At 68.8% G+C, this 43,743-nt stretch carries 31 protein-coding genes and 1 pseudogene (1 of these 32 cut by a window edge); 15 read left to right on the forward strand and 17 right to left on the reverse strand.

Features of this window, described 5'->3' with window-relative positions; translation table 11 throughout:
* On the reverse strand, nucleotides 1-432 hold the 5' portion of the coding sequence (locus CTZ28_RS17280) for a TetR/AcrR family transcriptional regulator (protein ID WP_121890299.1). Its footprint begins 147 nt before the window's first position; only the first 432 of its 579 coding nucleotides appear in the window; it begins with the start codon at nucleotides 430-432; its stop codon lies beyond the left edge, outside the window.
* 346 nt (nucleotides 433-778) lie between these two features.
* On the opposite strand from CTZ28_RS17280, the gene CTZ28_RS17285 reads away from it, so the two are divergent.
* Genes CTZ28_RS17285 through CTZ28_RS17300 form a run of 4 tightly spaced genes read left to right on the forward strand, consistent with a single transcriptional unit; the run spans nucleotide 779 to nucleotide 5,694 of the window.
* Nucleotides 779-1,357, forward strand: a complete 579-nt coding sequence (locus CTZ28_RS17285; protein ID WP_121890300.1) for a (2Fe-2S)-binding protein — start codon at nucleotides 779-781, stop codon at nucleotides 1,355-1,357.
* Nucleotides 1,354-2,346, forward strand: coding sequence for an FAD binding domain-containing protein (locus CTZ28_RS17290; RefSeq protein ID WP_121890301.1), 993 nt, complete (start codon nucleotides 1,354-1,356; stop codon nucleotides 2,344-2,346). The genes CTZ28_RS17285 and CTZ28_RS17290 overlap by 4 nt, the downstream gene beginning before the upstream one ends.
* On the forward strand, nucleotides 2,343-4,463 hold the full coding sequence (locus CTZ28_RS17295; RefSeq protein ID WP_121890302.1) for a xanthine dehydrogenase family protein molybdopterin-binding subunit: 2,121 nt from the start codon (nucleotides 2,343-2,345) through the stop codon (nucleotides 4,461-4,463). The genes CTZ28_RS17290 and CTZ28_RS17295 overlap by 4 nt, the downstream gene beginning before the upstream one ends.
* Nucleotides 4,456-5,694 carry an XdhC family protein gene (locus tag CTZ28_RS17300; RefSeq protein ID WP_121890303.1) on the forward strand — a complete coding sequence of 413 codons (1,239 nt, stop codon included), beginning with the start codon at nucleotides 4,456-4,458 and terminating at the stop codon, nucleotides 5,692-5,694. Before CTZ28_RS17295 ends, CTZ28_RS17300 begins: the two co-directional genes overlap by 8 nt.
* On the opposite strand, the gene CTZ28_RS17305 is transcribed toward CTZ28_RS17300, so the two are convergent.
* A complete protein-coding gene (locus tag CTZ28_RS17305) occupies nucleotides 5,587-7,422 on the reverse strand; it encodes a glycoside hydrolase family 97 N-terminal domain-containing protein (RefSeq protein ID WP_183154438.1) in 1,836 nt (611 codons plus the stop codon). The two genes, CTZ28_RS17300 and CTZ28_RS17305, sit on opposite strands and share 108 nt — an antisense overlap.
* A 271-nt stretch (nucleotides 7,423-7,693) precedes the next feature.
* Between CTZ28_RS17305 and CTZ28_RS17310 the strand changes: the two genes are divergently transcribed.
* Together CTZ28_RS17310 and CTZ28_RS17315 are read left to right on the forward strand one after the other, a co-directional pair.
* Nucleotides 7,694-11,341, forward strand: coding sequence for an alpha-glucuronidase family glycosyl hydrolase (locus CTZ28_RS17310; RefSeq protein WP_121890305.1), 3,648 nt, complete (start codon nucleotides 7,694-7,696; stop codon nucleotides 11,339-11,341).
* Between the two features lie 83 nt (nucleotides 11,342-11,424).
* On the forward strand, nucleotides 11,425-13,704 hold the full coding sequence (locus tag CTZ28_RS17315; protein ID WP_121890306.1) for a glycoside hydrolase family 43 protein: 2,280 nt from the start codon (nucleotides 11,425-11,427) through the stop codon (nucleotides 13,702-13,704).
* Between the two features lie 140 nt (nucleotides 13,705-13,844).
* On the opposite strand, the gene CTZ28_RS17320 is transcribed toward CTZ28_RS17315, so the two are convergent.
* From CTZ28_RS17320 to CTZ28_RS17335, 4 genes are all read right to left on the reverse strand, one after another.
* On the reverse strand, nucleotides 13,845-15,350 hold the full coding sequence (locus tag CTZ28_RS17320) for an MFS transporter (protein WP_147481163.1): 1,506 nt from the start codon (nucleotides 15,348-15,350) through the stop codon (nucleotides 13,845-13,847).
* Between the two features lie 239 nt (nucleotides 15,351-15,589).
* Nucleotides 15,590-16,222, reverse strand: coding sequence for a TetR/AcrR family transcriptional regulator (locus CTZ28_RS17325; RefSeq protein WP_121890340.1), 633 nt, complete (start codon nucleotides 16,220-16,222; stop codon nucleotides 15,590-15,592).
* A 120-nt stretch (nucleotides 16,223-16,342) separates the two neighbouring features.
* Complete coding sequence (locus CTZ28_RS17330; protein WP_259471667.1) at nucleotides 16,343-16,639, reverse strand: helix-turn-helix domain-containing protein; 297 nt, start codon at nucleotides 16,637-16,639, stop codon at nucleotides 16,343-16,345.
* Nucleotides 16,636-17,712 (reverse strand): LacI family DNA-binding transcriptional regulator, encoded by a 1,077-nt coding sequence (locus CTZ28_RS17335; protein WP_121890308.1) that lies wholly within the window; start codon nucleotides 17,710-17,712, stop codon nucleotides 16,636-16,638. Before CTZ28_RS17335 ends, CTZ28_RS17330 begins: the two co-directional genes overlap by 4 nt.
* Nucleotides 17,713-18,312: 600 nt before the next feature.
* Between CTZ28_RS17335 and CTZ28_RS17340 the strand changes: the two genes are divergently transcribed.
* A complete protein-coding gene (locus tag CTZ28_RS17340) occupies nucleotides 18,313-21,588 on the forward strand; it encodes a glycosyl hydrolase (protein ID WP_121890309.1) in 3,276 nt (1,091 codons plus the stop codon).
* A gap of 319 nt (nucleotides 21,589-21,907) precedes the next feature.
* Nucleotides 21,908-24,949 carry a glycosyl hydrolase gene (locus tag CTZ28_RS17345; protein ID WP_121890310.1) on the forward strand — a complete coding sequence of 1,014 codons (3,042 nt, stop codon included), beginning with the start codon at nucleotides 21,908-21,910 and terminating at the stop codon, nucleotides 24,947-24,949.
* A gap of 136 nt (nucleotides 24,950-25,085) precedes the next feature.
* Here the strand turns inward: CTZ28_RS17345 and CTZ28_RS17350 are convergent, their stop codons facing one another.
* The 3 genes and pseudogenes from CTZ28_RS17350 to CTZ28_RS17360 form a co-directional block, all read right to left on the reverse strand.
* Nucleotides 25,086-25,229, reverse strand: a complete 144-nt coding sequence (locus CTZ28_RS17350) for an ethanolamine ammonia-lyase light chain EutC (protein WP_259471668.1) — start codon at nucleotides 25,227-25,229, stop codon at nucleotides 25,086-25,088.
* A gap of 60 nt (nucleotides 25,230-25,289) precedes the next feature.
* Nucleotides 25,290-25,951 (reverse strand): annotated as a pseudogene (locus CTZ28_RS17355) (response regulator).
* 128 nt (nucleotides 25,952-26,079) lie between these two features.
* Nucleotides 26,080-27,918 carry a sensor histidine kinase gene (locus CTZ28_RS17360; RefSeq protein WP_121890343.1) on the reverse strand — a complete coding sequence of 613 codons (1,839 nt, stop codon included), beginning with the start codon at nucleotides 27,916-27,918 and terminating at the stop codon, nucleotides 26,080-26,082.
* A 229-nt stretch (nucleotides 27,919-28,147) separates the two neighbouring features.
* On the opposite strand from CTZ28_RS17360, the gene CTZ28_RS17365 reads away from it, so the two are divergent.
* Nucleotides 28,148-28,747, forward strand: coding sequence for an LURP-one-related family protein (locus CTZ28_RS17365; protein ID WP_259471669.1), 600 nt, complete (start codon nucleotides 28,148-28,150; stop codon nucleotides 28,745-28,747).
* Nucleotides 28,748-28,791: 44 nt separating this feature from the next.
* On the opposite strand, the gene CTZ28_RS17370 is transcribed toward CTZ28_RS17365, so the two are convergent.
* The 3 genes from CTZ28_RS17370 to CTZ28_RS17380 all read right to left on the reverse strand — a co-directional run bounded on the left by CTZ28_RS17370 (nucleotide 28,792) and on the right by CTZ28_RS17380 (nucleotide 31,702).
* The gene (locus CTZ28_RS17370; RefSeq protein WP_259471670.1) at nucleotides 28,792-29,685 is read right to left on the reverse strand and encodes an oxygenase MpaB family protein; all 894 of its coding nucleotides are present in this window, start codon (nucleotides 29,683-29,685) and stop codon (nucleotides 28,792-28,794) included.
* A gap of 24 nt (nucleotides 29,686-29,709) precedes the next feature.
* The gene (locus CTZ28_RS17375; RefSeq protein WP_121890311.1) at nucleotides 29,710-30,654 is read right to left on the reverse strand and encodes a 4-hydroxybenzoate octaprenyltransferase; all 945 of its coding nucleotides are present in this window, start codon (nucleotides 30,652-30,654) and stop codon (nucleotides 29,710-29,712) included.
* 142 nt (nucleotides 30,655-30,796) lie between these two features.
* Nucleotides 30,797-31,702 carry an endonuclease/exonuclease/phosphatase family protein gene (locus tag CTZ28_RS17380; RefSeq protein ID WP_121890312.1) on the reverse strand — a complete coding sequence of 302 codons (906 nt, stop codon included), beginning with the start codon at nucleotides 31,700-31,702 and terminating at the stop codon, nucleotides 30,797-30,799.
* 472 nt (nucleotides 31,703-32,174) lie between these two features.
* Between CTZ28_RS17380 and CTZ28_RS17385 the strand changes: the two genes are divergently transcribed.
* Nucleotides 32,175-35,462, forward strand: a complete 3,288-nt coding sequence (locus CTZ28_RS17385; protein WP_147481164.1) for an SGNH/GDSL hydrolase family protein — start codon at nucleotides 32,175-32,177, stop codon at nucleotides 35,460-35,462.
* A 343-nt stretch (nucleotides 35,463-35,805) separates the two neighbouring features.
* Here the strand turns inward: CTZ28_RS17385 and CTZ28_RS17390 are convergent, their stop codons facing one another.
* On the reverse strand, nucleotides 35,806-36,420 hold the full coding sequence (locus CTZ28_RS17390; RefSeq protein ID WP_121890314.1) for a TetR/AcrR family transcriptional regulator: 615 nt from the start codon (nucleotides 36,418-36,420) through the stop codon (nucleotides 35,806-35,808).
* A gap of 49 nt (nucleotides 36,421-36,469) precedes the next feature.
* On the opposite strand from CTZ28_RS17390, the gene CTZ28_RS17395 reads away from it, so the two are divergent.
* Nucleotides 36,470-37,405: an NADP-dependent oxidoreductase gene (locus CTZ28_RS17395; RefSeq protein WP_121890315.1), complete on the forward strand. Its 936-nt coding sequence runs from the start codon at nucleotides 36,470-36,472 to the stop codon at nucleotides 37,403-37,405.
* Between the two features lie 178 nt (nucleotides 37,406-37,583).
* On the opposite strand, the gene CTZ28_RS48305 is transcribed toward CTZ28_RS17395, so the two are convergent.
* On the reverse strand, nucleotides 37,584-37,895 hold the full coding sequence (locus tag CTZ28_RS48305) for an MmyB family transcriptional regulator (RefSeq protein ID WP_259471675.1): 312 nt from the start codon (nucleotides 37,893-37,895) through the stop codon (nucleotides 37,584-37,586).
* On the opposite strand from CTZ28_RS48305, the gene CTZ28_RS48310 reads away from it, so the two are divergent.
* From CTZ28_RS48310 to CTZ28_RS48320, 4 genes are all read left to right on the forward strand, one after another.
* A complete protein-coding gene (locus CTZ28_RS48310) occupies nucleotides 37,797-38,078 on the forward strand; it encodes a hypothetical protein (protein WP_259471676.1) in 282 nt (93 codons plus the stop codon). The genes CTZ28_RS48305 and CTZ28_RS48310 overlap by 99 nt on opposite strands.
* Nucleotides 38,068-38,481 carry a hypothetical protein gene (locus tag CTZ28_RS48315; RefSeq protein WP_121890316.1) on the forward strand — a complete coding sequence of 138 codons (414 nt, stop codon included), beginning with the start codon at nucleotides 38,068-38,070 and terminating at the stop codon, nucleotides 38,479-38,481. The genes CTZ28_RS48310 and CTZ28_RS48315 overlap by 11 nt, the downstream gene beginning before the upstream one ends.
* A 12-nt stretch (nucleotides 38,482-38,493) precedes the next feature.
* Nucleotides 38,494-39,066 carry an aldehyde dehydrogenase family protein gene (locus tag CTZ28_RS17410; protein WP_121890317.1) on the forward strand — a complete coding sequence of 191 codons (573 nt, stop codon included), beginning with the start codon at nucleotides 38,494-38,496 and terminating at the stop codon, nucleotides 39,064-39,066.
* A 76-nt stretch (nucleotides 39,067-39,142) separates the two neighbouring features.
* On the forward strand, nucleotides 39,143-39,274 hold the full coding sequence (locus CTZ28_RS48320; protein WP_259471671.1) for a hypothetical protein: 132 nt from the start codon (nucleotides 39,143-39,145) through the stop codon (nucleotides 39,272-39,274).
* A 182-nt stretch (nucleotides 39,275-39,456) separates the two neighbouring features.
* Here CTZ28_RS48320 and CTZ28_RS17420 read toward each other — a convergent pair whose 3' ends face one another.
* The 3 genes from CTZ28_RS17420 to CTZ28_RS17430 form a co-directional block, all read right to left on the reverse strand.
* A complete protein-coding gene (locus tag CTZ28_RS17420) occupies nucleotides 39,457-39,891 on the reverse strand; it encodes an SgcJ/EcaC family oxidoreductase (protein WP_121890319.1) in 435 nt (144 codons plus the stop codon).
* A gap of 4 nt (nucleotides 39,892-39,895) precedes the next feature.
* On the reverse strand, nucleotides 39,896-40,861 hold the full coding sequence (locus tag CTZ28_RS17425; RefSeq protein WP_220795355.1) for a helix-turn-helix domain-containing protein: 966 nt from the start codon (nucleotides 40,859-40,861) through the stop codon (nucleotides 39,896-39,898).
* Nucleotides 40,862-41,040: 179 nt separating this feature from the next.
* Entirely contained in the window at nucleotides 41,041-43,092 is a 2,052-nt protein-coding gene (locus CTZ28_RS17430; protein ID WP_121890346.1) for a spermine/spermidine synthase domain-containing protein, read from the reverse strand.
* Nucleotides 43,093-43,743 lie beyond the last annotated feature (651 nt).

Genomic DNA, 43,743 nt, shown 5'->3' on the forward strand with positions numbered 1-43,743 from the left:
GGTGCCCGCTTCCTCGTTGGCGCGCAGCAGAAGTTCGGCCGCGTCCGCGACGGGTGCGGGGGAGGGCTTCGCGGGGCCGCCCGGTGCGCCGGTGGCGAGGCGGATCGCGTCGGCCAGGCCCGCCTTGGTCATGGCGAACTCGGCCAGCCGGTCCATCCAGGTGCGCAGGGCCTGCGGCGGCGGCAGTTCCTGGAGCAGGTGGGCCGCGGTGTCGGCGACCTGCTGCATCTCATGGTGGTAGATCTCCAGGACCAGGGTCTCCCGGTTGGGGAAGTTGCGGTAGAAAGTGCCCTGGCCGACCCCCGCTTTCTTGGCGATGGCGCTGAGCGGTGCGTCCGGACACTGCGTCAGCTCACTGATGGCGACACTCAGGATGCGTTCACGGTTGCGCTGCGCGTCCGAGCGCAGGGGGGTCTCCTTCTTGTGCTGCACTCGTCACTCCTCAAGGCACGTGGCATGAGCGCACCCTTGCTAAGTGGACAACCGTCCGCTAGTTTTCAGGTAGCGGACAGCTTTCCGGTTGGGGTCCACTCTAGCTGCGACCATGGCCCGCACGTCAGTCCGCTGCTGCCGTCAACGTCGTCCATCTGTTGCCCTGCCGCGTAATTCGTGCCACCCGAGCGTCCGCATCGACGCCCCCCACCTCTTGGAAGCGCCCCGGACATCACCAGCGCTGCCGCGCATCATCACGGCGACGCGCACTCCAGGCAGCCGCCCCATTCCTCCGGCGCCCGAGGCCGGCTCACCCCAAGTACCGTGCATCTGAAGGAAGTTGCTCATGGGCTTAGCGACGTCCAGCGTCATCACCCTGCATATCAACGGCGAGAAGCACACGCTGCCCGTCGACCACCGCACCACCCTGCTCGACGCTCTGCGCGAGCGGCTCGATCTGACCGGCACCAAGAAGGGCTGCGACCAAGGCCAGTGCGGTGCCTGCACTGTTCTGGTCGACGGCCACAGGACGGTGGCCTGTCTGCAACTCGCCGTCGCGGCCGAAGGGCGCGAGATCACCACCATCGAAGGCGTCGCGGACGGCGACCGGTTGCATCCGGTGCAGCAGGCGTTCATCGATCTCGACGGCTACCAGTGCGGCTACTGCACACCCGGACAGATCTGTTCGGCGATCGGCATGCTCGCGGAGCACGCTGCCGGATGGCCGAGCGCCGCTTCCGGTGACGTACGTCCGGCGGCCGGGCCGACGCCGCTGACCCCCGAGGAGATCCGGGAGCGGATGAGCGGCAACCTGTGCCGTTGCAGTGCCTACACGTCGATCGTCGAGGCCGTCGCACGAGCCGCCGAGGCCGACGCCTCGTCAGCGGCCGGCGTGCCGGAGCCGTTGGGGGAGGCCGCCGCATGAGGGAGTTCGACTACCGCAGGGCGTCCGACGTGTCGGGTGCCGTCGCTCTCCTCGGCGACGATCCGGACGCGCGCTACCTCGCCGGCGGCACCAACCTGGTCGACCTGATGAAGAGCGGTGTGGAGCGACCCGGCCGCCTCGTCGACGTACGTGAACTGCCCCTGGACCGCATCGAGTCGGCCCCGGACGGCGGACTGCGCATCGGCGCGACGGTCACCAACAGCGACCTCGCCGCCCACCCCGACGTCCGCAGCCGCTACCCGATGCTGACCCAGGCGGTGCTCGCCGGTGCCTCCGGTCAGCTGCGCAACATGGCCACGGTCGGCGGGAACCTCCTCCAGCGCACCCGCTGCGCCTACTTCACCGACACGACCAAGCCGTGCAACAGGCGGGCCCCTGGCAGCGGTTGCCCGGCCCGCAGCGGCGAGCACCACAACCACGCCATCCTCGGTGCGTCCGAGACCTGTGTGGCCGTACACCCCTCGGACATGGCCGTGGCCTTGGCCGCCCTCGACGCCGTGGTGCACTACGAAACCGCCGACGGGCAGGGCGAGTTGCCGCTCGATCAGCTGTATCTGCCCGTCGCCGACACCCCGCACCGTGAGACGGCGCTGCCGACGGGTGCACTGATCACCGGCGTCTTCCTGCCGCCGGTGCCGGTCGCGGCCCGCTCCCGGTACCGCAAGGTGCGCGAGCGCGCCTCCTACGCCTTCGCGATCGGTTCCGTCGCCGCCGCCCTCGACATCCGTGACGGAGCCGTGCACGACGCGCGCCTCGCGTTCGGCGCGGTCGCCTCCCGGCCCTGGCGCGCCCGTACCGCGGAGCGGACCCTGATCGGGGCGCCCGCCACCGCCGAGACATACGCGGCCGCCGCTGCGGCCGAACTCGCCGCGGCCCGGCCGCTGCCGCACAACGGATACAAGGTGACCCTGATGCACAACCTGACCGTGGCCGTGCTGAGCGAGCTCGCCGAGGAGGCCGCGCTATGACCACCACCGCACAAGAGGCCGCCGTACGCGCGGTCGGCACCGGTCACGTGAGGGTGGAGGGCCGGGACAAGGTCACCGGCGCGGCACGCTACGCCGGCGACATCCCCTTCACCGAACTGGCCTACGGATGGCTGGTGTTGTCCACCGTGGCACGGGGCCGCATCCGCGACATCGCCAGCGGCCCCGTCCTTGAGATGCCCGGTGTCGTCGCCGTCCTGGACCACCGCAATGCCGCACGCCTGGAGACCGACTACGTCGGCATGCTGGGCAGGCCGGACCCCACCTGCGCCGTCTTCCAGCACGACGCTGTGCCCCATGTGGGCTGGCCGGTGGCCCTGGTCGTCGCTCAGACGCCCGAGCAGGCACGGGAAGCGGCCGAGGCCCTGGTCGTCGAGTACGAACCGCTCCCGCACGACATCGAGTTCACGGGGGACCACCCGGACGCTCATCCCGTGGACGGTCACATGCCAGGTGTCACCGACAAGGGCGACCTGGAGGCCGAACTGGCCGCGTCGGCCACCGTCGTGGACGAGGAGTACACCACGCCGGAGGAACACCACCACCCCATGGAGCCCCACGCGGCGACCGCCCGCTGGGAGGACGGCCGGCTGGAGGTGGTCGACTCCAACCAGGGCACCACCTGGGTGGTCGGCGAGCTGGCGAGCCTGTTCTCGCTGGACCCCGCGTCGGTCCGGGTGCGTTCTGAGCACGTCGGCGGCGGGTTCGGCAGCAAGGGCGTACGCGCTCACCAGGTGGCGGCCGTGATGGCGGCGACGATCCTCCAGCGGCCGGTGCGCGTGGCTCTGACCCGGTCTCAGATGTTCGCGCTGGCCGGCCACCGCAGCCCCACCGTCCAGCGGGTCAGGCTCGGGGCCGACACCGAAGGGCGGCTGCGCGCCCTGGACCACCGCTCGGTGAGCCGTACCTCCACGGTGTACGAGTTCGTCGAGCCGAGCGCGGGCGTGGCACGGGTGCTGTACGACGCCGTCGCCCACCACACCGAGAACCGCGTCGTACGGCGCGACGTGCCCAGCCCCACCTACATGCGCGGGCCCGGCGAGGCGCCGGGATCCTTCGCCCTGGAGTCCGCCCTCGACGAACTCGCCGAGAAGTGCGGGATCGACCCGATCGAACTCCGGCTGCGCAACGAGCCTGACAAGGGCCCGGTCTCCGGCCTGCCCTTCGCCACCCGCAACCTGCGCGCCTGCTTCGAGGAGGGCGCACGCCGCTTCGGCTGGGCGCAGCGCGATCCCCGGCCGGGTGTGCGGCGCGACGGCCGCTGGCTGCTGGGCACCGGCACCGCCGCCGCGTCCTTCCCGGCGGGAGCCGCCCCCTCCACCGCCGCCGTCACCGCCGAGGCCGACGGCCGCTTCACCGTGCGGATTGCCGCGGCCGACATCGGTACAGGCGCACGGACCGCGCTCACCCTCGTCGCGGCCGACGCCCTCGGCGTCGCACCGGAGCGGGTGACCGTGCGGATCGGGGACAGCGAGTTCGGCTCCGCGATGATTGCGGGCGGTTCGATGGGCACCCGCTCCTGGTCCATGGCTGTCATCGCGGCCGCCCGCGACCTGCTGGAGCGACTTGTTCCCGGCATGGCGATCCCCGCCGAAGGGATCACCGTGCGCTCGGACACCACCGCGCAGATCGCCGCGCTCGCGAACATGGAACGGCACTCCTACGGCGCCCAGTTCGCCGAGGTCGCCGTGGACCCGGCCACGGGTGAGGTGCGCGTACGCCGCATGCTCGGCATCTTCGCCGCCGGCCGTATCGTCAACCCGCTGACCGCACACGGCCAGTTCACCGGCGGCATGGCCTGGGGCATCTCCATGGCCCTGCACGAGGAATCCGTGCGCGATCCGGCCTTCGGTGGCCCGGTCGGCGCCGATCTGGCCGGATATCACGTGGCCACGAACGCCGACGTGCCGCGCATCGAGGCGGACTGGGTGGACGACACCGACCCCCACGATCCGGTCGGCATCAAGGGCATCGGCGAGGTGGGTATCGTTGGTGTCGCGGCTGCCATCGCCAACGCCGTCTGGCACGCCACCGGCGTGCGGCATCGCAGCCTGCCCATCCGCCCGAGCCGTGTCCTCACGGCAGGCAGCGATGCTTGACCTGCTGCCTGAGCTGAAGGAATGGCTGGACGACGGCCGTGACGTCGCCGTCGCCACCGTCGTGTCCGTCGGCGGCAGCGCCCCCCGCGGCCCCGGCGCCGCCCTCGCCGTCGACCGGGCCGGCACCGTCATCGGCTCGGTGTCGGGCGGCTGCGTCGAGGGTGCGGTCTACGATCTGTGCGCTCAGGCGCTGGACACCGGGCAGAGCGCTGTGGAGCGCTTCGGATACAGCGACGAGGACGCCTTCGCCGTGGGCCTGACCTGCGGCGGCGTCCTCGACGTGATGGTCACACCCGTGTTCGCGAACACGCCGGTCAGGGCATTGCTGAGCTCCGCCCTTGACGCCGCGGAACGGGGCGAGCCGGTGGCCCTGGTCCGGGTCGTCGAGGGGCCGCCCGAGCACCTCGGTGCCACTCTGCTCGTCCACGGCGACGACTCCGTGGAGGGCGGCCTCGGGATTCACGCGGACCTCGACCGCACGGCCGCGGCGCAGGCGCGGGCAGCGCTCGACACAGGCCGTACGGGCACGGTCGAGCTGTCACCGGACGGCTCGCACTGCCCCGACGGGCTCACCCTGCTCGTGGAGGCCGGCGCTCCGCCGCCGCGGATGATCGTCTTCGGCGCGGTCGACTTCGCCGCGGCGCTGGTGCGGGCCGGCAAGTTCCTGGGCTATCACGTCACGGTGTGCGATGCCCGACCGGTGTTCACCACACCGGCCCGCTTCCCCGAGGCGGACGAGGTCGTCGTGGACTGGCCGCACCGCTATCTGCGGGGCACCCGGACCGACGGACGCACCGTTCTGTGCGTCCTGACGCACGACGCCAAGTTCGACGTCCCCCTGCTGGAGGTCGCGCTACGGCTCCCGGTCGCCTTCGTGGGCGCGATGGGCTCGCGCCGTACCCACACCGACCGGGACCGTAGGCTGCGTGAAGTAGGCTTGAACGAGGGGGAGGTGGCCCGTCTGAGGTCACCCATCGGACTCGACCTCGGGGGCCGTACGCCCGAGGAGACCGCCCTGTCGATCGCGGCGGAGATCGTCGCGGCCCGCAGAGGCGGCACGGGCCGCCCACTGACCGGCACGGGAACACCGATCCACCACAGCGGAACAGCCCACGCCCACCGCTCATCCGGCCGACAGCGCCCCGAAGGGGCGCGGGGCTGTACTGATTTGCGGCTCCGCCGCGCGGGCCCGAGCAGCCACGATGGTGCCGCAGCCGACCGAACTTCGTGAACGCCCGACGGTCAGTGCCACACGGGGCGGAAGCGGATCGCCGTGCCTCCGCCCGCGACGAGCCGCAGCTTCAGGACGGTCGACGCCCTGACCGTCTCGGTGCGGACGTCGATCGGCAACGGTCGTCTGGACGCGGGTACCGAGTCCGGCCGGGTCCCAGGTCACGTTGAGTACGCCCGGGGTGTAGTCGGCCGGCCCTCCCATGAACCTGGTGAACGGGAGGATCGTGGCCTGCTCCGGCGGGTTGCCGAGTGGGCCCATGTAGTTGTGCTGCTCCATGCCGGCGACCCCCTCGCCGGTCATCATGTTCGGGTAGGTACGCGCCAGCCCGGTCGGCTTGATGGCCTCGTGCGCGATGATCATGATCTGGTGGCGGGCCGCCGTCTCGACGACACGCTGGTAGTGGCGCACCGCTTCCTGGTCGAAGTGGCTGCGGTTGACCCCGCCCAGCACGAACTTGGTGGCGTAGCCGGTCTTGACCGAGTGGATGCCCAGTTCCGCGTATCGCGCGAAGATCGTTTCCAGGTGCTGCTCGTAGTGGTCCACGAAGCCGCGGGTTTCGTTGTGCGCGGTGAACCCGACGCCGTTGGCCCGGGCATGGCGCAGTACCTCCGCCAGGTCGAAGTCGGCCTGAGGCGTGAGGAAGTCCTGACCGGTCCAGCTGCCACCGGCGTTGGTGTTCCAGCCCTCGGCGAGCACGGAGCGCGCGCCCGCCGCCCTGGCGAGATCGATGTAACGTTTGACCCGCTCCGTCGTCGCACCGTGACGTGGTCCCTCGGTCCACGTCGTGTGACGCCGCTGCAGTTCCCACCAGACTCCGACGTACGTGCCGGGCGAGATCCACGACATGTCCCCTATCGCGCACGGCTCGTTGAGGTTCTCGATCAGATGGGATTCGGCGAGATCGCCGGGCCGGCCGCCGATGACAAGTGTGCGCCAAGGGGTGGCGAATTCGCCCCTGAGGTGTGCTTTCGCTCCGTCGGGGAGGCTGATCAGCTCGCTGGTGAAGGTGCCGGGCCGGTCGCCGTCGGCCACGAGGGTCATGCTCGGATAGTCGATCAGCGCCGCCTCGTGCACCACGATGTACTCACCGCCCTTGGTGGCCAGTGACATCGGGGTCTGGGCGGTCTCCACGTCCGCCAGCCGGGCTCGCCGGTAGTGCCGCTCGTCGGCCCTCCAGTCCGTGCCCGCCGCCAGCGACCAACTCGTGGCGGTCGGTGGCAGGGAGAACTCGGTCCTCTCGGCCGTCACGGTGTAGGTGTCGAGCCCGGTCTGGGCCGGCAGGCGGTAGCGGAAGCCGACACCGTCGTCGAAGACCCGGACGACCAGCTCCAGCCGTAGCCCGGTCGCCGGTTGCACGGTCCGCAGCACGCCTTCCCGGGCATGGTTGCGGACGAGCGCGTCGGGCCCCCACACCGGCCGCCATTGCTCGTCGATCGTCCTGCGCCGCACGGACTCCAGCACCAGTCCGCCGGTGAGCGAGGGGCGCCCGTCCAGGTCGAGCCCCAGCCCGGAAGAGGCCACCAGGACCCGTCCGTGGCGTGTGACCTCGTAGCGAAGCCGTCCGTCCGCCACCCGCACCGCCACCCGCAATCTGCCGTTCGGCGAGACGATCACGGCGTCGCCGGGTGGCCCGGTGGACGCGGTGGCTGGCACGGTGAGCGCCCCGCTGAGTACCGCACCGGCGGTGGCCCCGAGGACGGCACGGCGGTTGGGATCACTGGCCATGTCACGCTCCATCACAGGTCGTTGGCCGCAGCACGGGGGCGCATCCTGATGTCACGCTGTTGCAACGTTGTAACAAGCGCTTTCTCGTGACGTCAACCCTTCGGCGCCCAAATGGCGGCGGTCAACCGTCTGCCTGACCAGTAGCGCCCCGGGCCCAACTCCTGCGGTGCGTCCACCAATTGCTGCAAGTGCCGTTGACTTCGGGGCAGTACGAAGCGAAGGTTGCCGCCGCGGTAAACGTTGTAACGACCGGTGGAGGAGGCTCACTGCGATGGCGCAGTATCAGATCGGGCGTAGGCACGTGTTGCAGGCCTCGGCTTTGGCGTTCGCCGCAGCGGCCGCACCGTGGAGCACCTCTGCCGCCTCGGCCGCGCGACTGGTCGACGAGGACGGCTACGAGCTGTGGCTGCGCTACCCGCTCGTATCCGATCCCGACCGCCTCGATCAATACCGGCGGAGTCTGACGAGCATCGCCCGCCACGGTGACGGTCCAGTGCTGGAGAACGCCGAGGCCGAACTGCGGCGGGCCGTCGAAGGGCTCACCGGCCATACGCCCGCTGATGTCCGCGCCCCGAAAGCGGCGATCGTCGTCGGCCGGGTGCAGGACTCGTCGCTGCTGCGGTCCTACGTGGACGAGGACCGGGACTTCCGGCTCCGTGAGCAGGGTTTCGTGATCAAGTCAGTGGGAGCGCGCAACGGGCGTCGGCGGATCTTCGTCATCGGTCTCACCGAACGCGGGGTCCTCAGCGGAGTGTTCCACCTCATCCGGCTGTTGCAGCTCCATACACCGCTGTCGAAGGTGTCGACCCGGCAGAACCCGGCCGTCGGGTTGCGGATGATGAATCACTGGGACAACCGTGACGGCTCGATCGAGCGCGGATACGCCGGCACGACGATCTTCGGCTGGGACGAGCTGCCAGTGATCTCCGGCCGGCACGTCGACTACGCGCGGGCGATGGCCTCCATCGGGATCAACGCCTCGGTGATCAACAACGTCAACGCCGACGCGGACTTCATCAGCAGCGGCATGCTGGACAAACTGGCGCCGCTGGCTGCTCTCTTCCACTCATGGGGCATTTCCCTGTGGCTCTCGGTCGACTACGCCAGCCCACTCGTGCTGACGACCGACGACGCGGACCCGATCGCGACGGCTGACCCCGCCGATCCTCGTGTGCGGCAATGGTGGAGCGCGAAGGCCGGCGAGATCTTCTCGAAGCTGGACGGTTTCGGCGGCTTTCTGGTCAAAGCGAACTCCGAGGGCCGGCCCGGTCCGCTCGACTACGGCCGTACCCACGCCGAGGGCGCCAACATGCTGGCCAAGGCGGTACACCCGCACGGCGGGAAGATCGTCTGGCGTAGCTTCGTCCACGAGGACTTCAGCGACTGGGCGGAGTACCAGTACCGGACCTTCGCGCCGCTGGACGGCGACTTCGACGACAACGTCGTCCTGCAGACGAAGTACGGACCGATCGACTTCCAGGTCCGCGAGCCGGTGCACCCGCTGTTCGGCCGGATGCGCCGCACCCACCAGATGGTCGAGCTCCAGCTGACCCAGGAGTACACCGGCCACGCGGTGCACACGTGCTATCTGGCGCCCATGTGGCGCGAGGTCCTGAGCTTCCCGACACAGGGACCGGTCAGCGGGCCGACCGTGGCCGAGATCCTCGCGGAGGGTTCGCTGCGGAAGCCGTGCACCGGCATCGCCGGCGTCAGCAACTTCGGCAACGACCGCGACTGGACCGGCTATCAGCTGGGCGCGGCCAACACCTATGCCTTCGGCCGCATGTGCTGGGACACCGACACCGACCCTCGGGACCTGGCCGAGGAATGGGTGCGAATGACCTTCGGTACCGACACGAAGGTCACCCGGGCCGTCGTCGACATCCTGGCCGGCTCCCGGGAGACGTACGAGGCGTACTCCTCCCCGCTCGGACTGGGATACTTCACCAACCCCGGCGGCGACCACTTCGAGCCGAATCCGAGGGCGACGCTCTTCCAGTCGCACCACACCACCGCCGAGGGCACCGGTTTTGACCGCACCACGGCCACCGGCAGCGGCTTCACCGGGCAGTACCCGAAGGCCTGGCAGGACCTCTACGAATCCCTGGAGACATGCCCCGACGAGCTGCTGCTGTTCATGCACTGGGTCCGCTACGACCACCGCCTTCGCTCCGGCTCAACGGTCATCCAGCACATCTACGACACCCACTTCCAAGGCGTCGAAGAGGCCAAGCGGTTCCTCCTCGCCTGGCGCGCACTCGCCGGGCGGGTCGACGGGCAGCGCCACGACGACATCGAGGCAGCCTTCACGGCCCAGCTGGAGCACGCCCGGCTGTGGCGGGACGTCGTCGTCGGCTTCTATTTCGACCACAGCCGGCGCGTCGACGAGCGGCGCACATGGTTTCAAGTCGCCCTCGGGCCACGGCGCGTGCTGCTCGGCGGCAGGGCGAACCTCCTGCCGGTCGACATCACCAACGCTTCGAAGGACAAGCATCAACTGCGTGTGCGACTGCGCCCGCCGAACGGGCAGTGGACCTCCGCGACCGCCACCGGCGAGGCTGACGGTGCCCGGACCGCCGAGCTCGAACTGTCGGTCGCCCCGACGCTGGCCGGCACCGTCGCACCGGCGGACTTCGAGGTGTCACCGAAGCTCACCCGCCTGGACGGGGCCATCCCGGACCTGGTGGTAGCCCCGGACGGTGCCCGCTGCCGACTGGCCCTGAACGCAGGACCGGACGGCGGTGCGTCGATGCCCGGTTACACCCCGCTGAAGCCGTCGTCCGCCTGGTCGCCGCAGGCCGGCTTCGGCTGGGTGGGGGACAGACCCACCGGACGCGATCGCGGCGGCGAACCGCTGATCCGCGACATGCTCTACAACGACCGCTCACGGGTGCTGCGCATCGCCGTACCGGCCGGCCGGCACACCGCGTACGCGCTCGTCGGCGACACCGGCGCGACGGCCTCGCCGACCAGGATCGCGGTGGACGGCAGGACAGTCGCCACCAGCCCCAGGCAGCCCAGCGGCACATTCACCTGGCTGGAGCTACCGCTGGACGGCGGCGCTTCGGGACGGACCCTGGACCTGACCTTCACCGGCGAGGGAGGGCCCTGGCGACTGAACGCGCTGGCCCTTCCGGACGAGTCGCTGCCGAAGCCGTCCCTGCTGGTGATGAAGGCGACCACGGAACAGGTCTGGTGGACCGGACGGCCCAACGAGGTCACCCTGCTGGTACGCAACACGGGCGACACGGACCGCGAGGTCACTGCCGGGCTCACCACCCCGGACAGCTGGGAGACGACTTCGGGCACCGTCACCGTCAGGGCGGGCACGGATGCGGAGCTGACGGTCACCGCCACCCCGGACTCGAAGCCCGGCTTCGCCACCGTGGGGATCCGGGTCGACAGCGGGAACGAGGAGATCGAGCGCGGCCGTTCGGTGCCGGTGGTGACCGCCCCGCACGCCGACGACGTCGTGCTGGCGCTCGACGCAGGGCCGGACGGGAGCCCCCTGGTGCCCGGCTGGACCCGGCTCACCCCCGGCGACCGGTACGACGACGAGCGCGGCTTCGGCTGGACCAAGGCGCGCCCCGACCCGCGCGACCGAGGTACCGGCGACGCCCTGCGGCGCGACTTCGTCACCCAGAAGATCAAGGACTCCGCGATCCGTCTGCGCGTGCCGGCCGGCAGGCACACCGTGTGGGTACTGAGCGGGGACATGGTCGCTGAGTCCGCGATCACCACCATCTCAGAGCACGGCACCGTCCTGGGCAGCTCCGGCGACGACACCCTGCCGGCGCGCACCTTCGTCTGGTTCGCCTTCGAACTGGACGGCGGGGCGTCCGGCCGCACCGCCGAACTGGACATCACCGGGTCGAAGTTGAACGGCCTGTGGCGGATCGGCGCGCTGGTCATCGTCTGACCGCGTCTCGCGACTGCGCACCCGCACTCCCCGCTTCACCGGCTGCCGCGGGCGGCCCGACCCGGAGAAGGAGACCACGACACATGGCACGATCCAACACGACTGCGGAGACCGGAGCACCGCGCAGACGGGCCGGGCGGCTGGTTGCGACGGTCGCGGCGATCGGCGTGATCGGTTTCGGCGTGCAGCCGGCCACCGCCGACCCCGGGGACCGTCCCGGGACGTACACGAACCACATCATGGACGACATCGCCGACGCCTACTCCGACCCGTCGATCATCCGCGGGAAGGACGGCTACTGGTACGCCTACGCGACCCAGACATACATGACCAAGCAGAACGCCGGCGGACCGTGGGAGTCACAGCACTTCATGCCGATCACCCGCTCGTCCGACCTGGTCAATTGGACCTACGTCGGGGACGTGTTCGGTCCGGACAACCACCCTCAGTGGCGCGACTTCGAAAGCACCTATTACTGGGCGCCCGACATCCGGTACATCAATGGCAAGTACTACTTGTACTACTCGGTGGCCGGTAACGACGACAACACCGTGGCCCTGGCCACCGCCGATCACCCCGCCGGGCCGTGGACGGACATCGGCCGCCCGGTCCTGCCGTACGGCAAGGAGGTCAACCAGATCGACCCGGCGGTGTTCGTCGACACCGACGGGGAGAAGTATCTGTACTACGGCTCGTTCCGCGACGGCGGCATCCAGGCGGTACGGCTCAACGCCGAGGGTACGGCGCCGGCCGGCGAACCGGTGCAGGTGGTCGGCGCACGCCGCGGCGAGGCGGCGTACGTGCGAAAGCGCGACGGCTGGTACTACCTCTTCTACTCCGGGCTGGGCTGCTGCGCCCGTGACAAGGGCGCGTACCCGGTGTACGTCGGCCGGTCGAAGAGTCCGATGGGGCCGTTCGTCGACGCTGAGGGCGTGGGCCTGGCCGACCTGCATCCGGGCGGGACGATCGTCAACTCGCCCAACGGCAACAGGTGGGTGGCCACCGGGCACTCGGCCGACGTGGTGGACAAGTCAGGCCAGGAGTGGATACTCACCAACGGCTTCGATCGTTTCGAGAAGGACCCGGGCTGGGGCGGACGTCCCACGGTGATGGACCGCCTTGACTGGATCGACGGATGGCCGACTGTGCGCGCCGGTGCCTGGACCAGCGAGGGCACCCAGACCGCGCCGGTCGCGACGTGGGACGTCGGCAGCGGCTTCCAGGCCGGACTCGGAGGCTTCCGGACCCTGGGAACCGGCGTCTGGAAGGCAGGCGTCGACTCGGACTCGGGCCGCTACGCGCGAGCCACCGACGGCGGCTCCGCCCCGCAGCTGCTGCTGCCGAACCGTGCCCCGAAGGGCGACGTACGGCTGGAGACCGATGTGCGGGTACGTGACGACCGCGGGCGCGTCGGACTGGTCCTGGCTTCCCGGGGCGTCGCCGACCACCTGATCGCCTGGGTCGGATCCGGCAGTGCCCTGACAGTCGAGCTGACCCGGGGCGGCAAGGTGCGGAAGACCTGGACGGAGCGACTGCACTCCGGCGCCGATGTAAGGACCTGGCACTCGCTGAACGCCGAGATCCGCGACGGCCGAGCGCGGGTGGAGATCAGCTCGGCGATGCTGGGGATGCCCCTCGCCGAGATCGAGGTGCACGTCCCCGCCACATGGGACAGGGGCGGCGCCGCGTCCAGCCACGGCTCGGGCGAGGTCGACAACGTCGGGGTCACCAGGCTCTTCACCCCGGTGACGAGGAAGAAGCCCGAGCCGAGGGTCGGCGAGGAGTTGACGTCCCGCCGTGAGGACTTCACCGACGACAGCCTGGACGGCTGGGAGTGGTTCGGTCCGCCCGACGGAAAGGTGGCCGACGGGAGATATGTGTGGCCCACCCAGGACGCCGACTTCTCCGGCAACGGAACGATGGCATCCGCTCTGCTCCGTGCGGCTCCCAAGGGGACCTACACGGTGGAGACCAAGCTGCACCTGCCCATCACCGACGCCCCCGACGGCCGGAGCCAGGCCGGGATCATCGCCTTCCGCAGCCCGAAGGACTCCATCCACCTCGCACCGACCCGCACCGGACCGACTCGCCAGGTGTTCCTGTGGATCGGCCGGGACCGGGACTCGTGGCCGGAGATGCAGATCGGCCCCTCGGCGGACACCATGTGGCTGCGCCTGCGGCACACCGTCAACCGGAAGACCGGCGAGCACATGTACCAGGCGGCGACCAGCCGCGACGGGAAGAAATACATCTGGGGCGGTGTCTGGCACCTGCCGGCCGGCGACGACCCACGCATCGGCCTGGTCTCACTGGCGGGCGAGGGCTTGACTGCTGAGTTCGACTACGTCCGCTTCTACCGCTGACAGTTGGTGCTCGGAGACGACCTCGCCTACGGCACCGACGTCTGGATCTGCGCCGTCAAAGGCCACTCCACCGACAGCCTCCGCCCCCGCATCCCAGGTTCGGCAACGGCAGGGGGCGACCGACGCACTCCCCAGCCTCACTACGAGACGTCGGCCGGCTCGCTCACATGGTCGTCCGTGCAACGCAGCGCAGGGATTGCCGCCGAGATCAGCAGCCCGGTGAGGACAAGGGCGGCCATGAGCAGCCAGGCGTTGGTGAACGCACGGTCGCGGTAGAAGGAGGTGCCGGCGACGGTGGTGGAGTCGGCGGCGAGGGTGAGGTAGAGGGCCTGGCTGCTCAAGGTCAGGAAGACCTGGCCGAGCAGGGAGGCCATACCGGTTGCGGCTGCCTGTTCCTGCGGTGTCACGACTGAGAGGATCATGGTCTGCTGGCCGGCCATGAGCATGCCGCCGCCGAGGCCGATCACCAGACTGCAGGTGATGACCTGGAGTTGACTGGAGTGGTAAAGCGCGGCGCAGACGAACCCGGCGGCCAGTATCACCAGAGCGGCGTACCAGAGTGTCCGCGGGCTGACGGTGCGTGCGGCGCGGCCCACGCCGATTCCGGCGCCGAAGGTCACGAGCCCGCCGGGAATGCCGATGACTGCGTTGTGCAGCGCGCTCCAGCCGAGTCCGTCGGACACACCGGGGATCGACGGGTAGAGGGCGAGAAAGATCAGGATGGAGGCCGAGGCGAAGTAGGCGGCCTGGGACAGCGAAGAACCCAGCAACACCGTTGCTGTGGCTCGCCGGCGCAGCATCCGTAGGTCGACGATCGGCTCCTCGGCCCGCATCTCGCTGATCAGAAAGCCAGCCAGGCTGCCGAGAGCGGCGGTGAACAGGGCGATCACCGTCGCGGAGGCCCAGCCCCAGGCGTTTCCTTGCCCGATGGCGATGATCGTGAGCGACAGCGCGACGCCGAGCAGCAACGCTCCCGGCCAGTCGAGTCGGCCGGTGGCCGGGCGCCGCGGAGTCTCGGGTATGCACAGCAGAGCTGTGAACGCGACCAGGGTGGATCCGACCAGGAACCACAGCGCCCCACGCCAGCCGTGGGTGTCCAGCAGCCAGGCGGACAGCAGCGGGGTGATCAGTGCGAGGATGCCGAGTGACCCGGCGATCGTTCCCAGGGCGACGGTGGCCTTGCGCGGTGGGAAGAGGTCGCGTGCTGCCGCGAGCGTGAGTGCGGCAACTGGCCCGTACAACCCCCCGATCACACGCCCGAAAACCATCACGGAATAGGTGGGGGCCAGCACGGTGACCAGGTCGCCTACGAGGCCGACAGCCGCGAGCACCAGCATGACACGGCGCTTGCCGTAGGCGCTGCCGAAGCTCACGGCGAACGGGGTGGCCACGATCGTTGCCAGGGTGAAGGACAGGCTGAACCAGGCGATCTGGGTGGTGTGGAAGTGCTGAGCGATCTGCGGTTGGGCGTTGGCCGCCATGATGCCCGCGACGACCATGAGCTGTCCTGGCCAGATGAGAGCCCCGAGCTGGGCCAGTTCTCGTCTGGTCCAGCGGCCGGAGTCGGAAGTCGGAGCGGCACAGTGGGCCGGCTCGGGGGCACGGAACGGCGGGGCCTGGTCGGCCGTTTCAGTCGAAGGGTTCACGGGTTCTCCGAGGGCAGTCGGCCCACGGCGATGGCCGGGATCCGGGCGCTTTCTGGAACGGAGCGGGTTACTTAGCCTCGATGTCCGGTTTTGAGTTGTGGCACTTTAACTGGTGCAGTGCGTAGACGACCATGGTCCGGTAGGCACGTTCCTGACTGATCCCGGCCTCCACGAGGGAGATCGGCAGGCTCACATGTCCCGTGGGGCGGTCGCGGTCATGCCTCTCGTCCGGAGAGTTCTCAGCTGTCGAGACCCCGTCCGTCAACGGTGATGGTGCGGGCGAGCCGGTCGGCATGCCGCCGGACGCCACCAACCAGGTCAAGGCGTCCTCGGGTCAGTACCCACTGGAGTTGAAGGCCGTCGCTCACGGCGATGCACTCGCGCGCAGTGGCGGCACAGTCCAGGTCCGGGACGAGTTCGCCGGCGGCGACACCGCTGCGGAAGCGCTGTGCGATCTCCTCGACGACGGCTTCGTACTGACGTGAATACAGCTCGTGAGCGGGGCTCGAAGGCTCGGACGCTTCCGAGGCCGTGATGACGAACAGTTCGATCAGACCTGGCTGCGACACATGCCATGCGGTGGCGTCGACCATCTCCCTCAACGTCTCAACACCGCCGATGTCTATCGGAATAGCCGCCCAACGGTCGTCACCGGACTGCATCCGGAACTCGACCACGGCCAGGAGCAGATGGTGTTTGCTGGGAAAATGGTGCAACAAGCCGCTGTCGGAGATGCCGGCGTCCTGCGCGATCTGCGCCATCGACACCTGATGGTATCCCTCGGCGGCGAACCGCTGCGCCGCAGCCTCAACAATGCGAGTTCGTCGAGCGAGCCCCACCTTGTAAGCGCCTCTGGGACGCCGCGTCACCATGGGCCAGTACGATACCCACAGGTCACAGCCGACCGCCGGGGGCCCCGCAATCGGCCTGATCATGCCCGGCCGCGGTGAGGTGTTCGAGGGGCCGGGAGGGGACGAACAGGGCCTGCTATTTCACACAAGGCCGGCGCGTACGGCCCAGACGACGGCCTCGATGAGGGTTTCGACGCCGATCCGATCACAAATGACGCGGATCCGTCTGCGGACGGTTCGCTCGCTGACCCCGAGTTTACGCGCCACAGTCTCGAAGCCGAGCCCCTCAGCCAGCAGCACCAGCAGCCTCAGCTCGTGCACATCGAGCTGTACATCTGGATCCGGACCGATGCTCTTGATTGCAGGGATCACGGACTTCCCCCCTCCCCGGCCGCCGGGCATCCGACCGCCGGAGTCATCGGTGTCGTGCAGGATCACAGAGTCAGCATGCTGGAGTTGCGGACGACGAGTTCGGGTTGCAGGAGAACGTGCTGGTGCCGGTGCTCTTCGGGTGTACCGCTTGCCTCTTGGAGCAGCAACTTGACAGAGCTGCCTCCTATGGCGGCCGCCGGCTGCCGTACAGATGTGAGGGGCACAGCGGCTGCTGCCGCGAATTCGATGTCGTCGTAGCCGACAAGGGCTATGTCGTTCGGCACATTGATCCGAGCGGAGAAAAATGTCTGGAGCATTCCGAGCGCAAGCAGATCGTTCGCGCAGAAGACGGCCGTCGGACGCTCGGGGAAGCCGAGTATCCGGGCTGCCGCGTCGCGTCCCGCCGCGACGTCCAGACGGTCGACGGGTATCTCCCGCAACGCCCGCGAGCCGATACCGGAGTCGGATATGGCGCGGAACGCCCCGGTGCGGCGGTCCTGGATCTGCTTCAAGTGAGACGGTCCGCTGACGTAGACGAGCCGGCGATGGCCCGCCTCGATCAGATGGCGCATCGCCGCCTGGCTTCCGGCAACATCGTCCACAGCGACCGAGCATGCGTCCTTCTCCGTTCCCGCCCGGTCCACCCGCACGAACGGGATCCCGTTCTTGCTCAGAATGCTCAGACTGCGCCCGGTGACATCGGCGGAGGAAACGATGACACCAAAAGCTCGGTGTTCGGCGAAGAGGGAGAGATATTCTGTTTCGACGTCGGTGTCCTGGACGCTGTCGCAGAGCATCATTTTCAGATCTCGTTCACGTGCCTTCGCTTCTGCGCCACGCGCCAGTTCGACGAAGAACGGGTTTCCCATGTCCAGGACGATGAGCCCCATGAGCCGACTGCTCTTGGCGCGCGTCTGGCGTGCCGATTCGCTGCGTACGTACCCCAATGTGTCAACTGCTCCCTGAATCCGGCTGCGGGTGTTCTTGGAAACTCGTTCCGGCCAGTTCAGAAAATTTGAGACGGTAGCGGCCGAAACGCCTGCAGCTCGCGCTACATCTTTGATTCCTGGCCTTCGAGAAACTATGTCCTCCGCGCCGGCCACGGTCACACGGCCACGGCGCAGCGACGACTTGGGCATGATCGATTCCTTTGCGGAGGGGGAGACGCGACCAAGTCGGCGCTCTGTCAGGTGACCGAGGCAGCTTGCCTCGGGGAAGACGCGCTCCCTGTCAACGTACGCCTCCGGGGTGTTGAGGCATGAACGCTCTCCTGCACAGGGCGCTGAACCGCCGAGTTGAAATGTTTCATGAAGGTTGCGTGGAAATTAGTTCCGTGCCGGAGCACCGTCAAGGGCCTGGAGGCGCGCCAGAGCGCCCGCCGACCACCGCCGCTCCCGCGCACCGCGCACGCAACCCCTCTGAGCTGGCAAGACGGCGCGGACAGAGTTCAGCATGCGGAATGACACGATTCAATAACGGACGTACCCGGTTTTGGAATCGCACAGCTGAAGTGGCTCTTGACCGTGCGGTGCCGGCGCCTCGCTCACGTCGTGCGATGGGTCCGGCCCCGTGCGCTGCCACCTCTGTCGCCGTGCCCCTCCTTTGGGCCCGTGGCCGGATCCGGACAGTCGCGTACACAAGCATTGTTGTGCCGGTCTCTCGCGGCTAACTTCTCGCTGGAACGTTTCAATGATCAATCCCCCCCCACAGCCTGAGCCGACAACCAAAGGGGTTGGACGATGACGTCCGAATTGTCGAGAAGAAGGATGCTCACGCTCGGTGCCGCCGCCGTCGCGGCCACTGCCACATCGGGGTGGCTCGGCGAGAGTACGGCGCTGGCTCACACGGCCGGTGAGAGGACCAGCACGACAGCCGTAGGGGACACGAAGATTGCGAAGGTCTTCGGCGGCAACCCGCTCGCGGCTCGGCCGATGGCCCGCATGTGGTTCCCGGACGCCGGTGCCGGCAAGGACAGTGAAGGCCTCGCGCTCGTGGCGAAGCAGCTCACGGACATGGCGAACGGCGGCTTCGGAGGCGTGGAGATCGCCTTCCTGTCGGACAACACCAGTTACGACAACGACGACGCCAAGGAGTTCGGCTGGGGCAGCGAGAACTGGCGGCGGATCCTGAAGCAGGCTCTGCGCACGGCCAATGGTGCCAAGGCGGGATTCAAGGTCGACATCACCATCACTTCGCACTGGCCGCCGATCGTGAACACGGTCGACCCCAACGACGACGAGCAGCAGCAGGAAGCGTCGTACGCGTACCGAAAGATCACTGCGGATGACCTTTCGGCCGGCCGGGGTGACCTGCCCCTTCCGGAGACCCGGACCCGGGACTTCTCCAACACCTCCAGTCTGATCGCTGACTTCGTCTTTGTGGACAAGCTCGCCACCGCCACCGTGGCGCGCGTCGCGAGCCTCGACGACAGCGGAGACCCGGTGTTCGAGCTGGCCTCGCTCATCGATGTCACCGCGGCCACCACACGCAAGCAGGAGACCGATGCCTCCGCCGCCGCGAAGGTGGAGAACGGCAAGCGTTACGCCGGTAGCGCGGCGGGTGTTCCCGACCGGGCCTACGCCGAGGCCAACGGCATCGACTACGACGACGTGCTCGCCAAGTTCGGTCCTGAGCCGACGAGTTCCAGCTTCAAGGGCAAGATCGACTCGGACGGGAACCGCCGTCGCATGGCCGACTGGCAATACCACTACGAGTCGGACCTGTCCAAGGTCGGCGCGCTGAAGAAGTACTCGCCCAGTTCGGGTGACTCCCTCGCGGCCGGTGACTACGTGTTGTTCGGCACCTACCGCCGAGGCACCGGTCAGATCATGTCCGGTGGCGCCTCGGTGACGATCCACAACCGCTCGTACGCCACCAACTACTTCAGCGCGGAAGGCGTGCAGAAGATCTTCGACTTCTGGGACGCGCACATCCTCGACCGCGAGATGATCTCGCTGCTGAAGAAGAACGGCCGGTTGGGCTCCAGCATCTTCGAGGACTCCATCGAGATCCACGCCGACAGCCCGCTGTGGACCCCGAACCTGCTCACCGCGTTCGAGCGGCTCAACGGTTACGACGTGGCCAAGTACGGGCCCGTCCTGGCGCTGAACTCGTCGGCGCGGTTCGACGACAGTGAGACGGCCACGCGTATCGGCGAGGACAAGAACCTCGTCCTGGGCGACCTGTACGAGACCGAACACGCGTCGCTGATCAAGGACTGGACCGACAGCTTCGGCTACACCTACCGCGCACAGGCCTACACGCTCAGCGGCCTCGACATCGCGCGGGCCGCCTCGGCTCTGGACATCCCCGAGGGCGACAACTCCACCTCCGGTGACGGGCTGCGCAACATCTCCGCCGCGGTCAACATGGCCGGCGGTGCGCTCGTCTCGATGGAGACCACGACCTTCAGCGCCAACATCAACTCCACCTGGCACACGGTCGCTCAGGAGGTCAACCGCGACCTGTCCCACGGCGTCAACCGCTCGATCTTCCACGGATCGGCCTTCGCCCGCAGCTTCAACGGCCACCAGAGCAGCTGGCCGGGCTGGAACTTCTGGACCTTCTCCTCGTACAACGCCCGCCAGATCTGGTGGGACGACGTCGACACCTTCAGCGGCTACGTCACCCGCAGCCAGACCGTCATGCAGCACGGCAACGCCCGCATCGACCTCGCCGTCCTGCTCGGCACCAACGACGGGTTCTCCATCCAGAGCGGCAACGGCTTCCAGTCGCTGCTGGACAAGGGCTACTCCTACAACCTGCTCAGCGAGTCCCTGCTGGACAGCAAGAGCGCCAAGGTGAGCGGGGGAGTGCTGGCGGCCGACGGCCCGGCGTTCAAGACGCTGATCGTGCGTGAGGCCACACGGCTGTCGGTCTCGACGGTGCAGAAACTGATCGACTACGCGGGCAAGGGCCTGCCCGTCATCCTCTACAACACCGACGTCACCCGCGTATACGGCACGAACAAGAACAACAACAACGACACCGCCCTGGCCCAGAAACTTGCCAAACTGAACAAGCTCGCCACCGTCGCCACCGCGACCACACAGGCGGAGATCCTGTCCCTGCTCGACAGCTGGAAGGTCACACCTGCCGCCCTCCACGACCTGGCCGGTGTCGAGGCGTCGCTCCGGCACTCCTCCGAGGCCGACTACTACTACTTCTACAACTCCACCTCGGCCGCGGTCTCCGGCAAGGTCACACTCGCCGGCACGGGCGTGCCGCACCTGCTGGACGCCTGGACCGGGGAGGTCACACCGATCGCGGAGTACGTGGCCGACGCGGACACGGTCACCGTGACCATCGACCTCGAAGGCCGGGACGCCGTCATCGTCGCGCTGGGCGGCGGCAAGGCCTCCCGGCAGACGCACGCCACCACCGTCAGCGCGGGAACCGTCCGCTACGGGGGCAAGGGACAGCTCATCCACAGGGCCGGCACGGCCGGCACGTCCACTGTGTCGCTGTCCACCGGCAAGAAGCAGAAGGTCACCATCGGCTCACTCCCTGACGCCGTCTCCCTCGGCACGGGATGGAAACTGGCACTGGAGAGCTGGGGACCCGACAAGGACGCCAACACCGTCGACCCGACCGTCTCCGCCAGGACCGGCATCAGCTTCACCGACACCTCCCTGGGCGACTGGACGGACCTGCCGGCCACCTCCGCTCAGCTCACGAGGCTCGGCGTCGACAGCATGAGCGAAGTCTCCGGCATCGGCCGCTACTCCACGACCTTCACGCTTCCCAAGACGTGGAGGAGCAACGTGGGAGCGCTGCTGGAACTGGCGCACGGCGACGACCTGGTTGCGGAAGTCCGCATCAACGGCGCCCTGATCGACGACGTGGATCAGTTCACGGACACCATCGACGTCGGCGGACTGCTACAAGCGGGCCGCAACGCCCTCGAAGTGAAGCTCGACACCACCCTGGGCCACCGCACCGGAGCGACGACCAGCTCGCAGACCTACGGGCTCACCGCGGTCACGTTGACGCCGTACGTCGAGAACACCCTCTGACCCGCTACCTCTCCTAGGGCCTCTCGTTTGGATCATGCCGGGCTCGCGGGCCCTGGCACCGCGCCTCGCGGCGTTGTCGTCGGTTGTCAGGGCTCCGCCCTGCCGCCCTCCTCCGCCTTGCGATGCACGGCACCAGACCCCGCTCCCTGATCCGGCCTGATCCAAACAAAAGACCCTAGCCCCGGTATCGCACGTCCGGATTCACCGAACCAGACCGGGTTCTCCTCCTCGCCCGGTCGTCCCGGCCGTGCCCGGCGCTCGACCCCGAGCGCCGGGCACGGCATCCGGGACCGCCCCTCAGACAGAACGGCACAGCACCATGTCCTTCCAGATCTCCCGCCGAAGCCTGCTCCGCGCCACCGGCACCGGCATCACGGCGGCCGCCCTCGCGCCCTGCCTGTCCACGCCTGCCCAGGCACACGCCGCACGTGCGACCGCGGCGGGCGGCCGCGCCTTCAAGAAGCTGTTCGCCACGCCCTCCACGGAGGTGCGGCCGGGGGTCCGCTGGTGGCTGCCCAGCTCTGACGTCGACGACGCGGTGCTCGCCGAACAGCTCGCCTCGCTGGCCGACGGTGGCTTCGGCCGGGCCGAACTCGCCAACCTGGGCTCCGGCTTCGGTACTGCGGCGTGGCGCACTCACCTTCTCACCGCATTGCAGGCCGCCAAGAAGCAGGACCTGGACCTCGACGTCACGCTCGGTCCGCGATGGCCCGCGGCTGTCCCGACCATCGACCTCAACTCGGCAGACTCTTCCCAGACCATCGTCTGGGGCCGGGTCATGGTCACCGCCGGCCAGACTTACAGCGGCGCGACGCCCTCCGCCGAGGGACAGGCAAGGGACGGCGTCACCGAGTCCGTTCTGATCGCCGTCACCGCCGCGAAGATCGCAGACGGCAGCAGCGCCGACGCCGAACCCGTGCTGCTGGACCGGTCGACAGCCCGCGACCTCACAGCCAAGGTGACCGACAACAAGATCACCTGGACCGCACCCGCCGGGAACGGGACCTGGCTGCTGTTCGCGTTCTGGCAGCGCAGCGAAGGCAAGACCGTCAACGACTGGCCCATCGTCAACCACTTCCGCAAGAGCGGAGCCAAGGCCGTCACCGACTACTGGGAGGCCAATGTCCTCACCCCCCAGATTTCCCGGCTGCTGCGCGAGGTCGGAGCCGAGTTCTTCGAGGACTCGGTAGAACTGGAGAAGACCACCCACTGGACCGAGGGCATGATCGGTGAGATCCGCCGCAGGCGCGGCTACGACATCACCAAGCACCTCCCCATCCTGATGATCAAGTTCGCGGCGATCTTCGACCTCCGCCCGGTCTTCGAATACGCCGACGGCACGGGCCAGCGCATCCGCAACGACTACTTCGAGACGCTGTCACAGCTCTACCGCGAGAACCACCTGGAGCCGCTGCGCACCTGGGCCAACCAACACGGCATGAGCTACCGCGCCCAGCCGGCCTACGGTGTGACCGTCAACATGGCCTCCGCCGCCACCGAACTCGACATCCCCGAGACGGAGTCGCTGTGGTTCGCGGAGAAGGTCGACGCCTTCCGGTCCATGTCCGGTGCCGTGCACATGAGCGGCAAGCCCGTCTTCTCCATCGAGACCGACGTGGTCGTCCCGCCCAAGGTCGGTGACGACGGCTACGCCATCACCTTCCCCAACGCCCTGAACCTCTTCCACGGCCACTTCGCCGGCTATGTCAACCGGCTCATGCTCCACGGCTTCCCGTACACCACGTCCTCCGCCGCCACCTGGCCCGGATACAGCCCGTTCGCCAACACCGGCGGCGGCATCGGCGAATCCTGGGGCCCGCGCAACCCCAACTGGGCCCACGTCGACGAGTTCACCGGCTACCTCGGCCGCCTCCAGGCCGTGCTCCGCCACGGCAAGCCCCGCGTCGACGTCGCCGTCTACCGGCACGCCTACTGGGACCGCGGCCGCGACAACTGGGACGCCGACAACGCCCTGCTGTGGAACGACCCCGGTCTGGTCGCCGCCGGCTACTCCTACGACTACATCGACCCCTTCCTGCTGGATCTGCCCGCCGCCGAGGTCACCGGAAAGCGCCTCGCCCCCGACGGCCCGGCGTACAAGGCACTCATCCTGACCGACGTCGCGGAAGTCCTGCAGAGCCAGGCCACAGCAGAGGCCTCCGCCCAGGCGACCCTGCAGACCGCGCAGAAGATCTACGACTACGCGCTCAACGGCCTGCCCATCGTCATCATCGGCGAGCCCCCGACCGCGACACCTTTCTTCGCCGACACCTCCGACGACACCAAGGTCGCCAAGGTGTACGCCAAGCTCCGCGCCCTGCACAACGTCGAGGCCGTCGCCTCCCAGGCTGCCGTCCCCGCGGCCCTGGCCCGGCTCGGCGTGCGGCCCGACGCGGCCTTCGCCTCGCCCGCGGCGCATGTCTGGACCGTGCACCGCCACACAGACTCCGCCGACCTGTACTACTTCTACAACGAGGGCAAGGAGTCGACGAACGACGGCTACCGGAGCACCGCGCTGACGCGGAAGGTCTCCTTCACCGGCACCGGCCGCCCCTACCGGCTCGACGCCTGGACGGGACGTATCGAGCCCATCACGACCTACACCACCTCACACGGCCGCACCACGATCACCCTCAAGCTGGCCGCGCACGAGGCAGCCGTCATAGCCATAGCCCCTCGTGCCTGGGCAGCAACGACCCCCAGCTCCGTGCACGCGATCTCCACCAACGCCCCGGAACTGCGCTACGAAGGCTCCCGCCTGGTGGCACGCAGCATCAGTGCCGGGCAGTACACGACGAGACTCAGCACCGGCCACACCCGCCGGACGTCGGTGGGCAAGGTGCCGTCCGCTGCTTTCCTGACGAAGTGGAAGCTCACTGTCGACAGCTTCACGCCGGGAGCCGAACCCGACCAGACCGCCCACAAGAAGATCTCCGTCACGCTCGACGCAGGGCTGAAGCCGTGGCCGGACGTCAAGGAGCTCGAAGGTGTCTCCGGCACCGGCCGCTACACCGCTTCCTTCATCCTCCCCAAGGACTGGAAGAACACCGACGGCGCGGTCATCGAACTCGGGGAGATCACCAACTCGGCCAGAGTATGGATCAACGGCCACCGACTCGACCCCGTCGACCTGGTACAAGGCCGCGTCGAAACACGAGGACGGCTCGTTCCGGGCAGCAACCGCATCGAAGTCGAGGTCACCACCACTCTCAACAACCGGCTGCGGACACAGCCCGGAGGCTCCGGCCGCAGCGTACAGCCGGACGGGCTCATCGGCGTGCAGCGCCATGGCACCTACGGTGTGCTGATCCAGCCCTATCGCGAAGCGACCGTCAGCTCTCCCCGCACGTACATCCGGTAACGACCGGCCTCAGCTATCGCTGCCGGAGGCCGGGGTGTCACTTCCCTCGCGGACAACGGCGTCGGACACCGCGGAGGGCGCAGCCGGAGTCGCCTTCCGTCGGTACGGCGGGGCTCCCGTGAGGTGTCCTTGAGAGTCACTCGGCGTCGGTGCGTTCCTGCCGCGGTAGATGGGTCACGCATACGCCGAGGCTCTCGGGGACGGACAGACCGGGGCGTTCGCCGATCACGACCACCATGGTCGTCACGTTCAGCCGCGCGCCGACGTCCGCGCCCGACACCGGCAGGCCTCCGAGGTGGCCAGCATGGGGAACGGCCTGCCGGATGCGTGGCAGGCCCGGTCACACCCCGTCCGGGTGCAGCCCGGCGTCGCGGGCGAGCAGGGCCGCCTGGACCCGGTTGTCACACCCGAGCTTGGTGAGGATCCGGCTGACGTACGTCTTCACAGTGGCCTCGCTCATGTGCAGCCGTCGGCCCGCGTCCGCGTTGGACAGACCTTCTCCGAGCAGGGCGAGCACATCGCGTTCCCGTGCGGTGAGCCCGTCGAGGCGGTGCCTGGCCTCCTCCGCACGGGCGGTGGCCCCGGGGGAGGCGAGGGCGTCCACCACGTGCCGGGTGGCGGCCGGTGAGAGGTAGGCGTTGCCGGCCGCCGCCGCCCGCACCGCGTGGATCAACTCGTCGGGTGCGGAGTCCTTGAGGAGGAAGCCCGCGCCGCCGTGGCCGAGCGCGCGCAGCACGTTGTCGCGCTCACCGAACGTGGTGAGGATCAGCCCTCGTACGTCCGGCGCGGCCCGGCGCAGTTCGGCCAGGGCCGTCAGCCCGTCCATCACCGGCATCTGGATGTCCAGCAGGGCCACGTCGACGGCGGTGCCCCGGGCGGTCTCCACGGCCTCGCGGCCGTCACCCGCCTCGGCACCACGTCGATGTCGTCGGCCGAGGTGAGGATCATTCTGATGCCGGCCCGGATGAGCGGCTCGTCGTCGGCGACGAGGACCCGGATCACACGGCCTCCTGCGCGGTATCGGTCGGAGAGCGGACAGTATGGCCTGGCCATCATGCCCTGATGAAGCCGGTTCCGTCGCGCGGATGGTGTGAGGAAGCGCGGGCCGGGTCATGTCCCGGTCCTGCGGGTCAGCTCTTGTCCTGGAAGGTCTGCTTCGCGACCAGCTTTCCGTCGCGGAAGCAGAAGCGGAAGATGGTCGTGGTGTCATCGGGGTCGTCGGACCCGAAGTGACGGCAGGTCGCGCCTTCGGGGCTCCGCGGGCCCATGTTCTTGTAGTCCTCGGTCAGCACCGAGTCCTCGGCGGGCAGTTCGTCCTGCACGTCGGCCTCGGGAGCGCCGGTCTTCGCTCGCTCGTAGACGCCCGGTGGGATCGTGGCCTTGTCCACTTCGTCCAGCAGCGCGTTCACCCCCCAGACGGCCAGGGCGATCACGCCCACGACGAGGACGACGGCGGTGACGGCGCAGCCGATGGCCACGTTCTTCTTGCTGCTCATGGTGGCGGCGAACTCCCCTTGCGGATCAGCACGGTTGATGACCGCTCTACTGTGATCCGCCGCGCCGGCCCCCGGCTGCCCTCCGAAGTCGTCGTCCGGGTATACGGAGGTCGCGTCGTCCGGGCGGGGCCGGGACTCGCCGCCACCGTTGCCGTAGGGCAGCATGCCCGCGATGCGGAAGCCGCCGTCCGCGGTGGGCCCGGCGTGCACCATGCCGCCGACGAGTTGGGCTCGCTCGTGCAGTCCTCTCAGTCCCTGGCCGCCGCTGACCGCTGCCGGGGCCTCTGGTGGCCCGGCAGGCGCGGGCCCGTTGGCGACCTCGACGACCAGGCTGTCCGGTTCGTAGCGCAGGGCAAGGGTGATCGGGGCGCCCGGGGCGTGCTTGTGGGCGTTGGTCAGGCCCTCCTGGGCGATGCGGTACGCCGCGTGATCGGCGGCGGGCGCCAGCGGCCGGACGGCGCCGGACCGGTGCAGTTCTACGGTCGCGCCCACGGCTCGGGACGACTCGACCAGGCCGTCGAGGGAGGCGACCGACCGGGAGCGCGGCTGCCCGCCGTCGGTGTCGGCTGCCGCGCCCGGCGGCTGCCCGGCCTTCCCGACGTGCCCGGTGCGGTGGTCGGTCCGGTCCCTGTCGTCCCGGTCCTCGTGGAGGATGCCAACGGCCTCGCGCAGTTCCGCCATCGCGTGCACGGAGGCGTCCCGCAGGATCCGGACCCCTTCGCGCTGGCGGTCGGTCAGGTCCGGATCGACCTGCAAGGCGCCCGCGTGCACCGAGATCAGGGCGAGTTGGTGACCGAGGCTGTCGTGCATGTCCTGGGCTATGCGGCCGCGCTCCAGCAGGCGCGCCTGCTGCGCCACCATTGTCTGCTCGCGCACGAGCTGGACGTTGTTCCGCTGCAACGCGTCCAGCAGCGCGTGGCGCTGCGCCCGGTAGCGGGCGGCCAGCCCCGGTACGATCGCCAGCGCGAGGAACACACCTGCGCCCAGCGCACCCGCGGCGGACAGCGACAGGCCGGGATCCGCGGTGAGCTCGTTCCGGGCCGACGCGGCGGTATGCAGCACGAGCGCGGCGGCATAGGTGGCGACCACGCGCCGAGGCCGCATGATGCGGCTGCCGGCCGACCAGCTCGCGTAGAGGAGTAGTGGCACCGCGGCGATCCACGCCCCGGCCGCAGCCGCCGAGACGACCAGGACGGTCGCCGGACGCGCGCGCCGGAGCAGCGACAGCAGGGCAACGCCCGCGACGACAGCGACGGTTCGTACGCCGAACCCGGCCCCCACGGCGTCGAACAGGCCCGCCAGCCCGGCAAGGACAACGGCGAGCACGGTCTCCCCGGCGATCCGACTGCGACTCCAGGGAATCGCGGTGGCGGCAGGCCGGCGCCTAAGCCGGAGCGGCCGGGCGACGCGCGCGGTGTTTGCTTCGTCCACTCTCACGGGCCGACGATAGACAGCCCCCGGGAGCGCCCGCATCATCCCTGCGTCGTGCCGGCGGACTACGAAAGTGAACAACCCCGGCCAGGAAAGGCGCGGTTGGGGGCTCCCGTGCTGTCGTCGTCGGTAGTTGCCGGCCGCGACTTCCGGGGACTGATCCGGGCGCCCGTCGTGGCGACGATGGTGCAGAGCACGAACAGCGGCGAGCAGCGCACACCTGGACCGAGCAAGCCGGGCAGTGCCAGAGACGGAAAGCGGGAGACGCCACGTGGACAACGCACACCTGCAGGCGCACGAGCGGTTCAACATACGGCAGAAGACGGCCCTCATGGTGAACCGGTACGTGGTGACCGCGGCCCGTCCCGACGGCTCCGACGGCGAGGTCGTCGCCTTCGCCGAGCAGAAGCGGATGACGCTCAAGGAGCAGGTGACCATCTACACCGACGAGTCCATGGACCACGTCCTGTGCACCTTCGAGGCCCGCCGGATCGTCGATCTCGGCGCCGTCTACGACGTACGGGACGCGCTGGGCAACACCATCGGGTCGTTCCGGGAAAAGCCCGTCGCCTCCTTGCTGCGCTCCACGTGGAGCGTGGACCAGCCGGGCACGACGGAACTCACCGGGCGCGAGCGCAGTTGGGTGGTGGCCGTGGTGCGCCGGGTCTGGGACCTGCTGCCGTTCACCGACTTCGTGCCGTTCCTGTGGCCGTACCACTTCGATTTCACCGTGGGCGACAAACGGTTGATGGCATTCGACAAGAAGTTCGGACTGCGCGACCGGTACGTGCTCGACATCGCGGCCCCTGACCTCGACCGCCGTCTCGCCATCGCGCAGGCCGTGGCCCTGGACGCACTGGAGTCGCGCTGAGTCACCTGAGCGTGCTGCCGCCGGACGCCTCGAAGATCTCGGCGTCATCCCTGCCGCGCCCCCGCCAGCCGCTCCCGTGCGGCGGCCTGGATCCGGGATGGCCCGAGCCCCCACTCGAGGGTGCGTCCTACGGCCGTCGCCAGGGGCCGGTCCCAGCCGGTGCGGACGGGGGCCGGGCGGTGGATGCCGAGTTCGGTGCGGGCCCAGTCGGGGAGGAGTCCGGCCGAGGCGTTCGTGAGCAGGCCCACGACCAGCCGCTCCCGTCGTGTGCGTCCGAACCGTCGGAGGAACCGTACCGAGTCCAACGCGGCCGGAGTGGCGTGGAGTTGGGGGCGGAGACGGGCCAGGTAGCGCTCGGCTTCGAGAGACGTGTGCGGTACGTTCCGTGCGCCCAACGCCTCGGCCACGGGGGCGGCTTGGCGGTAGTAGGCGTCGCACTCGGCGGGGGTCAGCCGGAGCGGCCGGGGCGCGTAGGTCTGGTGGCCGGCGAGGAAGCTGCGTACCTCGGCGGTGTGCACCCAGGTGAGCAGGTCGGGGTCGTCCGCGCGGTACGGCCGGCCGTCGGGGGCGGTGCCGTGCACCCGGGTGTGGATCCGCCGGACGAGGTCGATCACCTCGCGGGCGGCGGCCGAGGAGCCGAAGGTGGTCGTGGTGATGAACCGTACGGTTCCGTTCAGCCGCCCGACCGGATCGGCGCGGAAGTCGGAGTGCTGGTCGACCCCCGCCATGGCCAGCGGATGCAGCGACTGGAGCATGAGCGCGGCGAACCCGCCCGTGAGCATCCCGGTGGCATGCCCGTGCACCCGCCACACCGGGTCCCCCGGCGCGATCCCGAACAGCCCGGGATCACCGGGCGGCCCCGCGTACCGCTCCAGCTTGAGATCCCCGCCGTGCATGGTCGCCGTGAGTTCCGCCGCGATCCGTTCCCGCAGTCCCACCAGCACCTCCAGGGGCCGTGTCCCTCAGCCGAGGGTACCGATCCGCCCGGCGAGCACGGCCACGAGGATGAGCAGCCCGCACAGGGGGTTGGTGCCGAACGCCCGCCCGCAGGCTGCGACGTCCGCAGGGTCGGCCCGCCATACCTGCCATCCCAACTGACCCGCGACCACGCACAGTCCGGGCCAGTACAGCGGCCCGAGCCCGGCCACGACCCCGAACCAGGCGAGCAGCACCACACACCCCGCGTACACGCCGCCCACCAGCACCCGGCTACGGCGCCCCAGCAGCACGGCGGCCGACCGCACCCCGGCCCGTACATCGGCCTCCCGGTCCTGGCAGGCGTAGATCACGTCCGTCCCCACGGCCCAGCAGATCAGCGCCCCGTACAGCACCCCGCCCCCGAGCCCGAGCCCTCCGGTGAGCAGGCCGTACACCAGCGGCACCGTCCAGTTGATGGTGATCCCCAGCCACACATGCGGCCAGTGGGTGATCCGCTTCATATACGGATACACCGCCGCGAGGGGCGCCCCGGCCGCCGCCCACACCACGGCCTCCACACTCCAGAACCCCATCACCAGCGGAGCGACGGCCCCCACCACGACACACAGGACCAGTGCCCGCCCGGCCGCCAGCCGCCCGGAGGCGACGGGCCGCCCCGCCGTACGCGGCACCTGCGCGTCGAACCGCGCGTCCAGCACATCGTTGAGCCCGCAGGCCGCCCCTCTCGACAGCACCCCGTACACCAGGAGCAGCAGCCCGAGCAGGCCCCCCTCGCGGGGCCCGGCGATCGCTCCCAGGGCGATCCATCCGGGCACCACCAGCAGCCACGCCCCCACCGGCCGGTCCAGCCGCAGCAATTCCAGATACGGCCGCACCCCGGCGGGGGCCCGCCCCACCAACCGGGCGGCACGGCCTTGGGCCGAGACGTGAGTCGGGACTTGGGCCGGGGCCTGCGAGGCGACGGTCATACCGATTCATGTCCCTTTCCAGGGGGATTGTTTGCCGATCGGTCCAACCTAGCCCAGGCCAGGGCGTGTTACCGGTCTTTCCGGGAGATCCCTGGAAACGAGGGAACCGAGTCCTGGGAAGCTTGAAAGGACGAGTCGCGGCTCAGCGCAGCTGGACCCATGCCTGCACGGGCAGGTGATCGCTGGGGAACAGTCCGTCCTTTGAGAAGATGTTGGTCTCCGTGCGATCGGTCGTGACCCCGGAGGTGGAGAGGATCCAGTCGATGCGGTCGCCGTTCGGAGTGGGCTTCCTATGGCCTGTGAAGGTGCCGTATTCATTGTTGCGTGTGGCGGCGGTGTCCCACGTGTCGACGACCTTGCCGCGCTTGAGCAGCCGGGTGTAGACCTCGTTCTTGTGGGCGGCGCAGTTGAAGTCGCCGGTGACCAGAATCGGCATGGAGGGGGGATTGTTGAGGATCTTCTGGCCGAGGAGGGTGGCACTCTTCAGGCGTGCGTTCTGGCTCTTGTTGTCCAAGTGTGTGTTGAGCACGATGAACTCGCGGCCCCCGTCCTGCTTGTCCTTGAAACGGATCCAGGTGGCCGTGCGAATGTGTGCGGCACCCCACGTGTTCGAGCCGACCTTGTGGGGTGTGCTGGAGAGCCAGAACGTGTTGCTTGCGACGGGCTTCAGGCGACGGACGTCGTAGAAGATCGCATTGATGACGCCTTTGCGGCCGCCGTTGGCGCCGGTTCCGATCCACGCGTAGTTCTTTCCGAGGTCGCTGGCGACCTGCTGCACCTGCTTGTAGTCGCCTTCCTGGGTGCCCACGACGTGGGGCTGTGCCTGCTGCAGCAGTGCACGCTCCACCGGCCTGCGCTTCGCCCAGCTTGGCCCGGCGGTGGCGTGGCCTTCGAGGTTGTACGTCATGATCTGCAGTTCGGGGGATTGGTTTTCGGCTCCCGATGCGGCCGGCGCGACCAGGGTTGTACTGGCGAAGGACGCGATGAGCGCTGCGGATAACGCGCCCGTCAGAGCGGCGCGTCGGGTTACAGTGCGCGATTTCGACATGGGAAAACTCCTTACATCTGCGGCTTCGTGTTTCTGGCTGCTTGCCGAAAAGTGTGAGGGGTGGCGTATGTAAGAGCTTTGGACGGCCTCTTCATGATGCCGCGCTTCACTCGATCGGATAGCAAGCTCCGCGGAACTCCAGACAGAGCAAAGCTCAAGGATTCCTATCAGAGGAGCGGGCCGCCACTGGGATTACGTGCTGAACAGCCCGACTGACTGAGCAGCCCCCTTCATCGTCCCCGGCCGGCCTTCCCGGCGGAGCCACCAGTCGATCGTGTCGCGCGCGAACACGCGGGGCCGCAACCAGATGCCCCTTCGGGAGGTCAACGGACCCGTCGGCCTCGTGCTGGAGGAGAGACGTGCTACCGGGGCGTCAGATCGCCCAACTCCCCTGATTTCCCAGGGTTAATGAAACGTTCACGCCGCACTCGCCCGGGCTGGAGATGATCGCCTCCCCGATTCGGAGGTGCGTGTGAACAGGCGAAGATCGACCGGCCGTGTGGCCCTGGTCCTGTCCCTCGTGGTGGCTGTGTTCGTCGGCCTGATATCCCCGGCGGCAGCGGCAGACGACCGAGGGCTCAGCGAGGACTTGGTCCTCACCCTCAACGCCTCGGACCTCGGCGTGGATCCTGCCGGCCTGCGGGACATCGTTCCCGAGATGCAGGCAGACATCAGGGAGCACCGCGGACTGGGCAACGCGCTCAAGCAGGCGCTCGCGGACAGCAATGTGAACACCACCGTCAATACCTCGGAGTGGCCGAACTTCCAGGGCACGGTGGACGTGACCTCCGACGGCGCCGGCCTGGCCATCACCGTCCCGAAGGGGGAGATCACCACCGCCGGCTTCTGGACGGGGGTCGCCGCCTCGCTGATCGGCTACGCCGCGGGGTACGGGCTCAGGGTGCTCTGCATCGCGGGCTTGACGTCCACCGGGGTGGGCGCCGCCACCATTCCGCTGGTCTGCACCCCCCTCCAGGGCGCCGTCACCGGCATCGTGACGGCGATCGTGAACCACGGGTTCGCCGGAGACCTGGGCTCTCGTGAGTCGATCAGGGACATCATCATCGGTGGGCTGATCGGCATGTCCATCGGCGCCCTGTGGGAGAAGTACTTCTCCCCGTGGGCGAAGACCCATGTCGCCAGGGCCTTCAAGGACGTCGGTACCTGGATCAGGTCCAGGGTGCCCTGGGTCGACTCCTGGCTCGGAAGGGGTGCCGCCGACGGGGCGGATCATCTCGGCCAAGAGCTTGAGGAACTGGAGAACCTGCTCAACGAGGCGATGAGGGACTGGGGCGGGCTGCGTACCCCGGTGCGGGTGATGCCCCTCGGAGACTCGATCACCTACGGCATAGGTGATCCGGACGGGAACGGCTATCGCGACCACCTGGCCACCTCACTCAACCGGCGCTCGGTCACTGTGGACTTCGTCGGCTCGCAGACGAGCGGCAGCATGGCCGACCGGGAGAACAACGGGTACCCGGGATGGACCATCGACCAGATCGCCGGGCCTGCGGGCAGAGACGTTCCGACGATGCGTCCGGACGTGGTCACGCTCATGGCGGGCACCAACGACATGATCCACAACGTCGACCCGGGCAACGCGATCAACCGGCTGCAGCGCCTGATCGACGGCGTGCTGGCGGCGAACCCGGACGGGTTCGTGGTCGTCGCGACGCTGACTCCGTGCACCGATGCGGCGGTTCAGGCTCGGATGGACTCCTACAACGCACAGGTCCGGGAGCAAGTCGGAGCGCGGGTGGCGCGCGGCGACCGCATCGTCCTGGTGGAGATGGCTGGGGTGTCGACGCAGGGGTGGCCGGACTTCGTGCACCCCAACGATGCGGCGTATCAGCAGATGGCAGCGGTCTTCTCCAACGGCGTCGCGGACGGCATCAAGCGAGGGCTGCTGCCCGGCGTCACGGTGACCGGCAGTGCCGAGGAGACCGGAGGCACGGTCGCGCCGGGCTCGGGCTCGGGCGGTACCGCAGGCCCGGTCTCGGGCGGGCTCGCCACGATCAACACCGGGGACTACACGCTCAACGATGTCGCCAGGTGGCTCGGCACGGGGGTTCACGCGCTGGGCGGCCTCGCCCCGGCGGCCGACATTCGGCTGATGGACTTCGACGGGGACGGCGATGACGACTACGGGATCCTCGGCCCCGCCGGTGAGCTGAATGTCTGGCGCAACGACGGCGGCGACACCAACGGAGGGAAGGGCTGGGTCAACCTGGGCAAGGTCGCGCTGGGCAACCTCACGGATCCGGCGAACGTCCGCTTCCTCGACTTCGACGGGGACGGCGATGACGACTACGGGATCCTCGGCCCCGCCGGTGAACTGAACGTGTGGCGCAACGACGGCGGCGACGTCGCCGGCGGGCACGGGTGGACCAACCTTGGAAAGGTCGCAAAGGGCGGCCTCTCCACACGCGACAACATTCGGTTCATGGACGCTGACGGCGACGGCGACGACGACTACGTCATCCTCGGCCCGAACGGAGAGATGGACCTGTGGCGCAACGACGGCGGTGACGTCGCCGGCGGGAACGGGTGGAGAGACATGGGCCGTGACGCGAAGGGCGCCGGCCCTCGGGGGGCCATCAGGTTCATGGATCTCGACGGCGACGGTGACGACGACTACATCGTCCTCGGGACCCAGGGCGCTCTGCTCGCCTGGCGCAACAACGGCGGTGACCGTGCCGGGGGCGGTGGCTGGGCGAGCCTCGGCCTCATCGCGGCCGGGACGGGAGACGGTTCCCAGGTCCGGTTCATGGACGCCGACCTCGACGGTGACGACGACTACGTGACCCTCGATGCGAACGGTCGGATGCGGCTGTGGGCCAACCGCGTCATCGATACCGGGCCCGGGGTGGAGAGCGGAGGAACGGGTCAGAACCAAGGACTGGGCGGCACCGGGCTGGCGCTCATCGACACGAGCAAGTACACGTTGAACGACATATCCCGATGGTTCGGCACCGGCGTCCACGCTCAGGGTGCGGCTGCCGCCGCGTCGGTCCGGCTGATGGACTTCGACGGCGACGGGGACGAGGACTACGCGATCCTCGGGTCCGCCGGCCAGTTGGACATCTGGCGCAACGATGGCGGAGACAGCAACGGAGGCAACGGCTGGACGAACCTCGGACGGGTCGCGGCCGGCACCGGTGACGGTTCCAAGGTCCGGTTCATGGACTTCGACGGGGACGGTGACGACGACTACGTGGTCCTCGGCTCCGCCGGTCAGATGGATGTCTGGCGCAACGACGGCGGCGACATCCCCGGCGGGCACGGGTGGACGAGCCTCGGACGGGTCGCGGCCGGTACGGGCGACGGTTCCAAGGTCACCTTCCTGGACTTCGACAAGGACGGGAAGGACGACTACGGGGTCCTCGGCTCGGCCGGCGAGCTGGATGTCTGGCGCAACGACGGCGGCGACATCTCCGGTGGGCACGGGTGGACGAGCCTCGGACGGGTCGCGGCCGGCGCCGGTGACGGTTCCCAGGTCCGGTTCATGGACATCGACGGGGACGGTGACGACGACTACATCATCCTCGGTACGCAGGGAGCGATGCTGGCCTGGCGGAACGACGGCGGCGACACCAATGGCGGTAACGGCTGGAAGAGCCTGGGCCTCGTCGCGGCTGGCACGGGCGACGGCAGCAAGGTCCGGTTCATGGACGTCGACAAGGACGGTGACGACGACTACGTGACGCTCGAGCCGACAAGCGGTCAGATGCGTCTCTGGGTCAACCGCATCGCCCACTAGACCTCCCCGACCGACGCCAACTACAGCGGCCCGGTGCGACACTCATCGCACCGGGCCGCTCGCCGGTCCCGCACAGCCGAACATGACCCGGCCCACGTTGAGCCGGCACCTACATCCATGACGTCATGTCAGCCAAGGTCCTCTCCGAGACCAACGACCGGGCGAATCCGATTCCTGACCCTCGCTGCCTCGGCTTTGACAGCCGGATCCGCCAACGCCGCGCCGCCGCACTCCTCCCACGTCCGCAGCGTGGGGCGGCCGGGTAGTCCTGACCACCGGCAAGGTGTTCTTCCAGACCGCGGCGGGCGGCGCAGTCTCGCTGGGTTTGGCAGACCCTGCTGCTTCATGCGCGCATCGGCATCCGGGCGGCAGGAGGCAGGGGGACTGCGTCGGGATCCGCCCGGAACGACTCGATGATCAGCGCCGCGAGCCGACGCGTCGCCACGGCCTGTGCCGCAGGAGAGCCCGCGCGGATGCCATGACTCGCCTGCATGGCGAGGACGAAGTCCTCCAGGGCCACGTCCGCCCGCAGCTCGCCGCTTGCCTTGGCTCGTCGGATCAGCTCGAGCAGTCCGCGCACCGTCCGGTCGTGAGCGGCGGTGAACTCGGCGCTGCGGGAGAGCTGCGCGACAATGGCTCGCACCCGTGAGTCGCCACCGTACGCAGTCACGAGCTTCTCGATCACCAGGGACAGCCCCTGCCACGGGTCCCTTGCCGCGAGGCCTTCCTCGACGACCGTCGAGCACAGGGACATCTCCTCGGCGAAGGCGGCGGTGAACAACGCCTGCTTGGTCGGGAAGCGCCGGTAGACAGTGGCAGCGCCGACCTGAGCGCGCCGTGCGATCTCACGTACCGGCACGGAGAACCCTTCGGCGGTGAAGGCCAGTCGGGCTGCCGCCAGGATGCGGTCGCGGTTGTCGCCCGCGTCCGAACGCAACTGACTCACTTCGGTCGTCACACTCTCACTTTAACCAGGTGGTCGGTTCGGCCCACTTACGTTCGGAGCCATGAGAACAGTTCAGTACGTCAAGTACGGCCCTCCCAGCGTCCTCCGCATCGTCGAGGAACCGAAACCGCACGCGGGCCCGGGGGAGATCCGCATCGCTGTACGCACCTCATGTGTGTCACCGGGAGAGGTGCGCCGACGGTCCGGAGCGATGCGAGAGGCGTTGCCGACGGTCTTCCCCGTCCGGACCGGCTACGAAGCCGCAGGCGTGGTGGACGAGGTGGGCGAGGGCGTGACCGGTACCCAGGTGGGGGACGAGGTGTTCGGCGCGGCCGCGATCACAGGCTACGGCTCCAACGCCGACCACGTGACCCTCGCCACGTGGGCTCCGAAACCGACCGCGTGGACGTGGGAGGAGGCCGCAGGCGCGACGGGCGCCGTCGAGACGTCCTTCCGCGTCCTGGACCGGCTCGCGGTGGCCGCTGGGCACACCGTGCTGGTCCATGGCGCGGCGGGCGGGACCGGCAGCGTCGCCGTCCAGCTCACGGTCGCGCGCGGCGCAACCGTGATAGGCACCGCGAGCGGACACAACCACGACTTCCTGCGCTCCCTCGGCGCAGAACCGACGACGTACGGGCCGGGGCTGGTCGAGCGGGTCCACGCACTCGCGCCGTCGGGTGTGCACGCGGTGTTCGACTGCGCAGGAGGTGTGTTGCCCGACCTGATCGCTGTCGTCGGCGACCCGGCCCGCGTGGTGACGGTCGCGGACATCACCGCTGCCACCCACGGCGTGCACCTGTCCCACACATCGCCGGGCACTGCCTTGGGCCCTCCCGACCCGCCTGCGACGTACGGCCTGGCGATCGCGGTCGAACTGGCCGAACAGGGCCGGTTGCGCATCCCCGTCGCGGGGGCCTTCCCACTCGCCGACGTCGCGGCCGCCCACGTGCTGAGCGAAGGCGGCCACGCCCGCGGCAAGATCGTGCTGCTGCACTGACCCTCCGTCCGCCTCCAGCGCGGTCGCCACCGCCGCAGGGCGACGACGATCGCTCCGGCTCCGGGAGGCATGGAACGTGGCGGAACTGTGATGGCTCACGCCGGGAGGCGGAGAAGCCGCTGATCAAGCCGACGGTGCCGTGCGCTTCGAGGAGCGGTCGGATGCTCTCCCGGCTTGATCAGCGTGGCGGCTCGGCGCCGGCGGATGCCTCGGGTTCCTCAGGCGCGCGTGAGGCCGCCCAGCTAGCCAGCAGCATCAGCGTATCGGCGGCGGGCGTGCCGGGCGCTGCGGTGTGGACGACCATGGCGAGTCCGGGGTCGGAGGACAGCTCGAAGGTCTCGAGGTCGAGGTCGCCGACGATCGGGTAGTACAGCCGCTTGACACCGGAACGATGAAAGCGCACATCGTGCGCCGCCCAGCGCTGCCGGAACGTCTGGCTTCGGGTCGAGAGCTCGCCGACCAGTTCGGTGAGCGCTGGGTCATGGGGAATTCGCCCCGCTTCCTGGAGCTCGGTGCCGCGGCGATGCTGTCCCAGGTGCTTGCCACCATCCAAGCCGTTCACGTGGGAGAGCACCGCCGCCGGGCCGTTCTTGCCTACACGACCGCGCTCGGAGCGCCGCGGGCCTCCCTGGGCCAGGTGATCGGTGGCGGGTTGCTTGCCCTTGACGATTGATGTCCTCGGCGGTGTCGTGCTTGCGGCAGCGCTCGTCCCCCTGCCGCTCGGCCTGGGTCTGGGGCCCGAGCATGGCTGGCCACCGCTCGCCTGGGTACTGCTCGCCGTCGGGGCGGTGATCGGTGCGTTGCTGCCGTCGATCGAGCGTCGCGCCCATGCCCCGCTGCTGACCGGACAACTTCTGCGACAGCACTCGGTGCGGCTCGGCCTCCTCGCGACCTTCGCCTTCTACGCGGGCAATACCACCACCATGCTCGGTCTCACGCTGTTCCTGCAGCAGGGCCTGGGGATCGGGGCACTCGGCGCCGGCGCTGGGTACCTGCCGCTCGGCCTCGCCTACATGGCCGCCACCCTCGCCGCCCGTCGCCCCGGTGCGCCGAGCGGGCCGAAGGCAATGCTCTGAGGGTCGTTGGTGATGTTCGTAGGTCTGATGGCTGCGGCGACGGCGCGTGGCCTCGACGTCGGCCCGATCGTCATCGCGCTCTTGCTGGCCGTCTTCGGCACCGGAATGGAGTTCGTCCACCCGGCGATCGTCGGTTCGGTGATCGCCCGTGTGCGCCCGGGGGACGAGGGCGCCGCGTCGGGTGTGCTCACCGCCACTCAGATCGCCAATGCCCTGGGGATCGCGATCGTCACAGCGGCCTGGAGCGCGACCGCGTCACTGGCCGCGAGCCTGGAAATCGCGGCGGTACTCGTGCTAGGCGTGGCAGGCGTCGCTCAACTGGTGCCCGGAGCCGGCACCTGCGATGTCATCGATCCCGCGACAGGCGAAGTGATCGCAACTGCACCGACAGCAGACGACGATCAGGTACACCGAGCGGTCAGCGCCGCAGAGACCGCCCTCAGGACATGGCGTGCCACACCGTGGACAGACCGGGCCACGGCACTGCACCGCATCGCCGACGCGGTCGCGCCGCTGCTGGCTCTGGGGACCGGCAAGCCCCTGGCGATGGCAGACGGGCTGGAAGTGCAGTGGGGTGTCCGGTAGGTGCGCCACTTCGCCCGAGAAGCCGTTGTCCTACCGGATGCGATCATTGGGGTGCCGCTGCTCAGGGATGGTACCGGTGTCGTCGGTGCTGGATTTGCTGGAGGATCGGGAGGCTGCTGCCCGGGTGCGGGTGGCGGGGCTTCAGGCGAAAGCGGACCGGATCCTGTCCGAACTCGCCGCGGTCGAGGCGGTGTTGGAATGCCGATGATCGCTCGGCTGGAGCTGACGGCCTCGGCGCTCCCGGACCCTTGTCGGTGCTGATCACGGCCGGGCAGCGAGGCGATTCTCGACAGTTTGAGCCGGTCCTTGACGCCCGTTGGAGGTGTTGGGACCAACCTGACCCCAACACCTCAAATATTTACGGTCACATCCCGCGCAAACCAGATTCCGTTATCCGGCGGCCAGGGACTCCAGGGCAGCCATGGTCTCCAGGGAGAGCAGGCGTGCGTTCTGCAGAGTCGTGACGACCCATCGGTCGCCCTGCCACACCGTGACGAAGAGCTGCATGGAGAAACGCGTCAGCGGCGGCTCCTCCTCGCCCGGCAGGAGGATGCCGACGCGGTTGTGGATCACGCCGACGCCCGGGCTGACGATCCGGGCGAACGCCACCTCGCCCCGCACCAGCCGGGAACCCTTCATGACCGTGCCGAGGAGTTCCTCGTGCGCCGCGATCATCTCCGTGCGGCTCCGGTAGATGGTTCCCTCAAGCTCCGCGAACACGGCGGCCTCGGCGAAGTCGGCGAAGAAACCGGCGGCGTCCCCGCGGTTCCATGCCTCGTGCATCCGAGCCGGAATGGTGCTCATCGTCTCGACTGACTGTTCCATGCGATCACCTTTCTGCGATTTGCGCGTCACCATCCTGACCAGGCCGGGCAGTCGGCACCATGACTGTCCGCGCACGGTTGTTGGATGTCAGCGCTGCCGCGTTGTAGCCGTACGTCGCCTTGAAGAGCCTGCTGAAATGCGCCGGATCGGCGAATCCCCAGCGCGCGGCAACGGCCGCGACCGTCCGGTCGCTTCGCGCCAGATCGGCGCGGCACCGCTCCAGGCGGCGATGGCGGATCAGGGCCGCCACCGTCAGCGGCTGGTCCTGGAAAAGCTTGTGCAGTCGGCGTACGGAGATGTGGTGTGCCGCGGCGATCCCGGCCGGGGTGAGATCCCGGTCGGACAGCCGTGCCTCGATATAGCCGAGAATGCGGTCGCGTAACGCCTCGTCGGGGGCCGGTCGCGCGTCGCCCAGTTGGGCTTCGAGCGCCACCGCGACCAGCTCGATGACGGCAGCCGCCGACCGGTCCGCCTCGTTGGTGCGGAACCCGGTCAGCGACCGGGCCATGCCTTGCGCCAGCGAGGACACCAAGGCCGCCGGGCCGCGGTCGCCTTTGATGCCTACGCCGACCAGGCGGGCGGCGTCGCCGGGGCGGAGCCGCAGCTCCTGCCGGGGCACCAGCATCGTCACATGTGTGGAGGCGGTGCTGGCGAACCGGACCGGCCGCGACGGATCGATGAGGACCAGGTCGGCCGACGAGAGGTCGGCGGTGCCGCGGCCCTGTTCGACGCGCGCCCGTCCCCGCGTCACCAGGTCGATCTGCCACAGCTCCTCGTCGGCGGCGCGGGTGCTACGAGCGTCCCGGAAGCACTCGCCTTCGGGCGTGACCAGTTGGATCAGCTTGAGAGGCCCGAGGTCGCGTGCCACGACGTCGGCCCGGAATTCCCCGCCGTCGTGCCGCCTGCTGAGCACGGGCGGCAACCCGCTGGCCGCGAGCGTCTCGCCGAAGGCTTCGATGTCAGTAAACACGGACCCCACGTTAGGCCGGTCACTGATCGCCTGGTTCGAGCGCCTGCTGCAATACGCCTACCGTAAGGGGCATAACGCAGGCCGCCTTCACCCTTCACACGGCTCAGCATGGGTGTGGCAGAGGCTCTCGGTGATCCGGCCCGGATGCGCGTGGCCTGACCCGAGAGGGGGCCCGATCTCTACTGCCGGTCGAAGGTCACCGTCCCGTCTTGCACAGGCGTTGGCGTCGACTGTTTGTCCGGTCTGTTTCCGGTGACCCGCATGGCGACGCACGCCCCCAGATAGAGCAGGGCGATCAGCAACAGGAGTGCTTGATAGCCCGTTACCAGGGCGAGGTACTCGAGTACACCGCCGGTCAGGGCGCCCAGCAGATTGGCGCCGAATGCGGATGTGGGATCGGGTGCGAGCGCGAGGCGGTCCGAGAAGATGAGGTTGGCGAAGAAGATGGGGGCAAAGGCCAGAGCGATGGCGGCGGCGAGCCGTCCGGCGAAGGGCAGCGAGAGTACGGCGTGTGCCGGGACGAGCCAGGCGACCGCGAGGGCGCCGAAGAGCAGCAGTTGCAGCAGCGGCTGGTTGACCTGCCGCAGTCTGCGTCGGACCTCGACCGCGCCGAGCACGGCCAGCAGGACACCGATGAAGACCAGGGCGTTGACCAGCCAGGTCGTACCGAAGTAGAGCGCGAAGCCGATCACGTTCTTCGTTTCGAGCAGCATGAAGGCGGCGCCCATGAGGAACATGTCGGTGTAGCGGACCGTGCTGCGGATCCGTACCCCGGTCAGGCGCGTCGACAGCAGTGTGACCAGCAGGATCCCGCTCAGCACGCCCAGGTAGAGCGTGGGGATGTTCCGGTGGAGCAGATACGGGAAAGGGTGGTCGTCGGTCGCGGCCGCCGGGACAGCGCCGCTGGGCTGCCAGACCTGCTTGCACGACTGGTCGGTGGTCGTCATTCCGGCCACCAGCACGGCCGCGTTTCTGGCGAACGTCGTCATACAGGGTGCATGGCCGTAGACGTCGTCGAGGGAGCCGGCGAAGCGGTCGATCAGCCAGTTCGTCCGGTAGTAGTTGTACATGGCGAAGGCACCGTGCGGTGCCAGGTGTTCGCGCGCGGCCTCGAACGACTGCTGGGTGAACAGGTAGCTCTCCAGGCGCAGATTGCTTGCCCCGGACACCAGCGTGAGCGAGTCGGGCAGCGCCAGGACGATGAGGTCGTACTTGGTGTCCGTCCGCTCCAGGTAGGCCCGTCCGTCGTTGATGTGGACGTGCACTCTGGGGTCGTCGTACGGCTTTGCGGGGTGCAGCTGTGCGCCGATCTGCTGCAGTCGGGGATCGATCTCGACCGCGTCCACGCGCTGTGCTCCGTGCGCCAGCGCGACGGCGACGTCGTTGCCGTTGCCGGCCCCGATGACCAGCACGCGCTTGTGGGGGTTGGCCGGCGTCCGGTCGTAGGCCTGCCGATAGGGCGAGTTCTGCTGCATCAGCGCCGACAGCGGCATGATGGTCTGGTGGGGGACGCCGTTCGCGGAGATGCGGTACTTCGGGACGGATGCGTCGGGTGTGACCTGGATCTTGTAGTACGGCGACCAGGAGATGCCGGCTGTGGTCGTCTCCAGGAGCAGCGCGGCGACCATCGCCGTGAGGGGGACGGCGTACCGCAAGGTGTTGCGTCGGCGACCGAGGATCAGCAAGGCCGTGGCAGCGATGACGCCCCACACGACCGACGGGGCGCCGAGCCAGGACAGCAGGGCGAAGGACACCGAGCCGGTGATGCTGCCGAGCAGGTCGAAGCGGTAGGCGTCGAGTGGAGGAAGTCGGCGGAAGAGATCGGCGGTGATCTTGCCGATCGCAGCCATGATCACCGTGGTGAGCAGGAAGATGACCGGCAGTGTTGCCCACTCGGGAAGGCCGGTGGTCTTCACAGAGGTGAAGTAGATGATCTGCTCGCTGCTCTGACGCACCTGCACCGGATACGCGCGTACCAGGATGACGAGAAGCGCGAGCGGAACCGGTGCCCAGCGTTTGATCCACTGCCCACGCGTGGCGGGGATCAGGAATCCGAGGCCGATGCCGAGAAACGACCCCAGCAGGATGAAGTTCGAGAAGTAGCTGAGGTGGACGACGTTGGCGCCCGTCCATCTGATCAGCGCCAGCTCGACGAAGAGCATCGTGGCGCTGGCCAGCAGCAGCCACCATCGGACCGACCGGGCATCATGCGCGACTTCGGACAGCGTCATGTGGTCACGGTGCCGTCTTCGATGCGCCGTGGCCTTTGAGGAGAGTCTGGTTCGGAAGCCGACCACCCGCGCGGACCAGAGCGCTTCCGCCGACCGGAGGTGCACTTGACCGCGGCCGGGCAAGGCCATCTCGTCGGCGAGGATCTCGCCGCCGTCCATACCCGTGTCCGAGAGGTGCCCCGGACGGTCCCTTGGGAGGGACGTCTGCTGCTACTCCTTCGGGCCGCCGCAGTGGACCACGGCCTACGCCCACGGCGGGGCCGACCCCGACCAGGCCCAGCACATCCTGCGCCGCGTTCGGCAGCAGCGGACGCTGGGAATTCCCCGGCCAGGTACAACTTCCATTCGGCGCCGATGAGTTGGTGGGAATGACGTGGGGCGAGTCTGTCGGGCATACTTGCGAGCGCGTACCACCCTGCTCACCAGCACGCGGGCCGAGGTCCTGTGTGTGGTTCGAGCCTGAGGCAGACTTCCGGGGAAGAATCGTCATGCAGAACCTTCAGCCTTCGGACCCGGTGTCCATAGGCGGCTATCCGTTGCTCGGCCGGCTCGGTGCGGGCGGTATGGGGCAGGTGTTCCTGTCCCGTACGGGGTCGGGTCGGCTGCTCGCGCTGAAGACGATCCGTGACGATCTGAGCTCCGAGCCGGGGT

The sequence above is a fragment of the Streptomyces shenzhenensis genome (assembly GCF_003688995.1).
GTDB classification, from domain to species: domain Bacteria; phylum Actinomycetota; class Actinomycetes; order Streptomycetales; family Streptomycetaceae; genus Streptomyces; species Streptomyces shenzhenensis_A.

What these genes read in the sequence shown, in the direction of transcription:
- CTZ28_RS17285 (WP_121890300.1), top strand. Translation starts at nt 779, where the DNA reads ATGGGCTTAGCGACGTCCAGCGTCATCACCCTGCATATCAACGGCGAG.
- CTZ28_RS17290 (WP_121890301.1), top strand. Translation starts at nt 1,354, where the DNA reads ATGAGGGAGTTCGACTACCGCAGGGCGTCCGACGTGTCGGGTGCCGTC.
- CTZ28_RS17295 (WP_121890302.1), top strand. Translation starts at nt 2,343, where the DNA reads ATGACCACCACCGCACAAGAGGCCGCCGTACGCGCGGTCGGCACCGGT.
- CTZ28_RS17300 (WP_121890303.1), top strand. Translation starts at nt 4,456, where the DNA reads ATGCTTGACCTGCTGCCTGAGCTGAAGGAATGGCTGGACGACGGCCGT.
- CTZ28_RS17305 (WP_183154438.1), bottom strand. Translation starts at nt 7,422, where the DNA reads ATGGCCAGTGATCCCAACCGCCGTGCCGTCCTCGGGGCCACCGCCGGT.
- CTZ28_RS17310 (WP_121890305.1), top strand. Translation starts at nt 7,694, where the DNA reads ATGGCGCAGTATCAGATCGGGCGTAGGCACGTGTTGCAGGCCTCGGCT.
- CTZ28_RS17315 (WP_121890306.1), top strand. Translation starts at nt 11,425, where the DNA reads ATGGCACGATCCAACACGACTGCGGAGACCGGAGCACCGCGCAGACGG.
- CTZ28_RS17325 (WP_121890340.1), bottom strand. Translation starts at nt 16,222, where the DNA reads ATGGTGACGCGGCGTCCCAGAGGCGCTTACAAGGTGGGGCTCGCTCGA.
- CTZ28_RS17335 (WP_121890308.1), bottom strand. Translation starts at nt 17,712, where the DNA reads ATGCCCAAGTCGTCGCTGCGCCGTGGCCGTGTGACCGTGGCCGGCGCG.
- CTZ28_RS17340 (WP_121890309.1), top strand. Translation starts at nt 18,313, where the DNA reads ATGACGTCCGAATTGTCGAGAAGAAGGATGCTCACGCTCGGTGCCGCC.
- CTZ28_RS17345 (WP_121890310.1), top strand. Translation starts at nt 21,908, where the DNA reads ATGTCCTTCCAGATCTCCCGCCGAAGCCTGCTCCGCGCCACCGGCACC.
- CTZ28_RS17360 (WP_121890343.1), bottom strand. Translation starts at nt 27,918, where the DNA reads ATGCGGGCGCTCCCGGGGGCTGTCTATCGTCGGCCCGTGAGAGTGGAC.
- CTZ28_RS17375 (WP_121890311.1), bottom strand. Translation starts at nt 30,654, where the DNA reads ATGACCGTCGCCTCGCAGGCCCCGGCCCAAGTCCCGACTCACGTCTCG.
- CTZ28_RS17380 (WP_121890312.1), bottom strand. Translation starts at nt 31,702, where the DNA reads ATGTCGAAATCGCGCACTGTAACCCGACGCGCCGCTCTGACGGGCGCG.
- CTZ28_RS17395 (WP_121890315.1), top strand. Translation starts at nt 36,470, where the DNA reads ATGAGAACAGTTCAGTACGTCAAGTACGGCCCTCCCAGCGTCCTCCGC.
- CTZ28_RS48310 (WP_259471676.1), top strand. Translation starts at nt 37,797, where the DNA reads ATGAAAGCGCACATCGTGCGCCGCCCAGCGCTGCCGGAACGTCTGGCT.
- CTZ28_RS17410 (WP_121890317.1), top strand. Translation starts at nt 38,494, where the DNA reads ATGTTCGTAGGTCTGATGGCTGCGGCGACGGCGCGTGGCCTCGACGTC.
- CTZ28_RS17420 (WP_121890319.1), bottom strand. Translation starts at nt 39,891, where the DNA reads ATGGAACAGTCAGTCGAGACGATGAGCACCATTCCGGCTCGGATGCAC.
- CTZ28_RS17430 (WP_121890346.1), bottom strand. Translation starts at nt 43,092, where the DNA reads ATGACGCTGTCCGAAGTCGCGCATGATGCCCGGTCGGTCCGATGGTGG.